Below are 56,442 nucleotides of genomic sequence, written 5' to 3' on the forward strand. Positions count from 1 at the left end.
TCAGACGATCCTCGCAGAGCTCAAGGAGCAGGCCACGGTCGAGGCGGCTCGCGTCACCGCGAGTGCCCAGGCCCAGATCGAGGCAGAGCGTCAGGCGGCCGTCGTGTCGTTGCGTGCCGAGGTCGGCACGCTCGCACTCGACCTCGCCAGTGGCGTGATCGGTGAGACGCTCAACGACGACGCGAAGGCCACGGCTGTCGTCGACCGGTTCCTCGCGGACCTCGAAGCGTCGGAGAAGGCAGCCAAGTAATGGGAAGCGCGACCAGAGAAGCACTCGCCTCGTCGAAGGAGGCCCTCGTCGCCCTCGGCGCCGGGGCCGATCTGGCCACCGCGGACGGTCTGTTCGCAGCGGGCCGGGCCATCGGCGGCTCGAGCCACCTGAGCTCCGCACTCAGCGACCCCGCGGCCGACGTCGACGCCAAGCGCGCCGTCGTCGACCGCATCTTCGCCGGCCAGGTGAACGCCCAGGCGCTCACCATCCTGCAGGCCGTCGTGGCCGGCAGATGGTCCAGCGAGGACGACCTGCTCGCCGGGATCGAGGAGCTCGGCCTCCGGGCCGCTTCGATCTCCGCCGGTGCGCAGGGCGACATCGAGGCTGAACTGTTCGAGTTCGGCAAGGTCGTCTCCAGCAACCACGAGCTCGAACTCGCGCTCGGCAGCAAGCTCGGTTCATCCGGTGCGAAGGGAGCCCTCGCCGCTTCCCTGCTCGCCGGCAAGGCCAGCGCGCAGACCGTCAGCATCGTCGGTCAGCTGGTGCAGCAGCCTCGCGGTCGCCGCATCGGAGAGCTCCTGCGATACGCGTCGGGCATCGTCGCCGACCAGCAGGGTCTCGCGGTCGCGACGGTGACGGCTGCAGCACCCATCGAAGCGTCGCAGCTCCAGCGCCTCGAGCGCCACCTCGCCACGGCCTACGGCCGTCAGGTGAAGATCAACCAGGTGATCGACCCCGCCGTCGTCGGCGGGCTGCGCGTGCAGCTCGGGGATGACGTCATCGACGGCAGCCTCGCTGCCCGACTGAACGACCTCCGACTGCAACTCGCCGGATAACCGGTTCGCGCAGCGCGGGGACCGGCCCGACGGTCTCCACAACTCAAGACGTTGATCCTGACGGATCGCACCTCTCGGAACCCCCGGGTTCCACAACCAAAAGGAACATGATGGCAGAACTCACGATCAGCCCAGACGAGATCCGGGATGCTCTCAAGGACTTCGTCAAGGCCTACGAGCCCGGCACGGCCGCGGCCACCGAGGTCGGACGCGTGATCGACGCCGCAGACGGCATCGCGCACGTCGAGGGCCTCCCGGGCGCCATGGCGAACGAGCTCCTCCGCTTCGCGAACGGCACGCTCGGCCTCGCGTTGAACCTCGACGAGCACGAGATCGGCGTCGTCGTCCTCGGCGAGTTCGACGAGATCGTCGAAGGCATGGACGTCACCCGCACGGGCGAGGTTCTCTCCGTCCCGGTCGGCGACGGCTACCTCGGACGTGTCGTCGACACGCTCGGCAACCCGATCGACGGTCTCGGCGACATCGCCAGCGTCGGACGCCGTGCCCTCGAGCTCCAGGCTCCGGGCGTCATGCAGCGCAAGTCCGTGCACGAGCCCCTGCAGACCGGCATCAAGGCGATCGACGCCATGATCCCGGTCGGCCGCGGACAGCGACAGCTGATCATCGGCGACCGCCAGACCGGCAAGACCGCGATCGCGATTGACACCATCATCAACCAGAAGGCCAACTGGGAGTCCGGCGACACGAACAAGCAGGTCCGCTGCATCTACGTCGCCATCGGCCAGAAGGGCTCCACCATCGCGTCCGTCAAGGGCGCGCTGGAAGAGGCCGGCGCACTCGAGTACACGACGATCGTCGCCTCGCCTGCGTCCGACCCGGCCGGCTTCAAGTACCTGGCTCCGTACACCGGTTCGGCCATCGGCCAGCACTGGATGTACGAGGGTAAGCACGTCCTGATCATCTTCGACGACCTGTCGAAGCAGGCTGAGGCGTACCGCGCCGTGTCGCTGCTGCTGCGCCGTCCGCCGGGACGCGAGGCCTACCCGGGTGACGTCTTCTACCTGCACTCCCGTCTGCTGGAGCGTTGCGCGAAGCTGTCCGACGAGCTCGGTGCCGGTTCGATGACGGGTCTCCCGATCATCGAGACCAAGGCGAACGACGTCTCGGCGTACATCCCCACGAACGTGATCTCGATCACGGACGGTCAGATCTTCCTGCAGTCCGACCTCTTCAACTCCAACCAGCGCCCCGCGGTCGACGTCGGTATCTCCGTCTCGCGAGTCGGTGGCGACGCGCAGGTCAAGAGCATCAAGAAGGTCTCCGGAACGCTGAAGCTGGAGCTCGCCCAGTACCGCTCGCTCGAGGCGTTCGCCATGTTCGCCTCAGACCTCGACGCAGCCAGCCGTCGTCAGCTCGCACGAGGGGCTCGCCTCACCGAGCTGCTCAAGCAGCCGCAGTACTCGCCGTACCCCGTCGAGGAGCAGGTCGTCTCGATCTGGGCCGGAACCAAGGGCAAGTTGGACGATGTCCCGGTCGAGGACGTGCTGCGTTTCGAGCGCGAACTGCTCGACTACCTGGGTCGCAACACCGAGGTCCTCACCACCCTGCGCGACACGAACGTGCTGGACGACGACACCGTCTCGAAGCTCGAGACCGCCGTCGACCAGTTCAAGCTCGAGTTCCAGACGGGCGAGGGCGCTGCCCTCGGCTCCGAGCAGGTCGAGGAGCTCCCGGTTGAAGACGTCAACCAGGAGAAGATCGTGAAGGGTCGCCGCTAGTCCATGGGCGCTCAACTCCGGGTCTACACGCAGAAGATCAAGTCTGCGCAGACGACCAAGAAGATCACGAAGGCGATGGAGCTCATCGCCGCGTCGCGCATTCAGAAGGCGCAGGCGCGGGTTGCGGCATCAGGGCCCTACTCTCGTGCGATCACTCGGGCCGTCTCCGCCGTCGCGACGTATTCGAATGTCGACCACGTGCTCACGACCGAGCCGGAGAAGGTTGAGCGGGCTGCCGTCGTCGTGTTCGCATCCGACCGTGGCCTCGCGGGCGCGTTCAACTCGCAGGTGCTTCGCGAAGCCGCCGAGCTGACCGAGCTCCTGCGCAGCCAGGGTAAGGACGTCACGCACTACCTCGTGGGTCGGAAGGCCGTCGCCTACTTCACCTTCCGTCGCATGCAAGCCGCCGGCGAGTGGGTCGGCAACACCGAGAACCCCGACTTCGCCACGGCGCAGGAGATCAGCGAGTCCATCCTCAAGGCGTTCCTCACGGATGCCTCCGAGGGCGGCGTCGACGAGATCCACATCGTCTACAACCGTCTCGTGAGCATGATGACGCAGACCCCCGAGGTCGTTCGTCTCCTGCCCCTCGAGGTCGTCGAAGGCGTCGAGGAACCCGCGGACACCGCGGTGTTGCCGCTGTACGAGTTCGAGCCCGATGCGGAGAGCGTGCTCGACGCACTGCTGCCGAACTACATCGAGAGCCGCATCTTCAACGCACTGCTGCAGTCCTCCGCTGCGAAGCACGCCGCGACGCAGAAGGCGATGAAGTCGGCGAGCGACAATGCCGACAAGCTCATCACCGACTACACCCGCCTCCGAAACAACGCGAGGCAGGCCGAGATCACCCAGCAGATTTCTGAAATCGTTGGCGGCGCAGACGCGCTCTCGTCCTAGTCATCGCAACACGCACACGTATCTGTAGAGACAGAGAAGAGAAGAACATGACTCCCACCGCAACTGCCGAGCAGGGCGCTGCAGAGGTGAAGGCCGGCGCCGTCGGCCGCATCTCTCGCGTGACCGGTCCGGTCGTCGACATCGAGTTCCCGCACGACGCGATTCCGGGCATCTACAACGCCCTGAAGACGAGTGTCGTCATCGGCGAGCAGACCATGGTCCTGACGCTCGAGGTCGCACAGCACCTCGGTGACGACCTGGTCCGCGCGATCGCGTTGAACCCGACCGACGGTCTCGTCCGCGGCCAGGAGGTGACCGACACGGGTTCGCCCATCTCGGTTCCCGTCGGCGACGTCACCAAGGGCAAGGTCTTCAACGTCATCGGCGAGGTGCTCAACGCCGAGCCCGGTGAGCAGATCGAGATCACCGAGCGCTGGCCGATCCACCGTCAGCCGCCGCCCTTCGACCAGCTCGAGTCGAAGACGCAGCTGTTCGAGACCGGCATCAAGGTCATCGACCTCCTGACGCCGTACGTCCTCGGTGGCAAGATCGGACTCTTCGGTGGTGCAGGTGTCGGCAAGACCGTCCTCATCCAGGAGATGATCCAGCGCGTCGCTCAGGACCACGGTGGTGTGTCGGTGTTCGCCGGTGTCGGTGAGCGCACCCGTGAGGGCAACGACCTCATCCACGAGATGGAGGAGGCCGGCGTCTTCGAGAAGACCGCTCTCGTCTTCGGCCAGATGGACGAGCCGCCGGGAACGCGTCTGCGCGTGGCCCTGTCGGCGCTGACCATGGCGGAGTACTTCCGCGATGTCCAGAAGCAGGACGTGCTGCTCTTCATCGACAACATCTTCCGCTTCACCCAGGCTGGTTCCGAAGTGTCGACCCTGCTCGGTCGTATGCCTTCGGCCGTCGGGTACCAGCCGAACCTCGCCGACGAGATGGGTCTCCTCCAGGAGCGCATCACGTCGACTCGCGGACACTCGATCACCTCGCTGCAGGCGATCTACGTCCCGGCCGACGACTACACCGACCCGGCTCCGGCAACCACCTTCGCGCACCTCGACGCGACGACCGAGCTCTCCCGAGAGATCGCGTCGAAGGGTCTCTACCCGGCCGTCGACCCGCTGACCTCCACCAGCCGTATCCTCGACCCCCGCTACCTGGGTGCCGACCACTACCGGGTGGCCACCACGGTCAAGCAGATCCTGCAGAAGAACAAGGAACTGCAGGAGATCATCGCCATCCTCGGTGTCGATGAGCTCTCCGAGGAGGACAAGATCACGGTGTCGCGTGCGCGCCGTATCCAGCAGTTCCTGTCTCAGAACACCTACATGGCGAAGAAGTTCACCGGTGTCGAGGGCTCGACGGTTCCGCTGAAGGACACCATCGAGTCGTTCGACTCCATCGCCAAGGGTGAGTTCGACCACGTGGCGGAGCAGGCCTTCTTCAACGTCGGTTCCATCTCCGACGTCGAAGAGAAGTGGGCTCAGATCCAGAAGGAGAACGGCTAGTCATGGCCGGAACTCCTCTGACTGTCAGTGTCGTCGCGGCCGACCACGAAGTGTGGTCCGGCGCGGCGCGCCAGGTGATCGCGAAGACCGTCGAAGGCGAGATCGGCATCCTGCCCGGCCACGAACCGATGCTGGCGATCCTCGCTGCAGGCGAGGTGCGCGTCACGCTCGAAGACGGGTCGAAGATCGTGGCGAACGCTGAAGACGGCTTCTTGTCGGTCGAGAACAACACCGTCACCGTCGTGGCCGGCAACGCCACGCTCGTGACCTCCTCCTGACGTAGGTGTTGATCCTCCTTCCCCCTTCGGAGACGAAGCGGGACGGCGGCGACGGACGAGCCCTGGATACCGCCCTGCTGCGGTTTCCAGGGCTCTCGTCGTCCCGGAACGAACTCGTGAGCGCCCTCGTCGCCCTCGCGGCTGACGAACGCGCCATGGTGGCGGCGTTGAAGCTCGGCCCGAAGCAACTCGCCGAGGTTCCCCGGAACCGTGCGGCTGCATCGTCTGCGACGATGCCCGTGATCGATCGATACACAGGCGTGCTGTACGACGCCCTCGATGTCAGCGGGCTGTCGGCCGATGCTCGCGCGTTCGCGGGCGGCCATGTGGCTGTGCACTCCGCACTGCTCGGCCCTGTCGGTGGGCTCGACCTCGTGCCCGCCTATCGGCTGTCGCACGATTCTCGGGTGCCGGGTTTCGTCTTGAAGCGTCACTGGGCGAAGCCTGTTGCTGCAGAACTCGCGGCCGTCGAGGGCCTCCTGCTCGACCTTCGTTCGGAGGGCTACGCCGCTCTCGGGCCGCTGCCGCAGCGCAACGACGCCGTGTACCTGCGCGTCGTGACGGAGGGCGACGGCGGCGTGCGCCGCGCTCTCAACCACTTCAACAAGCAGGGCAAGGGCCGGTTCACGAGAGCGCTCCTCGAATCAGGTATCGATCACCCGGATGTCGATTCACTGCTCCGCTGGGCGGCATCCACGGGTTGGCGACTCGAGGTCCACGCACGAACGGCGGAGGGCCGCATCAGCGAACTCGCGCTCGTCGTCTGAGCGGTAGAGGGCTCAGACGATCTGCTCAGTCCGCCAGCACCCGACGAAGTGGTCGTCGACGAGCCCGGCTGACTGCATGAGCGCGTACATCGTCGTCGGACCGACAAAACGGTACCCGCGCTTCCGGAGATGCCGACTGAGAGCGGTGGATTCCGGTGTGATCGCCGGCACCTCGCCCCACTCGGCGAAGCGGTTCGCACGTGCGGGCGGGGCGAAGCTCCAGAGGATCTCGTCGAGGCTGTCGCCGAGCTCCAACGCGGTGCGCGCGTTCCCGATGACCGCTTCGATCTTGCCGCGGTGGCGGATGATCCGTGCGTCCTGCAGGAGGCTCTCGACATCCTCCTCGCCCATCGCGGCGACGGCTTGGATGTCGAACGCATGGAACCGCTCTCGGAACGCTGGTCGTTTGCGGAGGATGGTGATCCAGGAGAGCCCCGCTTGGAACCCTTCCAGGCTGATCTTCTCGAAGACCTTCGACTCTCCGTGGAGCGGGACGCCCCATTCCTCGTCGTGATAGCGCTGGTACTCGGGATCGGCGCCGACCCAGGAGCAGCGTGCGACGCCGTCGGTGCCGACGAGGAGGGGGACGGGTGCGGTCATCTTCGGTACGGGATCCCCTCGTGATCGAGGAGCCAGCGCTTCGTGCTCGGTCCTTCTCCGCCAGAATACCCCGTGACGAACCCGCCGGATCCGAGCACACGGTGGCACGGCACGAGGAGGGCGAGGGTGTTCGCGCGGACGGCCTGGCCCGCAGCTCGGCCTCCGCCGGGAGCGCCCGCGGCGCGGGCGAGCGCACCGTAGCCGATGGCCGTGCCGAACCCGACGTCGCCCAGGGCGGTCCACACGGCGTGTTGGAACGGCGTCCCGGTGGCGACGAGGGGGAGTTCGAAGCATCGACGGGATCCGCTGAAGTACTCGTCCAGCTGCTCCGCGGCGTCCAACAGGATGCTGTTCGGCCGCTCATCGCAATCGTCGGAAGGCAACCGACCGTCCTGCTCGAAGCGGACCGCTGAGACGGCCCCGGCGATCGAGTGGAGCTCGAGTCGTCCGAGCGGGGTCGGCATGCGGAGGAAGCCGGTGTCTGGGACGCGGTCGGGGGCGTTCGCGGGCGGCGCGGTGGACGGGACCGGTGTGACGGACGGTGCTGGCGTGGCGGGCGCTGTCGGCGCGGTGAGCTGGGTCATGACCCGAGGCTACGAAGTGCTCGGCACCGGAATGCGGTGCGTCGGCCCGGCTGACGCCGAAACCGTCCGCCGTGCGTCTGTGGAGGAGGGTCGCACTAGCCTGGATCCATATCGGAACTCAGCTATCGCCCCCTCGGCCGCAGCGGCCTCGTCGTCTCCGCCGTCGGTATCGGCTGCAACAACTTCGGTCGGGAGGGCACGGTCACCGAGACGGCAGACGGCACCCGAGCAGTCGTCGACGCGGCGATCGAGGCAGGCGTCAGCCTGTTCGACACAGCGGACATCTACGGCCGCGAGTACGGACTCAGCGAGACCCTGCTCGGATCTGCCCTCGTCGGGCGACGCGATCAGATCGTGCTGGCGACGAAGTTCGGTCATGCGGATTATGAGAGCCCGATCCCGAACTGGGGGGCGAAAGGGTCACGACGGTATGTCCGGCTCGCGGTCGAGGGGTCGCTCCGCCGTCTCGGTACGGACTGGATCGACCTGTACCAGCTGCACACGCCCGACCCGGTGACGCCGATCGAGGAGACGCTGGCGGCGCTCGACGAGCTCGTCTGTGAAGGCAAGATCCGCTACTACGGCCATTCGAACTTCGCCGGTTGGCAGCTGACGGAGGCCGACTGGGCTGCTCGTGTGCACGCACACCCCGCGTTCGTCTCCGCCCAGAACGAGTACAGCCTGCTCGTGCGCGGTGCGGAGCGGGAGCTGTTCCCTGCGATGCGTGCGGCAGGTGTCGGCTTCTTGCCGTACTTCCCGCTCTACAACGGGTTGTTCACGGGAAAGTTCTCGCGTGACGGTGGACCCGGCCGAGAGTCGCATCATGCGTCAGCGGAAGCACCTGCTCGACGGCGCCCCGTGGGATGCGATCGAGTCCTATCAGGCCTTCTGCGATGATCGCGGCATCAGCATGCTCGAGGCGACGTTCGGGTGGCTGCTGGCACAGGACGGTCTCGCGAGCGTCATCGCGGGTGCGACGACGCCCGCGCAGATCAGCGCGAACGCAGCAGCCGGTGCGGCTTGGCGGCCCACCGCCGAGGAGGACGCCTGGATCTCGGAGTGCTTCCCGCTCGTCTGAGCGGTGCGGGTCAGCGGTCCGAGGCCTGGCTCCCGGACTCGTCGGCTCCGGATGCGTGGTTCGGAGCGTCGCGCGGTTCACCGATCTCCGGTTCCGCGAGGCTCCGCAGATCCAGCTGCGCCGTCATCGTGCCGAAGTGCTCGGTGACCTGCTCCGAGACCTGATCGGACAGCTGCTCGCTCACCCCGGCCGAGACGCTCTCGGTCAGTTCGGCAGTGAAGAGGCGGCGTTTGGCGCGCTGCTCCCGACGCACCTCGATGCCGAACGCCTTGAACGACGAGATGCACATGAGGATGATCACGACGCTGAACGGAAGGGCGGTGATGATCGCGGCGGTCTGCATCGACGCCAGCCCGCCGGCGACGAGCAGGGAGATCGCGAGCAGACTGGTGATGAGCGCCCACGCGATCCTGACGCGGTTCCGCGGCTCCGTGCCGCCGGTGGTCAGCATGCCCATGACGAGTGAGCCCGAGTCGGCCGACGTCACGAAGAACAGCAGGATGAGGAGCAGCGCCCCGACCGTCGCGATCGATCCGCCGGGGAGCCCCGCCAGCATGTTGAACAGTGCGGTGTTGAGGTCGACCGGGCCGTCGGCTCCGCTGAAGTCCCGCCCCTCGAGGGACTGCATGATGGCCGTGCCGCCGAGCACCGCGAACCACAGGAAGGTGACGAGCGTCGGGACGAGGAGGACACCGAGCACGAACTGGCGGACCGTGCGTCCCTTGGAGATGCGGGCGATGAACACGCCGACGAAGGGGGCCCATGACATCCACCAACCCCAGTAGAACGTGGTCCACGACGACTGCCAGGCTTCACCCTCCGCGCCCTGGTACGCGGAGACGTTGAAGGTGAGGCCGACGACGTTCTGCAGGTATGCGCCCATGGCCTGCACCCACTCGCGGAGCAGGAACAGTGTCGGGCCGGCGAACAGGACGAAGAAGAGCAGCAGACCGGCGAGGACCAGGTTGGTGTTCGAGAGCCATTTCATGCCCTTGTGGACACCGGAGACGAGCGAGAAGATCGTGATGCCCGTGATGACCAGGATGAGGATGACCTGCGTGAAGATGTTCGGCTCCGCGATACCCGTGTACCCGAGCCCCGCTGAGATCTGCAGGACGCCGAGGCCGAGCGAGGTCGCGACGCCGAAGACCGTGCCGATGACCGCGATCGTGTCGATCGCATTACCCCAGCCGCCCTGGACGCGTTTGCCGAGCAAGGGCTCGATCGCCCAGCGGATCGACATCGGGCGTCCCTTCCGGTGGACGGCGTACGCCAGGGCCACGCCGACGACGGCGTAGATCGACCACGCGTGCAGCCCCCAGTGGAGGTAGGTCTGACTCATTGCCTGCTGAGCGAGCGACTGCTGCGAACCGACGACGCCCGGCTTCGGTTCGAGGAAGTGCGTGAGCGGTTCGCCGACGCCGTAGAAGACGAGTCCGATGCCCATGCCGGCGGCGAACAACATCGAGAACCAGGACAGGAGCGAGAACTCCGGCTCGTCGTCGTCCTTGCCGAGCTTGATGTCGCCGAACTTCGAGACGGCGAAGACGATGGCGACGATCACGAAGCCCGCCACGAGGAGGACGTAGTACCACCCGAGTCCGCCGATGATGCCCGACTGGATTGCGCCGAAGACGGCTTCGGCCTGCCCGGGGAGGAGGATCGAGAAGAGCGCGACGCCGAGGATGATGACCAGCGCCGGGCCGAGCACCCATGGGTTGACCTTCGCCGGAGCACTGCTCGCATCCGCCTCGGTGGTGGGTATGGTCTTCGTGCTCACGTGTGCGCTCCTCGGGCCGTGTGGGACAGCCGGATGCAGTCCCGCGAATCAAGGGTAGGGACGCGCGCGGCTCCGGACAACGTTGCGCTCGAAGCCGGGTTGTGCTGCGCTGCGGCGATCAGCTGTTCTGCGCCGCCAGCGCCCAGTTGAGCGTCGTGGCGAACAGGACCCAGGCCCAGTAGGGGATCAGGAGCACAGCCGCGAGCCTGGACACCTCCCAGAACGCCAGCATGGTGGCGAGTACTGCAATGTCGAGCAGGATGATGATGACGAGGGCGATCCACAGTGCGGGGGCGCCGATGAAGGGGTAGAGGCCGAAGAAGAAGGGTGTCCAGAGCGAGTTCAAGACGAGCTGCAGGACGTAGAACGCGAGTGCTCGGCTGGCATCGTCGGTGACCTCGGGGGTGGCGGCACGACGGCGACGCCACACGAGCCAGGCCGCGACCGCCATGAGCGGGTAGAGGATGCTCCAGACGGGCCCGAAGACGGCGTTCGGAGGGTTCCAAGCCGCCTTGTCCGCGTCGGCGTACCAGCCGTCGACGTTCTGGAACGTCGACAGCGAGCCGAACGCGGCCACGGCGAAGGCGATCACCAGGAAGAGGACCAGGGCGAGGGCCGATCGCCAGGCGGGGTCCGCCAATCGCGGCCGGATGAGCGCGAGATCAGGGCTCGGTGTGACGGTCGCTCCGGTCATGATGCCTCCTCGTATCGTGAGCGACGAGATCGCCACCCTTCCCTGCAGCCTACGTGCGAGTTGTTCCAGGACCCCACCCCTTGCACGCGTCCCCCGATCGGGGCACGAGTTCGAGCGAGTCGGCCCTGCATTCAGGGTTTCTCGGGCACAATTGCGGATGACCATGCAGGAGGACCGGTGCCGAGAACGCCACGAGACAGACGTCGGATCAGGACGGCCGTCGCGCTCGGCATCGTCGCGGTGCTCCTCGCCGGAGGGGCACTCGTCGTGTCGATCGTGAGCCGGGTTCCGAGTGCCTCGGCCGGCCCGTTCGACGGCGCGCAGCTCTACGTCGACCCGACGTCTCTCGCTGCTCGTGCCGCAGCGTCCGATGCCGTCGGAGCCGGGGCTGACGCGACGAACGCGCCGGCATCGTCGCCGACTGCCGGGACGAGCGGCGGCGCGAGCGCCGATCCGACCGACAGCGCCGAACAGATCGCGGCGGCCACCAGGCTCGCCGCCGAACCGACGTCGATCTGGCTCGTGCCTGAGCGCTACCCCCTCGCATCGGTCCAGGAGACCGTCTCACAGATCGTCCGTGCGGCCGAGCTGCAGGGATCGATGCCGGTGTTCACGGTGTATGGGATCCCGGAACGGGACTGCGGCAACCAGTCCGCCGGAGGGCTTTCGAGCGCCGACTACCAGCACTGGATCACGCAGATCGTCACCGCGGTCGCCGATCACCGCGTCGCTGTCGTCCTCGAGCCCGACGCCGTCGCGCTCGCGCCGGACTGCGGCGATCGCACGGCGCGGATGCGCCAGCTGAGTGCTGCGACCGCGCAGTTCGCGGAGGCGTCCATCCCGGTGTACCTCGACGGCGGGCATTCGGCCTGGCGACCGGCGGCCGAGATGGCGGCGCTGCTGCGCGAGGCAGGGGTCGCCGACGCTACGGGATTCGCGACGAACGTCTCGAACTACAACGCCACGGAGGACGAGATCGTTTACGCGGAGGAGCTGAGCGGGCTCCTCGACGATGCGCACTACGTCATCGACACGTCGCGGAACGGGAGCGGATCCAACGGCGAATGGTGCAACCCGAGCGGTCGCACCGTCGGTCAACAACCCCTCACCGTCCGTGCTGAACACCTCGACGCGAACCTCTGGGTGAAAGCTCCTGGCGAGAGTGACGGGGCGTGCAACGGTGGCCCCCTTGCTGGGGTATGGTGGCCGGAGCAGGCCGTGCAACTGGCCAAGGGATTCAGCGCGTGGTGATCCGCTAACGGACACATCCGAACGCCGCGCTGACGGGTGGAACGGGTAGGGGCAACGTGACCGAACAGCTGGGCGAACGTCGAACGGCCGTCGTCATCGAGGACGACGCGGACATCCGCCAACTCCTGGAAACCGTCCTCGAGCAGGCTGGTTTCGAGACCGTGTCGGCGGCGAACGGTCTCGACGGGGTCGAAGCGGTGCGAACGCACAACCCGCTCGTCACGACGCTCGACGTCAGCATGCCCGGCATCGATGGATTCGAGGCCGCGAAGCGCATCCGCGCGATCAGCTCGACCTACATCGTCATGCTGACCGCACGCGGCGACGAGATCGACACACTCCAGGGTCTCGACTCCGGCGCCGACGACTACATGACGAAGCCCTTCCGGCCACGCGAACTCCGTGCCCGCATCGAGGCGATGCTCCGCCGCCCGCGCGCGAACGGCGATGCCGCAGCGACACCGCCGGCCGCTCCCTCGCAGGACCTCCCCGTGCAGCCGGTGCTCACCGGCCAGCAGCAGCTCGCTCCGCACACCTCGAACGATCCGACGATCATCCACGAGACCATCGCGCGTCACGCCGCGCCGACCGCCCAGTCGGTCGTGCCGATCATCATGGCCACGTCAGCCGCCCCCGACGACGCCGAGGGCTGGCTCGTCCATCGCGGCCTGAAGCTGAGCCCGGCCACCCGTATCGTCGTGGTGGACGGGACCGAGGTCGATCTCACCCGGAGCGAGTTCGATCTGTTGCAGGCACTCATGGAGTCCCGCCGACGCGTCCGCAGCAAGGCTGATCTCGCGCTCATGCTCCGTGGCGAGAGTTACATCACGGCGTACTACGTGAGCGAAGCGGACAAGCGCGCCATCGAAGTGCACCTCGCCAACCTCCGGCGCAAACTCGCCGACTCGACCGTCGCGCCTCGGTTCATCGAGACGGTGCGTGGCGTCGGGTACCGGATGACCTCCGACGACTGAACCCTCGCGAACCGCACATGTGCGGAGAGGGTTCGTCCATCGCTGGCCCACCCGATGACGGTCAGCGCCCCTGGAGCGCCTCGGCGGCTTCCAATTGCACGAGGCGCTGGCAGCTGCGTTCGCCGATGTCCTCGAGAGCGTTCCTCGTCTCGAGGACACGGGCGTGATCCTGCTCCTCGATCGCGCGGAGGCCAGTGCTCGCAAGCGCGGCCACCCCGATGACTCCGAGCATCACACTCGACGATCGGATGCTGAGCAGGACGACCTTCGTCTCTTCGGCATCGCCATCCTGGATCGCGGCCCCCAGACGTGCGAGGCGGGTCGGCCACATCTCGACGTAGCTCTGCACGAAACGACGACGACTGCGCAGGTCGCCCGAGAGTTCTCGGAGCAGCCTGCGCAGCTCGCCGGCATCGACTGTGCCGGGGTCGGTGGCCGTCACACCCGGTAGCCGCGCTGGCGACGGATGAGCTTGCCGAACATGCTGAGCGTCTGCAGGACGGTGATCACGCCGAGGACGGGCCAGCCGGCCCAGAGGATGGTGGACTGTACGACCGTGGAGAGCTGCGTCCACACCGCGACGATCGCGATGACGGTGGCGAGGATGAACAGCAGCGGCGCGAGGTGGGCGTTGCCGGAACCACGTTCCGCCTTGGCCTGCTCTGCCCAGTTGTCGACCTTCTTGTTTGACGCGAACTTCGACCAGGCGCGGAGGAAGTGTCCCATCCGGATCCACATGTAGAACTCGGCGGGGAAGATGAGGACAGCGAACAGGATGTCACGGGTGTTCCGCTTCTTCATCGACAGCACGATGCGGAGGTTGAGGAGGATCGCGACGACCGGCGGGATCAGCCAGATCGGGCTGAACACGAACGCGTGGATGGACGCCGAGCCCGCGAGGAGGACGACGAACAGGATCCTGGTGACGATGTTCAGGAGCATCTCGGCGTTCTCGAGCCAGCGGAGGCGCAGGTTCGGGTGGAAGGGTTGCCCCTTGGTGTCGCCGCGCTGGCCGGGCCACATCAGCTCGATGGCGCCGTAGTTCCATTTGACCTGCTGCGCGTCGAGCGAGCGGACGGTCGTCATGCCGCCGACATCCGCGCGGGCACGGGCGCTGATCTTCGTGAGGTAGCCAGCGCTCTTGATCTGGAGGGACAGGAGCGAATCCTCGACCTCGGAGTCCTTGACCCACGGTGTCGACTGGTGGTTCTGTTCCATGGCGTCACGGAGTGCCTGGACCGAGAAGATCGAGTACTGGCCACCGAGCACCGCCATGTTGCGGCCGCGGAGCATGTTCTGCATGTTGAAGGCGGCGAACTGCGTCCGCTGGCCGGCGATGAGGAATGCCGGGACCAACTGCTTCTTGAACGGCTCGTCGTCGATCGAGAAGATCGCGGAGATCCCGCCGATACGGGTGTCCGAGACGATCTCGGCTTCGAGCGACTCGATCGCCGTCGGGTCTGCGACCGTGTCACCGTCGACGCCGAGCAGGTAGTCGTAGCCCTCGACGAGCGTGAAGCCGTAGTTGAGCGCGCCGACCTTCTTGTCGGGGTTCTTGCCGATGTCGTGGATGAAGACCTCGGTGAACTGCTCGTGGCCGTCCTCGTCGACCCTGGAGTGCGGCCCCGCGTAGGGAGCTGCGACCTCCACCGAGCGATCGGTGGTGTTGTTGATGACCACGTGGATCACATCAGGCATCCGCGTCTGCTCGAGGAGTGACGCCAGCACCGACGGCAGCGACTCCTCCTCGTTGTACGACGGAATGATGCAGCCGATGGTCGCCCGGTACTCGGGGAGCGAATTGACCGAGTCGATGAATTCGTTCGCGTACGCTTCAAGTTCGGGTGCGAGAAGCGGCTGCGTCTGGATGTATCGAGGGTCCGGCTGCTTCGCGGCAGGACGGGCGTTGTCAGGTCGTGCTTCGAGATCAGACATTGCGTGGTCCTGTTCTGAGTGGGCCGAGTGCAGCGTCCCCGCGCTGCACTGACCACTCTGCCGCGCCGGGCGCGGATTTCCCGCGCGAATGCGATAGCGTCGGCTCAGGATTTCCTCAAGATTGGCTGTGGCCCCAGTTCGTGGGTCATGCCGCGCTCTGAGAACCATCCGATCGTCCCTCCGAGACCCGCCAGGAGCCCCATGTCGAACCGCCTCAGCACCGTCCGGACCCGACGGATCCTCCGAGCGGTCCAGGTCGCGACCATCGGTGTGCTCGTGGTCGGACTGAGCGCCTGCGGGACACCGCCGTGGGAGGAGCCTGGCGCCGGCTCGTCGAGCTCGCCGAAGACGTCGAAGACCCCGAAGCCGACCGTGAGCGCGATCACGAACGAACTCGCGAGCGGGAGCGCCCAGCACTCGCTCACCGCGGGTTCCGCCACACTCACGGTCGACTACTGGTCGACCCTGTCGATGGACGCGTGGACCGCCCAGGTGAACAAGCCGGTGAGTTTCTCCCTGAGCGGCGTTCTCAACCCGGACGACCTCCAGGCGCTCTACCTGTCGCGGGTGACGCTCACGACGACCGTGCACGGCCCGGACGGCCAACTGGACTCGCCGGCGCCGTTCACCGACCAGTCGACGGTGACGCCCGGCTACCTGATCAAGGCCCCGTACAGCTACAGTCAGACCTTCGTGCTGCCCGAGGTCGACAGCTCGGCCACCGGCGTCACGCTCACGATCACCTACGAGCTGCTCGTGCAGGCGACACCGACGTCGGCGGAGTACGCGAAGCAGACCGCTGTCGACACGCTCACCATCGCGATCGCCCAACAGGACTGAACAGCCGTCCTCGGATCCGGAACCTCAGAGCTCGGCTGCTGAGGCTCCGGCGGCGAGCACGGTCCGATTGCCGCCACCGGCGGAGGCCCGCAGGCTTGCGTCCTGTGCAGACCGGGTGAGTACTCCGACGTCGTAGCCGAGGTAGTCGGTCAAGGCGATGCCGATACTCGCCGTGGGCCGCAGCCTCGGCGTGGTCTCCACCGGGTGGTCGAGCAGGCCGTCGTGGATGCCCTTGGCCACCTGGAGCGCGGCATCCACGTCCGACGCCGGCGTCGCGATGAGGAGGCTCCCCGAGCCGTCCTCGCCGATGTCCGACAGCGTCGGACCATAGCGACGGACCGAGACGATGAAGCCGTCGGCCACCTGGCTGCTGAAGCCGACCCCGAACGCAGTCGTCATCTCGTCGAGGTCGTCGAGTCGTACGTGCAGGATGGCGAGCTGCTCGTCGTGGAAGTTCGCCCGTTCCAACCAGTCCTCGACGATGCGGACGAACGACTCGTGGAGCAAGACGTCGTCGCCCGTGTAGGCGACGATGCTTCCGTGGCGTCGGCTGGCGGGCGCCCCGCGTTCGGCGCGGAGCACGGAGAGCACGACGGTCGCGACGATGAGGAGCAGCGATGATGCGACGGTGCCGAAGAAGGTGGTGAACAGCGGGCCGTCCGGGCCTTCGATGAGGATCGCGATGAACCGGGCGGCGAAGAACGCCGACGCGATTCCGAGGACGATCGTGAACCCCCGGGTACTGGGGTTCTCGCGCATGCTGCCCACGAGCGTCTCTGCCGCGGCGAGACCCGTGAACGCCGAGATGCCGATGAAGGTCACCGGAGCACCGGCCCACGGGCCTCCGCCCGGACCGCCCGCGAGCGCTGCGACGGCCGTCGCGGTCGTGCCGACGAGCGAGACCCAGAGGAGGCTCGACTTCCCGTTGAACAGTCGGGCTCCGGACCAGAGCGCGGCCATGCTCAGCACGTATCCCGCGTTGCCGGCGGCGACGGCCCACCAGGCGTCGGTGCTCAGTGCGCTGACGACATAGGAGAAGCTCGTGAACATCCCGGCCATGTAGGAGACCGACCACACGCGCCCGCTCGGGTCGTCTTTGCGCATGAAGGTGTTCACGATGAACGTCGCGCCGCACACGAACACCACCAGCGCGTTGACCACCGCGATGGACTGGATGTCGAACGTCATTCGTTGAGGCCTCTCGGGATGCGGACGACTGCGGTGGTGCCCTCGCCGAGGACACTGTGCAGCGTGAGGTCCCCACCGTGCAGACGCACGATGTCGCGGCTGATCGCGAGACCGAGTCCGCTGCCGTGCACCGTGGAGTTCCGGACGAGGTCCGAGCGGAAGAACCGCTCGAACAGCTTCGGCTGGTCCTCCTCGGAGATGCCGATCCCGGAGTCGCGGACGATCACCCAGGCGGTGTCGCCCTCCGCGGTGACGCCGACGCTCAGTTCCCCGCCGTCGCGGTTGTACTTGATGCCGTTGGAGAGCAGGTTGTCGACGACCTGGCGGAGTCGGAAGGGGTCCGCGAAGAGCGGTACGGACTCCTCGTCGTGCCGCACGATGGTGATGTTGCGCTCGGCGGCCACATGGGCGAGCGACTCGACCGAGAGGTCGGCGATCTCGCGCAGCTCGCACTCCGTGCGGTCGAGCGCCATCGTGCGGTTGACGTCGCGGGAGGCGGCGAGGATGTCGGCGATGAGCTCGAGCAGACGGTCGCCGTTCGTCTGGGCGATCGTGAGGTGCTTCGCCACTCTGGGCGGCAGGCCGGGGTCGTCGAGCGCGAGGTCGAGGTAGCCGAGGATCGAGGTGAGCGGCGTGCGCAGCTCGTGGGAGACCGAGGCGACGAGGTCGTCGCGAGCCCTGATGGCGTTGATCTCGGTCGTGACGTTCCGGGACACCAGGACTGTTCCGTCGTAGCCGCCCTCGTGGTCGTACAGCCGCCGCGAGGTGAGTGCGAGTGCGAGCCGTTCGGTGCCCGGCGCGCCGAGCCACACGGTGACGTTCTCGAACTCCTCGCCGCGCCGAGACCGGATGTAGGGCTTGTCCGCCGGCTCCAGCGGCGTGAGACCGTCCTCGGCCCAGACACCGACGGCCGGGTTGACGTCGGAGAGCTCACCGACGTCATCCTGCAGCCGTGTCTGGAACCGGTTGACCATGGCCCGGGCACCGATCTTGTCGAAGCGCACGACGCCGAAGTTGACGGCGTTCAAGATCTCGGCGAGACGGCTCTCCTGATCCTGCGCGCGCCAGAGCGCGGTCTCGAGCTGACCGGCCTGCTTGTTGAGCAGGACGCGCTGCGCCTCGGTGCGTTTCGCCGTCATCGTCGTCGAGATCGCCACGAAGGCGAGCACCATCGGCAGCACGACGAGGGCGGGCAAGTTGGCGATCGTGATGTCGCCCGGCGTCATCGCGAGCGTCGACCAGGAGGCAGCGCAGATGAGTGCGATGGCGGTGATCGCTCCGACGAGCCCGAAGGCGGAAGCCATCCAGATCGTCGGGAAGACCCACAGCAGTCCGGCCCCGATCAGCGGCTCGCCCTCGCGGATGAAGCCGATGGCGGCGATGTCCATGATCGGGAGCGCGATGAGCAGCCGCGGGTACTGCTGCCACGGGACGATCGGTGCGAGCGCCGTGGCGATGAACGCGAGGATGACCCCGACGTAGAACAGGACGCCGTTCTGGTCGACGCCTTGGAAGATGAGCGTCGCGAACAGGATCGCGACGACCGCGAGGCCGAAGAGCAGCTGCGGGAATGCGCTGTAGCCGGTCATGCGTCTGACCGGTTCGCTCCGCTGGACGTCGTCGGTGTGCTGTCCCGTCCGTATCGGGCCGGTCTCGGCACCTCCCCGCGCGTCCGAGGCGCCGGCGGACGTCGACTCGCCGGGCGGGGGAGTGCGTTCTCCGATCGGCTTCGCGGGCATGGCACGAGGGTACCGCGATCGGGGGGCGTGACGCGCGCACCGCGCAGCGCAGGAGCCGCACTTGCGGGGGCTACGTCCCGGCTACCTGGTGCCCCAGTCGTACAGCTGCTTGTGGAGCCTCAGGTAGACGAACGTCTCGGTGGCCGCGACGCCGTCGATCGTCCGGATCTCGTCGTTCAGCAGCGCGATGAGTTCCTCGTCGTCCTCGCAGACCACCTCGACGAGGAGGTCGAAGGACCCCGCGGTCAGGACGACGTAGTCCACTGCGGCGAGCTCTGCAAGGCGGTCGGCGACGACCCGGGTGTCGCCCGTCACCCGCACCCCGATCATCGCCTGGCGGGTGAAACCGAGCTGCAGGGGGTCGGTGACGGCGACGATCTGGATGACTCCGGATTCGGTCAGCTTCTGCACCCGCTGCCTGACGGCGGCCTCGCTCAGCCCCACGGCCTTGCCGATCTCGGCGTACGAGCGTCGGCCATCGGTCTGGAGCTGCTCGATGATGGCTTTGGAGGTGGCGTCCGGCTGCAGCGCCTTACCCTGACCTTCGGCGCTCGCTCGTATCATGCGTCGATCATGGCAGTCGACACGGGTCGCGGCAAGCGGATCCGTAGAAGCCCCCGGTGGTGACGGTTCAGATGCGCGGTCCATGCCGTGAAGGGGTGGGACGGAATCCGCCGAGCCGGTGGCGCGGTCCTGAGGCGCACCGGTGCCGTACTATCGTCGAGGCTGCATCAGCCACCGCCAGCCGTACCAGAGGAGCAGACGTGACCGAGCACGGGCAACGGATCGTCACTCTGCCCGGCGGACGTCGATTGTCGTTGGCCTGGGCCGCGATGACGGATGTCGGTAAACGTCGGGAGCTCAACGAGGACGCTCTCGTGGCGATCCCACCGGTCTTCGCCGTCGCCGACGGCATGGGCGGACACTCCGCCGGCGAGGTCGCGAGTGCCGCCGTCGCCCATCGCTTGACACTCGCGACGGAGGACGCTGAGATCCTCACCGTCGAGGGCCTCGTCGACTCCCTCCGGATGGCCGTGGCGGACATGATCGACACGGCCGAAGAGGGCGAACTCGGCATGGGGACGACCGTGACGGGCGTCGTGCTCACCGCCGATGAGGGCGAGGGTCGCCTGGCGATCTTCAACATCGGGGATTCACGTGTGTACCGCCTGCAGGCCGGTGAGCTGCAGCAGATGACCGAGGACCACTCGATCGTGCAGGAGCTCATCCGCGCGGGTGCGATCAGCCCGGAAGAGGCCGAGTTCCACCCGAACAGCAACATGATCACCCGCGCTGTCGGTCCATCCGACGACCCGGTGCCGGACGTCGAGCTGTTGCCGATCGATGCGGGTGCCCGCTGGCTGATCTGTTCGGATGGGCTGACCAAGGAGCTCACCGATCACGGGATCTGGTACTTCCTGACCGAGGGCAGTACGCCGGTCGACGCGGCAGAACTCCTCGTGCGGGCGGCGCTCGACAACGGTGGGCGGGACAACGTGTCCGTCGTCGTGCTCGACATCGCCGAGGAGCCGCAGGCCTCCTGAGCCTGCTCCACAGCGGCGTCTCCCGCGGAGCTCTCCACACGACGCCTTGATCAGTCGAGTGCCGGGTCGTCCAGCTGCTGAGCTGGGCACATGATCGCACCAGACATCGAGCCGTCCCCGGCCGGATCCATGCATCGGCCACCCCGGACGAGGCGGCTGCAAGCGCCGCGAGCCCCCGTCGACCCTCCGGCCGGGTCGATGCCGATCCTGGCCAGCATCGCACCCGTGGTCGCCTCCTGCGCGCTGTTCGCGATCACGGGTTCACCGGTCACACTCGTGTTCGCGGCGCTGGGGCCGCTCATCGCGATCGCCGGCTTCATCGACTCCCGCTGGGCGAAGCGGCGGCGCGGGCGCCGTGAGCAGGCCGCCTACCGGCTCGCCGTCGACCGGATCGGCGAACAGATCCTCGCCGCGCACGACGAGGAGCGCCACGATCTCGAGACACTCCATCCCGCAGGTCGGGCTCTCCAGCTCCTGACGGGTGCCGATCGGCATCGGTGGCGGCTACCGGACGAGCGCCGCACCCTGGTCGTACTGGGACGAGGAGTCCGCCGGAGCACACTCCGGATCGATGGCGCCGACGAGGACCCCCGCTGGAGCGCGGCCGAGCGGTTGTCCGATGCCCCGGTCGTAGTGGACGCGAGTGAGGGGATCGGTATCGTGGGCGGAACCGTCCTCGCCAGATCGGTCGGGCGCAGCGTCGTCCTGCAGCTCGCCCGACAACTCCAACCGGCGGCGGCTGCATTCATCGGCGGATGCGGTGCGCACGACGACGACGCGAACGCCGATGGGTGGCACATGCTCGGACGGCTCCCGCACCGAGACGGCACGACGGCGGCCGACGAGCCCGATTTCGCACAGGACGATGGGATGACGCTGGTGTCGATCGTCGAACGTTGGAGCGCGTCCTCCGTTGCCAGGCACCACGCCGTGCTCCGCGCGAGTCCGGGGGGAGTGCTGATCGCACTGTCAGACACCGTCGAATCGATTCCGACGAGATGCCGGCATCTGTTGGTCCTCGGCGCCGACGGCGACGCGTTCCTCGCGGACGGCACCGGTGGCGTCCCTGCGATGGAACTTGCTCCGACGCTCCTCGCGGATGCCGAGGCGGAGCAGATCGCCGACGGACTGACGGAGGCCGCGCTGACGATGGGGGAGTCGCCAGCGCAGTCCCGACTCGTGACGACCGTGGACGCTGCCGAGATGCGCGCCGGAGACGACCGGCGGAGGCAGGGATCGGGCCTCTGGCAGCCCGATGCGCTGCGGGTGAGTGTCGGGATCGGTACCCAGCGTCCGCTCCAGCTCGACCTCGGAGCCGACGGCCCGCACGCTCTCGTCGGCGGGACGACGGGGAGCGGGAAGAGCGAGCTCCTGATCACCTGGATCACCGCGCTCGCCGCGCAGTGCTCGCCGGCTGAGCTCTCCTTCCTGCTGATCGACTGCAAAGGCGGCGCATCCTTTCAGGCGGTGGAGCGGTTGCCGCACGTCGTCGGCATGGTGACCGATCTCGAACCGGCGGCCGCCGATCGGGTCGTCTCCAGTCTGCGAGCCGAGCTCAGGCATCGGGAGCGCGTGCTGGCACGACACGGTGCGCGTCACCTCCTGGATCCCGAGCTCGCACCGGAGCACCGGCCTGCGCGCCTCGTCGTCGTCGTGGACGAGTTCCAAGCGCTCCTCGATGCGAGCCCCCATCTGCACCAGGTCTTCGCGGATCTCGCATCGCGAGGACGTTCGCTCGGTCTCCACCTGATCCTGTGTAGTCAACGGCCGGCGGCTGTCGCGGCCGACGCGATCCTGGCGAACTGCACACTCCGTCTCTCGTTGCGCGTCACGTCGCGGCAGGACAGCACCGCGATCCTCGGAGTGCCGGATGCAGCGGCACTCCCGGCTGGCGCCGTCGGCCGGTGCATCGTCTGGAACGGCGAACGACCGACGGTCTTCCAAGTCGCGATGACCGGACCGGAGGACCTCGTCGCCGTGCGTCACCGGTGGCGCAGCGCGTCGTCGCCGCGCCGTCCCTGGCTGGACCCCCTGCCTGAGAGCCTTCCGTTGGAATCCCTCCGTGCGCTGCACCTCGATCCGCAGACACCGCCCGAGGAAGCGCGGAGTCGCCCATCGAGCGCGACGGGCATCGTCTTCGGGCTGATGGACCTCCCGGAACAGCAGACGCAGCTGCCGGCGGTCTGGAATCCGGCGGAGCACGGATCCCTGCTCGTCCTCGGCGCCGCACGGACGGGGCGGTCGACCCTCTTGGACACGCTCGCTGTCCAGGCCCAGCCCGACTGGCGCGTCGAGCGTGTCCGGCACGATCCAGAACAGGCCTGGGACACGATCATCGCGCTCAGCGACCCCACGACGTCGGCGGAACCGACGCTGCTCCTCATCGACGACGTCGAGTCCATGTTGGCCACCGCCGGCGACGAACACGGCGCAGCGCTCCGAGACGCCGTGCTCGGCCTGCTCCGGGACGGCGGTCGTCGAGGCGTCCGAGTCGTGCTCGTCGCGTCGCGGCTTGGCGGGGTGATCCATCGGTTCTCCGCCCAAACGGACCGCACGCTCATCCTCCGTCTCGCCGACCGCCAGGAGCATCTGGTGGCCGGCGCACCCGCGGCCTGTTTCGACCAGCGCCGCCCAGCGGGCCGCGCCTACTGGGACGACGCAGAGGTGCAGATCGCGCTCCCAGAGGCGTCCTCGTGCGACGAGACGGTCGCACGTGACGTGACACACCGGTGGGCCCCGGCGCCGGGTTCGACCACCGTCCTCGTCACGCGGGCGCCACGCGCTGCGCACTCCCTCCTGCAGCATCTCGGTTCGTCGGGGCGACGGGTCCGGATCCTCGACCCGCTGACCGGGTCGCCCATGCTCACCATCAGCGGAGGATTCCGTTCACCCGAGCTCGATCCCGACGGCTCCGACGGCGACACGGCGACCGTCATCGTCGTCGATCCGGAGCACTGGCTCTCCGGCCGGATGGTGGCCGGACGGGACATGCCGTCGAGCGCCGCACGGGCCGATCTGATTCTGCACGCCTGTTCAGCGAGCGACTTCCGGCAGATCACACGCAGCCGTGAGCTGCCCCCGCTCCTCGGCTACGGCAGCGCTCGGGCATGGTGGTGGCGGGCAGGGCGAGAGGCCGAACGGGTGGACCTGGGCCGAGGTGCCGGGTCAGTGGACAGCCGGGAACCACCGCGAGGTGTCAGACCGCCGTGACCGCGATTCGGCCGACGACCGCCGAGCCGCCGTGGATCGCGAGGTCGAGGTCCGGTTCCAGTGCATCCACTGCGGCGGCCTCGAGCGCACCGACCGAGACGAGCAGCCTGAGACCGACGATGGTCGATGCTCGCAGGGAGCCGTCGAGCACCTTCAGCGCGACGGTCGCGCCGCCCGGAGCCGACATCACCATGACGCCCTCCGCACCAAGCTTGGCGAAGAGTCCGAGACGCTCGATGACGAGGGTGTTCGCGCGGCCCGGACCGTCGAGCGCCCAGCCGTTCGCCAGCACCGCGGCCGTCAGGAGTCCGGCATTGCGGTACAGCGCGAACGGCGAAGTGGGGGAGGAGCTCACGACCCGGCCGATGCCGCGGGCGAGACCGGTCAACGAGACCGCGTGGACGGGCGCGCCGCACCCGTCCACCCCGCTCGCCGCAGGTTTCTCGCCGGTGAACCGTTCGACGGTGTCACGGACGGCGAGCTGCAGCGGGTGACCCGGTTCAAGGTAGGTGGCCTGGTCCCAGCCGTTCTGCGCGCAGGCGAGCAGCATCGCGGCATGCTTCCCGGAGCAGTTCATGTACAGCGGACTCCTGCCGAGGCCGTCGCGGACGAGCTCGTCGCGTGAGGCGCGATCGCCGGGCCAGTCTGCAGGGCACTGCAGCGCTGAGTCCTCGATGCGGGCGCGACCCAGCATGCTGCGCACCACCTGGACATGCTTCCGCGTACCGGCGTGGCTCGCCGTCGCCAGGACGGCCTGCGCACCCTCGAGGGACACGCCGGCGTTCATGATCGTGATCGCCTGGAACGGCTTGAGGCACGAGCGCGGGAAGATCGGGGCACTCGGTGCTCCAAGACTCGCGAGGACGTCGCCGTCCGGACCGAGCACGATCGCCGAGCCCGCGTGCCGCGACTCGACGAACCCGCTGCGCTCGACGACGGCGAGTTCGACGGCGTCGCCGATGCCGAAGGTCTGGACGCCGCCCATGCTCACAGCTCGGAGATCGCCTGGTCGATGACGGTCATCGCATCGGCGATGAGCTCGTCGGTGACGGCGAGGCTCGGCAGGAAGCGGAGGACGTTGCCGTACGTGCCCGCGCTGAGGACGAGGACGCCCTGCTGAGCTGCGGCGGCTGCGATCGCGCTGACCGCTGCGGCGTTCGGCTCCTTGGTGGTCGACCCGGTACCGGGCTGCACGAGCTCGATCGCGATCATCGCGCCGATCCCGCGGACCTCGCCGATGATGTCGTACTTGGCCTGGAGCTCGAGGAGTGCTGCGGTGAGCGTGGTGCCGATGCGCGTCGCCTCGGACAGCAGCCCGCGCGTCTCGATCGCATCGAACACCGCGACCGAGGCCGCACAGGCAACCGGGTTGCCACCGAAGGTGCCGCCCAGCCCACCGGGCTGGCTTGCGTCCATGATGTCGGCACGACCGGTGACAGCGGCGAGCGGGAGCCCGCCTGCGATGCCCTTGGCGCTCAGCACGAGGTCGGGGACGAGCCCGAAGTGGGAGCTCGCGAAGTACTCGCCAGTCCGGGCCATGCCGCTCTGGATCTCGTCCGCGATGAAGACCACACCGTTCGTGGTGCACCACTCCTGGAGCGCAGGCAGGTAGCCCTCGGCCGGGACGACGAAGCCGCCCTCGCCCTGGATGGGTTCGACCACGAGGCACGCGAGGTCGGCCGCGCCGACCCGCTTCTCGAGGTAGGCGATGGTGCGCGCTGCAGCATCGGCTCCCGACAGGCCATCGTGGTAGGGGTAGGAGTTGGGCGCGTGGTAGACGTCACCGGCGAACGGCCCGTAACCGGTCGCGTACGGTGCAGCCTTGTAGTTCATCGCCATCGTGAGGTTCGTGCGGCCGTGGTAGCCGTGGTCGAGCACGGCGACGGCACGACGGCCGGTGAACTTGCGCGCGATCTTCACGCCGTTCTCGACGGCCTCGGCACCGGAGTTCACGAGGACCGTCTTCTTCGCGAAGTCGCCGGGGGTGTGTTCGGCGAGGAGCTCGGCGACGCGCACGTACTCCTCGTAGGGGGTGATCGTGAAGAGGGTGTGTAGGACGTCGGCCGCCTGCTCCTGGACCGCACCGACGACCGAGGACTCGGTGTGGCCGATCGTCGTGACGCCGATCCCCGCGCCGAGGTCGATGAACTGGTTGCCGTCGACGTCGACGACGATCGCTCCGTGCGCCCGCTCGATGTAGACCGGGAGCACGCTCGACACGCCGTCCGAGACGACCGCGGTCCGACGTGCGTGGAGCGCCTCGGATCGGGGGCCGGGGACCGCCGTCACGATGCGGCGCTCCTGCGTCACGCTGGCGGCGGAGGCGGGCGTCTGGTTCGTGGAGGCGAGGGTGTCAGTCATAGTCAACCAGCGTAGCGCGCCGTCCTGACAGCGAGGCCGCGCACCAGGCACTCCCGGGGCAGGCCAGTGGAATACTGGTGGCATGATCACCGGACACCACGACTACACGATCGGCGTCCGCTGGGACGGGAACCTCGGTTCCGGAACGAGCGGCTATCGCGACTACTCCCGCGAGCTCACCGTCAGCGCGGACGGTAAGCACGAGCTGGAGGGTTCCGCCGACAAGCCGTTCCGTGGCGATCCGAGCCGATGGAACCCCGAGGAGCTGCTGCTGGCTGCGCTCGCGCAGTGCCATCTGCTCGCCTACCTCCACGTCGCGGTGACGCTCGGCGTCGTCGTGACGGGCTATACCGACGATGCGGTCGGAACGATGGTCGAAGACGGCGCGGGCGGCGGGGCGTTCACCGAGGTGATCCTCCGTCCTCGGGTCTCGGTGGGCGAGGCCTCGATGGTGGAAGCGGCGCTCGCGGCTCACACGAAGGCGAATCAGCTGTGCTTCATCGCGAACTCCGTCAACTTCCCGGTCCGTCACGAGCCGACGATCGTGGTCGACGAGGTCGCCTGAGTCGAGGTCGAGGCGGGTGCGGCTCAGAGACGTTCCGGGCGGAGCACGGCACGCTTGATGCGCTCGACGGCGTCCGCCGGTGGCGACTCGTTGTAGGCATTCGCGAGCTCCTGGCCGGTGAGGCCGTGGATCGCCGCCATGATCTCGTCGGTCGCCTTGCGGCGCGCGCGACCGGATGACGCCGGCCCGTGATGGCTGACGTCGATCGGCTCGCCGAAGATGATCGTCGTCGGCTTGAACTTCGGGATCGTCGTGCCGACCGGCATGAGTTGGTCGGTGCCGATGAGGCCGACGGGGACCACGGTCGCGCCGGTCGTGAGGGCGAGCCAGGCGACACCGGTCCGCCCGCGGTAGAGCCGGCCGTCGAGCGACCTCGTGCCCTCCGGATAGATCGCGAAGGCGTTCCCGCCGTCGAGGATGCGGCGGCCCTGGTCGAGCGCCTCCTGCGCGGCCTGGCCGACGCCGCGTTCGACGCCGACGGCACCGATCGAGGTGAAGAAGGTGCGGGAGACCCATCCCTTCAGTCCTCGCCCCGTGAAGTAGTCCGACTTCGCGAGGAACTGCACGCGTCGCGGCGCGCTGATCGGGATCGCGATGCTGTCGATGAAGGAGAGGTGGTTGCTCGCGAGGATGACGGGCCCCCGCTTCGGGACGTTCTTCCGCCCGATGATCCTCGGCCGGTACAGCAGTTTCGCCGTCGTGTTGAGGACCGTGCGGCCGAAATAGTAGACGAAGCCGGGCTTCGCCGGAGCCTCCGCCGTGTCGACCTGCTCGGAGACCGGCTGCGCAACGTCGACGGGGTGTTCCTGGGCGCGTCGGTGCGTCTGTTCGTCGTCGGCCATGCGGTCGACTGTACTCGCGGACGCATGCGTGCGTCGGCATACGCGAGGATGCGGCGGCCCGTCGATGCTCGGCGTGCTATCAGCCAGCGTGGAGCCTGGTGGGCGAGACTGGACCGACCCCTCAGCAACGACCGAAAGTTCCCCTGTGCTCAAGAGACTCTCCCTCCTGGCCGTCATCGCGTCCCTCGTGTCGCTGACCGCGTGCAGCTCAGCGACCTCGCAGTCGCAGGCGCTGGCCAGCCCAGGCGAGTGCGCCGACACCAGCGCCGGTGCGGCGTCGAAGGCGATTTCGGTGTCCGGCGACTTCGGTTCGATCCCGGATGTCGTGTTCGCGAAGGACACGCTGTCCGCGGACGCGACCGAGCGGACCATCGTCTCCACGGGAGACGGCGAGCAGGTCAAGCCCGAGGACACGACGTTCGTCGAGATGTCCATCTACAACGCCGTCACAGGCTCCATCGTCGCGCAGACCGCGTACGGAGCGAGCCCGGCGACCGCGATCGTGGTCAACGACCAGAAGTACCTGAAGGGTCTCGTCCGCGCCGTCGAGTGCACGACCGTCGGCTCGCGGGTCGCCGCCTTCGTGACGGCGAGCGACGGCTTCGGCTCCGCGGGCTCGAGCGACGGCACCGTGCAGGCGGATCAGCCGCTCGTCGTCGTCGCGGACGTCCTCAGCACCGTGCACAGCGATGCCAAGGCGGACGGCGTGCCGCAAGAACCCGTCGCCGGGATGCCGACGGTCGAGCTCGACGCGACCGGTCGCCCGACCGTGACCGTGCCGAAGGACACCGCACCGGCCGACCTCCAGGTGGCGGTCCTCCAGCAGGGCGACGGTGCGGTGGTCGAAGCCGATGCCGAGGTGATCATCAACTACCAGGGCGTCAACTGGCGCACCGGTGAGGTCTTCGACGAGAGCTGGGGCAACGGCCCGACGAACTTCCAGTTGTCGGCAGTGGTCAAGGGCTTCTCGAGCGCCATCGCCGGGCAGCGTATCGGATCGCAGGTGATCGCGATCATCCCGCCCGACCTCGGGTACGGTCCGAGCGGTGGCAACAGCAAGGCGGGCATCGAAGCGGACGACACCATCGTGTTCGTGATCGACATCCTCGACGCCAGCAGCACCACCGCTCCCGCGGCAGGCTGAGCGGCGTGCGGCCTCCCGTCGTAGACTGACGCCGTGAGACGCGTCATCATCCTCGGATCCACCGGCTCGATCGGTACGCAGGCCCTCGACGTCATCCGCGGGGACCGCGACCGGTTCGAGGTCGTCGGCCTGACCGCTGGAACGAACGCCGAGCTCCTCGCAGAGCAGGCGGCGGAGTTCAACGTCGACGACACGGCGCTCGGCGCAGACGAGGCTGAGCGGTTGATCCGCAGTGTCGACGCGGATGTCGTCCTGAACGGGATCACCGGTTCGATCGGGCTCGGCCCGACACTGGCCGCACTCGAGACGGGGCGCACACTCGCACTCGCCAACAAGGAGTCGCTCATCGTCGGTGGCGACCTCGTGAAGGGGCTCGCCGCTCCGGGCCAGATCGTCCCGGTGGACTCCGAGCACTCCGCGATCGCGCAGGCGCTCCGCGCAGGCGCCGCGCACGAGGTGCGTCGACTCGTGCTGACGGCGTCCGGCGGCCCGTTCCGCGGCCGGAGTCGATCCACGTTGGCGGATGTGACACCGGGTGAGGCGCTCGCCCATCCCACCTGGGACATGGGCCTCGTCGTCACGACGAACTCCGCGACCCTCGTGAACAAGGGCCTCGAGGTCATCGAGGCGCACCTGCTGTTCGACGTCCCGTATGACCGCATCGAGGTGACCGTGCACCCGCAGTCGATCGTCCATTCGATGGTGGAGTTCGTCGACGGTTCGACGATCGCCCAGGCCTCACCGCCCGACATGCGCTTGCCCATCTCGCTGGGCCTCGACTGGCCGAACCGGATCGCGGGTGTCGGCGTCCCGCTCGACTGGAGTCGCGCCCAGCAGTGGACGTTCGAACCGCTGGATCACGACGCGTTCCCCGCTGTCCGCCTCGCGAAGCAGGTTGGCGGGTACGGCCGAACCTACCCGGCAGTGTTCAACGCCGCGAACGAGGAGGCGGTGCAAGCGTTCCACGCCGGTCGGCTCGGGTACCTGGGCATCCTCGACACGGTGCGGGCGGTGGTCGACGACCACGAGGCCCCGGACGGCGAGCTGACGCGCGAATCGCTCGCGGAGGCGGAGCGCTGGGCTCGGTCCCGCGCACAGCAACGGATCGGCTGATCGGCACGACCTCACGTGGTCACCGCCGTGCATGATCGGTTTCGGCCGCACCACCTGGGCGCGTCGGACGGTGAGCCTGAGTACGTCGTCAAGATGATCCCGCTCGGCGGCTCATCTCCACGATCGGCGTGTTCCCGTCTACGCGGACATCGTCAAGCCCGTGAACCTCTTCGGTTCGTCGGTGCGGAGGCACGACGGGCCGAGCCTCCTCGACAGGCCGCCCGCTCCGCGGGAGCCGGTACTCCCCAGGGAGTAGTGTCGCCCCACCGCGCGGCCGATGTCCGTGCGGCACGCCCCGGGTAGCATGCAGACATGCCGACCGCCCACACGAGCCCGACCTTCCCGGGACCCTCGAACGGCTGGCCGGGCGAGCGTCGCGTCGGCCGGAACCGTCCGACGTGGCGATTGTGGTCTCCCGTCATCGTCTCCGTGCTCGTCCAGGTGCCCGCGACGCTGGTCCTCGCGGTGCACGGCTCCCTCGCCGTCGGAGCAAGCGGCTCGGCCTGGGCGCGGATCTCTGCTGTCGTGCTCGCAATCGCCGGGCCGCTCGCCCTCCTCGCGGCACGTCGGCTGCCCGGACCGACCGTCGCGGTCGTCGCCGTGCTGTCGAGCGCTTCGATACTCGCCGGGCCGGTCTGGGGACCGCCGGCGATCGCACTCGCGTTCGCCGCCGGGTCGGGGATCCTCCGTGAGGCACGACGCTGGACCTATCCCGCCCTCGCGATCGGCTGGGTCGGTGTCCTCGCGGTCGCGCTGGCCGTCGACTGGCGGCTCTCCGGGTTCCGGATCGGGCTGACCACCGTGCTCGTGGTCGTCGCAGTGCTCCTCGCCGAGAGTTTCCGCACCCGCCGGGAGCGCATGGTCGAATACCGCCGGCGGCAGGGGGAGCGACGCCTGACCGCTGCGCAGGAGGAACGTGTCCGTATCGCCCGCGAACTGCACGACGTGATCGCCCACTCGCTCGCCCAGATCAACGTCCAGGCCGGCATGGGACTCCATCTGATGGATGCGCAACCGGAGCGCGCGAGGGAGGCGCTGTCGAACATCAAAGCCGCGAGCAAGTCCTCGCTCGACGAAGTACGTGGTCTCCTCGACGTGTTGCGGGGCGTCGCCGGGGACGGCGAATCGGCTGGTGCGCCCCGACGGCCGGGCCCCGACCTCCGTGCGTTGCCGCTGCTCGTCGAGTCGCTCCAGGAGCAGGGTGTCGAAGCGACGCTCGAGACACGGATCACCACGACTCCCGGTGCGGCCGCGCAGCTCGCGCTGTACCGGATCGCCCAGGAGAGTGTCACGAACGTCATCCGCCATGCGCAGGCAGGCCACGTCGCGATCCGACTGGTCGAGGATGACGGCGCCTACCGGCTCTCGGTCACAGACGATGGCATCGGCGCGCCTCCCGGACCGGAGGAGCACGGAAACGGACTCCTGGGGATGACCGAGCGTGCCGAGCTCCTCGGAGGGACGCTCGAGACCGGGCCGGGCGAACGCGGCGGCTTCCGCGTCGTCGCGAGCGTTCCCGTCCAGGCCCTCGCATGATCCGCGTGGTCATCGCCGACGACCAGGCGCTCATCCGTGGGGGGTTCAGAGCACTGCTCGAGGCGGAACCGGGCATCGAGGTGGTCGGTGAGGCGGCCACCGGCGCCGAGGCCGTCGCCCTCATCCGCCGCGAGCGGCCGGACGTCGCGCTCATGGACATCCGGATGCCGGACGGAGACGGTCTCGAAGCCACCGAGCTGATCGTCGCCGACGCCTCCCTCGCGGACACGAGGATCATCGTCGTCACGACCTTCGAACTCGACGAATACGTCGCACAGGCGATCCGCGCCGGCGCGAGCGGCTTCCTCGTGAAGGACACCGAGCCCGCCGAGCTGATCCGCGCGGTCCGCGTCGTCGCAGCGGGAGACGCACTGCTCTCACCAGGGGTCACCAGACGGCTGCTCTCCCAGGTCGCCGCTTCGATCGCCGCACCTCGGGACGCCTCGGCGCTCGCCGCCTTGACGGAGCGGGAGCGCGAGGTGCTGGGTCTGGTCGGGCGAGGGCTCACGAACGAGGAGATCGGCCGTGCGCTCTTCCTCAGCCCGCTGACGGCGAAGACGCACGTGTCCCGCATCATGTCGAAGCTCGGCGCACGAGACCGCGTCAGACTCGTGGTCATCGCCTACGAGTCGGGTCTCGTCAGCCCGGGCTCCTGACCCGGCCCCGGCTACTCCCGCAGGATGCCGCCGATTCGTCCTCTCGTCGGATTCGCTGAGGCGGTGATCGGAGGAGTCTCGATGTCGAGATGCGGACGGCAACAGTCGCCGGACGCCCGACGAAACGGAGACCACCATGTTCCAGACCCTCACCGCGCTCGGCGCGAGCGCCATGCACCCGGGGTGGTCCGGCCCGGGCTTCCACCTCGCGTGGCTCATCCTCATCCCGATCTTCTGGATCCTCGTGATCGTCCTCGTCGTCTCCCTGGTCGGGCGACGGTGGCGCCGTCGCGCCTGGGCCGGCCAGGGCATGCCCGGGCACCCCGGTCCGCCGTGGGCGTGGCGACAGGACGGCTCGCGCAGCGCCGAGCAGACGCTGGCCGAACGCTTCGCCCAGGGCGACATCGACGAGGTGGAGTATCGGGCGAGACTCGAAGTGCTTCGTGCGAACCGCGAGACTCCGCCGAGCCGCTGACCGGTGACGCGACGTCCCAGCAGGCGTTCAGGTGACAGGGAGCCTGCTGGGCGCCGCGCGCGTAAGCTGAGCTTCGTGGTAGCTATCAATCTGGGTCTTCCGTCGGTTCCCGAGACGCTCAGCCCGCGACGCAAGTCCAGGCAGATCAAGGTCGGCAAGGTGCTCGTCGGCGGCGATGCACCGGTGAGCGTGCAGTCGATGACGACGACGCAGACCACGAACATCAACGCGACGCTGCAACAGATCGCGGAGTTGACGGCGTCCGGCTGCGACATCGTCCGGGTTGCCGTGCCGACGCGCGACGACGCAGAAGTGCTCCCGATCATCGCGAAGAAGAGCCAGATCCCGGTCATCGCGGACATCCACTTCCAGCCGAACTACGTCTACGCCGCGATCGACGCCGGCTGCGCTGCGGTCCGCGTGAACCCGGGCAACATCCGCAAGTTCGACGACCAGGTCGGCGAGATAGCCCGGCGCGCGAAGGCCGCCGGCGTCTCGCTGAGGATCGGCGTCAATGCCGGATCCCTGGACCCGAGACTCCTGCAGAAGTACGGCAAGGCGACACCGGAGGCGCTCGTCGAGAGTGCCGTCTGGGAGGCGAGTCTCTTCGAGGAGCACGACTTCCACGACTTCAAGATCTCCGTCAAGCACAACGACCCCGTCGTGATGGTCAAGGCGTACCGTCTCCTCGCCGAACGTGGCGACTGGCCGCTTCACCTCGGCGTGACCGAGGCCGGCCCGTCCTTCCAAGGCACGATCAAGAGCGCCACGGCGTTCGGCATCCTGCTGTCGGAGGGCATCGGCGACACCATCCGTGTGTCGCTCTCGGCTCCGCCCGCCGAGGAGATCAAGGTCGGTCTGCAGATCTTGCAGTCACTCAACCTCCGCGAGCGCAAGCTCGAGATCGTCTCCTGTCCGAGCTGCGGCCGTGCGCAGGTCGACGTGTACAAGCTCGCCAACGACGTCACGGAAGGCCTCGAAGGGATGAGTGTGCCTCTCCGCGTCGCGGTGATGGGCTGCGTCGTGAACGGCCCAGGCGAGGCCCGCGAGGCCGATCTCGGCGTCGCAAGCGGCAACGGTAAGGGTCAGATCTTCGTCAAGGGCGAGGTCATCAAGACCGTGCCGGAGGCGGAGATCGTGGCGACGCTCATCGAGGAGGCGAACCGCTTGGCGGCCGAACTGCCCGCGAGCGACACCTCGACCGGCAGCCCGGTCGTCACCGTCGGGTCGAACTGACGGTCCTCGCGCCGGAGAGTGCTTCGGCGTTCGAGGTCAGCGTGCGGTCCTGTGTCTCGCACCCTTCGGTGCTCTGACCGTCGCCTGGGACTCGACCGGCTCGAGGCGCCGTGATGCGATCGGTGCGCGAACAGGCGTCTGCACCCCGCGTGCTCGCCGTGCCAGTCGCCTGGCGAACTGCAGCGGCGTTCCGATGATGAACGCAACCGTTCCGAGGGTGCTCGTGTCGGCCCGACCGAAGGCCCGCCTGCGCTCCCAGCCCGTGCGCAGCATCCCCCCGCGGCTCTGACGTGCGCGCGGACGGACTCCGAGCGTCCCGCCGTCGCGCGTGCGGAACGCCGCCTCCGATCGCTCGATCCAATCGTCATCGGACAGCGGGTGGAAGTAGTTCTCCTGGAGCCAGTGAGGATCGGGATGTCTGAACTTCGCCCGCATGAGTTCGTCCTTCGAGGCGAGGAGGCCGCTGCCTTCGAAGACCGTGTTGATGAGCGCGGGGTCGACGCCGAAGTCGTCGAGGACGATGACGGGGACACCGGCGGCGATCGCTTCGATCGCGGCCGTCGAGCTCACCGTGACGAGCCCGGCCGCGTGTCCGAGGTGCACCGCCATGGAACCCGTCGCGACGCGCAGATTACTCGGCACGGGTCCGGTCATGAGCGTGTCGAACGGGAAGTGCTCGTGATGCGTCTGCGGGTCGCCGGCGAGCCCGCGCACCTTGATCACCACGTCGAGCTCTCGGTGTCTCGTCGCAAGGGTCCGCAGCCAGGAGATGATCCGGAGACGGTCTCCGCGATCGGCTGGGACGGTCGCCTGTGCTGCGAAGACGACGCGGGTTCGGGGCGCCGGTTCGTCGCCGGCAGCCGGAGCGGCCAGCGCGTCCGGGGTTGCGAGGAATGGCAGGGTGGCGAGCGCGAACGCCGGCTCGAGCCCGTGCTCGGTCGCGAGCTCGCGGTATGCGGCGACCTCCCGGTGGCTGTGCAGCACGAACACGTCGGCTTGGGCGCGCAGGAAGACACCCTTCCATTTCGCCGGGATGGAGATCCCCGGGAGGCCCGTCAGCAGGACAGGGCGATCCTCGCCGAGCGCGATCAGCTCGGAGATCACCACCTCGGCGACCGGACCCCGTGTCGAGACGAAGACTCCGTCAGGTCGCGCCTCCCGCACCTGCGCGATGAGCTGACGGAGCGACAGCCGACGGACGGCCACACCTTCGAACGCCGTGTGCAGGAGGGCGATGTCGACCTGCCGTTCTGTCGCCGATACATCCGATTCGATGAGGACGAGGTCGACGTCCCACCCGATCGCCCGAGAGAGCGTCGCGGCGCCCCATTTCACGAACGAGTCGGAGTCCACGACCCCGATCACCCTGCGGCGGGGCGCCCGATCAGGCATCGACCCTGCGGAGCTTGGCGAGTGGTGCGAGCTCACCGGGGAAGACACGCTTGACGCCGTCGCCCATCGCCGTCTCGATGATGCGGATGTCGCGGACGAGGTTGGAGAAGCCGTGCGGTTCGAGCGATGCCGCGTGGTCGGAGCCCCACATCGCCCGGTCCAGCGTGATGTGTCGCTCGACGAGTTTCGCCCCGAGCGCGACGGCGGCGAGCGAGATCTGCAGGCCTGTCTCATGCCCGGAGTACCCGATCGGCATGTCGGGGTAGCGTTCGCCGAGGCTGGCGATCATTCGGAGGTTCGCCTCTTCGGCCGGCAACGGGTACGTCGACGTGGCATGGAGGATCGCGAGCGGCGAACCCTGCAGGATGCCGACCGCGCGGTCGATCTGCTCGAGCGTCGACATGCCGGTGGACAGGATGATCGGTCTTCCCGTCTCGGCGAGGCGGTTCAGCAGACCAGTGTCGGTGACGGAGGCCGAGGCGACCTTGTGCGCACTGACGCCGAGGTCCTCCAGGAAGTCGACGGAGGGCTCGTCCCACGGCGACGCGAACCAGCTGAGCCCGCGGAGCGTCGCATGGTCGCCGATCTCGATGTACTGCGCGCGGTCGAACTCGACCCGGTAGCGGTACTCGAGGTAGCTCATCTCTCCCCACGGTGTCTGCCGGGGGACGTCTCGCATGTGCGGGGGCGTCGAGATCTCGGGCGTGCGCTTCTGGAACTTGACGGCCTGGGCGCCGGCATCCGCTGCGACGTCGATGAGCCGCTTCGCGAGTGCGACGTCCCCGTTGTGGTTGAGACCGATCTCGGCGATGACATAGCTTGGCGCGCTCCCGCCGATGGGCGTGCCGTCGATCCGGAGCGGGGCGCCGTGCGCCTGCTCGTCGCCCGGGTGCTGCGCGTGCTGATCCTGATTCGTGCTCATGGTCGTGTTCCATTCGATCGCGGCTGGGACGGTTGTGGGTCTGGAGTGCGAGCGGCTCGCGCGGTCAGCACGCGGTCGGCGAGTTCGCGCACGGCGCCGTCGCCGCCGCGTCGTTCGAGGACGAGCCGCGCGACGGCGCGAGTCGCTCGATGCGCATCTGCCACGACGACGGGCCAGCCCACCAGCTCGAGGGCCGGGATGTCGTTGACGTCGTTGCCGAGGTAGGCGATGCGCTCCAACGGGACCTGGTTGGTGTCGGCCCATGCACGCAGCGCCTGCGCCTTGTCCTCGGAGCCGTAGACGACATCCACCCCGAGCTTGGCGGCGCGCGCCGCGACGATCGGCACGCGCTCCGTCGAGAGGATGAGGACGGGGATGCCCGCCTCGCGGAGCAGACGCACGCCGAGGCCGTCTCCCCGGTGCACGCTCACGCGTTCGACGCCGTCGGCGTCCACGATCGCGCGATCATCCGTGTGCACGCCGTCGAAATCGGTGACGACGGCGTCGACATCGACATCGAGGTGGCTCTCCGGCCGCTCGACCGGTACCGGGATACCCAGCTGACGCTCCGCGAGTGTCGCGATGGCCTCGGCGACGAGCAGGTCCTCGGGCTCATCGATGTCGAGTGCGGCGAACGAGCGCGTGATCGCCGGTGCGATCCGGCCGAAGAAGCGGTGACGGGCCTCGAGGAACCCGTCGGTGTCGAAGACGTAGAACGATCCCGTCTCCCGGTACTGGCGTGCCCGGTCCTGGCGCCTCGGACGCTCGCGGTGGTCATGGCCCAGCCCACGGGCCCCCTTCGACTTGTCCGTCCAGAGGAACCCGTGGTCGAGCACGGCTGCGAACACCGCGTCGGCACGATGGTCGGCGACCGAGACGATGGCGGCGTCGAGCGCCTGGACGTCCAGGAACGGCGACGTCGCCTGCGCGAACACCGTCACCGGCGTCAGCTCGCCTCGTGCCCCGAGGACACCGAGCGCGTGGAGCAGCGCCGCCTCGGAGGACGTCGTGTCCTCGGCGAGATCAGCGGGACGCTCGATGACCTCCGCGCCGGCGGCGAGCGCGGCAGCAGCGAGGTCCGGGTGGTCGGTGGTTACCACCACACGGGCGACTCCGTTCGCACGCAGCAGCGCTTCGACCGAGCGCGCGATGAGTGTGCGCCCACGAACGGTCCGCAGATTCTTCCGGTGGATCCCCTTGGAACCGCCCCGGACCGGGACGATCGCCGTCGCCCCCTGGATCCGCGGTCGCCGCTCCTGCGCTGCTTCAGTCATCGATCAACGGTAGGAATCGTCGGTAGCCGGGAGGAGGACGGTGCCCGAACGGAGACCGACGACGTGGTGTCCATCCGGTGGCCGACGCGTCCTCGGCGACGAAGCGGACACGTAGACTGATCGCACCGTGGAGCAACGCCGAGCGCTCCCGGGTCGGGCGCTCATCCGCCCGGCCCGCCAGCACCGCCAGGGGAGACCAGACACCGTGACGCTCAGCACACCGATCGAGCCAGCCGAACTCCAGCGGGCGCGCGCCATCCTGACGGACATCGTCGGGGCGTACGACGCGAAGGTGGTCGGTCAGCAGGGCCTGCGCACGACGCTGCTGGCGGCGCTCATCTCCGGTGGGCACGTCCTCCTCGAGAGTGTGCCGGGGCTTGCGAAGACGACGGCGGCCGAGTCGATCTCGCAGGCGGTCAACGCCTCGTTCAAGCGCATCCAGTGCACGCCGGACCTCCTGCCGAGCGACATCATCGGCACACAGATCTACGACGCGCGCACCGGCGCGTTCCAAACCCAGCTCGGACCGGTGCACGCCAACTTCGTGCTCCTCGACGAGGTCAACCGTTCGAGCGCGAAGACGCAGAGCGCGATGCTCGAGGCCATGCAGGAGCGTCAGACGTCCATCGGCGGCACCCACTACCCGCTGCCGAAGCCGTTCTTCGTCCTCGCGACCCAGAACCCCATCGAGCAAGAAGGCACGTACCACCTGCCCGAGGCCCAGCTCGACCGCTTCCTGCTCAAAGAGGTGCTCGACTACCCCACGATCGGTGAGGAGGCGGAGATCGTGCGCCGGGTGAACTCCGGGCTGTACGAGGAGGACCAGGCGAAGCCGGGTGTGAGCGTCGAGGACGTCCTGTTCTTGCAGTCGCTCGCGCGGCGGGTCTACCTCGACGCCTCGATCCTCAACTACATCGTGCAGACGGTCTACGTGACGAGACATGCCCACGACTACCTGCCGCCGAAGCTCGCGAGTTACATCGACTACGGCGCAAGCCCGCGCGCGAGCATCGCGTTCAGCACCGTCGCACGAGCCCTCGCGATCCTGGCAGGCCGCGATCACGTGATCCCCGAGGATGTGAAGAGCTACCGTCACCAGGTGCTCCGCCATCGCATCATCCTGAACTTCGAGGCGGCGGCCGACGACGTCTCGCCCGAGACCATCATCGACGCCGTCTTCGGTGCCGTGCAGGCCCCGTAGCCGCATGGCAGCGCCACTGCTCCATCGAGTGAAGTCAAAGCTCTTCATCCATGCCCATCGCCGAGTGCGGGGGATGCTCGACGGCGAGTACCGTTCAGTGTTCCAGGGCAGGAGCCTCGATTTCGACGACCTCCGTGAATACACGCCGGGCGACGAGATCAAGGACATCGACTGGAAGGCGACGGCCAGACACGGCGCTCCGCTCGTGAAGCGGTACATCGCGACCCGGAAGCACCACGTGCTGTTCGCCGTGGACACCGGCCGGGATCTCGCGGCGCTCGCCGCCGGTGGGTCCTCCAAACGCGAAGTCGCGATCCTCGCCGTCGGCATCCTCGGCTACCTCGCGATCCGGCACGGCGATCTCGTCGGACTGGTCACCGGCGATGCGGCGTCGCCTGAGCTGCTCCGCCCGGCCGGCACCGAGTCCGCGCTCGAACGGCTGCTGCAGCACATCGACCGTCGTGCCTCGCTGGCGGCACCGCAGAGCGACCTCGACGAGCTGCTCGCGTTCGCGGCACGATCGGTCAAGCAGCGCTGCCTCCTGGTGATCGTCTCGGACGACGAGGAGTTCACCGCTGCGCGGCTCGCGATCCTGCGACGACTGCATGCGCAGCACGAGGTGCTGTGGATCTCCGTCGGCGATGCCGACCTCATGCGCGCCGACTACACGAACCGGTCGATGTTGGATGTCGCCCGGGAGGAGGCGCTGCCCGCATTCGTGCGCGCGGACCCTGCCCTGCGCCGCGAGTTCACCGCATCGGTGCAGGACGCGACCGCCCGCCATCTGGACCAGCTCGAAGCGCTCGGCATCAGCGCCCAGCGCGTCACGGGCGCAGACGACGTCATCCCTGGGCTCTTCCACCTCCTCGAGGCGCACCAGCATGCCCGGCGATAACGGCTACTACGCGCCGGTCCAGTACACGATCCTCTGGCCGGTGATCGGGCTCGTCCTCATCGCACTCGTCATCGCCTGGTACGTGTTCATGCTCAGACATGTGAAGCGCCGCGCCCGTGGGAACGCTCCGCGTCCCGTGCCGCTGCCGTCACCGACGGCGCTGCGCGACCGCTATCTCGGCCTCATCGGTGAGATCGAGCGCGAGCACGCGAGCGGTGCCCTGAGCACGAGGCGAGCGCACCAACGTCTCGGCGGCATCCTCCGGATGTACGCGCATGATTCCACCGGCGTGCGCGCACAGGTCATGACACTGGCCGACCTCGATCGAGCAGGGCTCGTCCCGTTGACCCGTGCAGTGTCCGCGTACTACCCCGCGGAGTTCCGGGAGGCCGAGTCCGGCAGCGTCCCCGAAGCGGCTGCGCTTGCACGTCAGGTGGTGACGACATGGAGCTGATCCACTGGTGGATGCCGTTCGTCTGGCTCGCGGTCATCACCGCCGTGGTGGTCGGCGTGGTCCTCGTCGTCCGGGTCCGACGACGTCGGAGTGCCGGAGCGGAGCCGCTGTGGGTCGCGCACTCCGAGCGTCTGACCTCCCTGCCAGGGTACCGTCGGGCGCTGTCACGCTACCGCCGACTCATCATCGCCACGATCGCGTCACTCGGCGTGCTGCTGCTCGCGGGTATGGCGCTCGGCTCCCGGGTCGTCAGCACGACCGTCTTCCAACCGGAGCTCCGCAACCGCGACATCGTCCTGTGCCTCGACGTCTCCGGTTCGATGACCGAGTACGACGCCGCCCTCGTCGGCGTCTTCGAATCCCTCGTGCAGCGGTTCGACGGCGAGCGCATCGCCCTCGTGCTGTTCAACGCCTCCGCCACCACGTACTTCCCCCTCACGAGTGACTACGACTATGTGACGACGCAGCTCGACCGCCTCGTCGACGACCTCACCTCGCCCGACAGCGACTACGAGTACTGGAACGGCACCGATCTCGGCAACGGGTCCTCGCTCATCGGAGACGGCCTCGGCTCGTGTGTCATGCGCTTCGACCAGGTCGGTGAGGAGCGTTCGCGATCGATCGTCCTCGCGACGGACAACTACGTCGCGGGGGAGCCGATCCTGACCCTCCGCGAGGCGGGCGACTATGCGAAGGCGCAGGACGTCACCGTGTACGGCATCAACCCCGGAGACGTCGCGAGCAAGGACTACCTCGATGACCTCGCGGCTGAGATGGACGAGGTCGTGACGTCGACCGGTGGCGAGTACTACGCGCTCGCCGATCCCGGTGCGGTCGGCGGGATCGTCCAACAGATCACCGCCGAGCAGACGAAGACCATGAAGGGCGCGAAGCAGCTCGTCCAGGTGGATGAGCCGTTCGTCTTCGTCCTCGCGGCCTTCGCAGGCCTCGCGGCCCTCATGCTGCTCGCGTGGAGGCTCCGACGATGACGATCAACCCCGTGCTTCCCGTCTGGGCGGTCGCCGTGCTCGGTGCGGTGCTCGGCGCATTCGCCGTCTGGCAGTTCCTCGTGGGGCTCCGTCGACCGGGCGCCTGGCACTGGATCGCGCGGCTGCTGCTCGTGGTCGTGCTCGTGATCATCGCGCTCCGACCGACGATCCCCGGTAACCACCGGCCACCGTCGGCGATGGGCGACCTCGACGTGTACTTCGTCGTCGACACGACGAGTTCGATGGCCGCCGAGGACTGGCTCGACGACGCTTCCCCCGGTGTCGACGAGAACGGTGCGCCGAAACCGCCGACGAGGCTCGACGGCGCGAAGACCGACATCACGGGGATCGCCGACCGACTCGCCGGCGCGCGGTATGCGCTCGTGACGTTCGATGCGGTCGCCATCCAGCGGATGCCGCTGACGACCGACGCGACCGCCTTGCGTTCTGCGACGGAAGCGATGACGCAGGAGGTGACGACGTACTCGCGCGGGAGCAGCATCGACGCGCCCGTCGAGTTCCTGACCACGCTGCTGACTCAGGCCGAAGCGCAGGAACCGGGCCGCAACCGCGTCGTCTTCTACCTGGGCGACGGCGAGCAGACGAGCGGCCAGCAGCCGGGATCGTTCGCGAGCATCGCCCCGCTCATCCGCGGCGGGGGCGTGCTCGGGTACGGCACGGAGACCGGCGGCACCATGCGGGAGTTCTCCGGCTATCAGGACGGCGGGGTGCGGTACATCCAGGACTATTCGACCGGCGAACCGGCCGTCTCCCGGCTCGATCCCGGCGCGCTCGAGACGATCGCCGCAGAGCTCGGGGTCGACGCCGAGGTCCGGACGCCGGGGGAGTCGCTCGACGAAACGCTCGACGGGATCGCGGTCGGTGGCGTCACCGTGCAGGACGAGGTGGACATCCGCCGCACGGATGAGCTGTACTGGGTGTTCGCCCTCGGGTTCGGGGCGCTGCTCCTCACGGAGATCCCCGGCCTGATCGGCGCACTGGGCGAACTCCGCCGGACGAAAGGGGAGCGACGATGACGCTCTTCGACGACCGCCCACGTGATCTCCCCGCAGACAGGGTGCCGGCCGCCCCCGAGCCACGGGTCGAACCGGCCGAGCCGACCCGGGCACCGCTGTCGGACGCCGAGACCAGACGGTTGCGTCGGCGCCTGTTCTGGTGGTCCCTCCCGCTCGTCCTCGTCGCACTCACGATCGGTGTCAAGCTCATCAGCCTGCCGATCGTGGCTCAGTCGTCCATCGCCGGCTATCGGGCGGAGGACTACTCGGGCTCGGAGCTGAGCGCGGCGCACCTGCTCACTGCGAACGCCGTCGAACCGTGGATCGCGTGGTTCGACCACGGAACGGCGGCGGCGGCCGGTCAGGACTGGGTGCAGGGCACCGACGATCTCGGGAAGGCACTCGAACTCGCCCCGAACGACGAGACTGCGTGCGTCGTGCGCGTGAACCTGGCGAGGGCGTACGAGACCCAGGCCGACGAGTACGTGAAGGGTCAGTTCTTCCAGGGAGCCATCAACCTGTACGACACCGCGAAGCGGATCGTGGACGAGGGTGCGAGCTGCTTCGAGGGCCAATCCGAGGATCAGAGCGAGGACCAGCAGGACCAGCAGAATCAGAGTCAAGGCGGCGAAGACCAGCAGCAGGACGGCGGTGGCCAGGACCAGCAGGATCAGCAGGATCAGGGTGACCAGGGTGACCAAGGTGACCAAGGTGACCAAGGTGACCAAGGAGATCAGGGCGACCAGGGGGGCCAAGGAGATCAAGGAGATCAGGGCGACCAGGGAGACCAAGGAGATCAGGGCGACCAGGGCGACCAGGGCGACCAAGGGGACCAGGGCGACCAAGGGGACCAGGGTGGCCAGGGCCAGCAACCGGACACGATCGATCCCAAACGGACACCCGGGGAGAACCTGCAAGACACCGGGGACCGCATCGACAAGAAACGGCAGGGTGCGACCGATCAGCGGGACAGCGCCGCTGGTGGCCAGGGCCAGGAGCCGCAGGACGGTTCGGATGACGGCGGATCGAGCGGCACCGGCGACAGCGACGTGGACGGCAAGGTCGACCGCTTGAAGGATGCGGGCCAGGACGCCCAGCAGGACAAGTCCACGGAGGACGCCAAGAACCGGGGTCGGACCAACGACAACGGCAACTTCGCTGAACGTCCCTGGTAGTCGCATCGCAGCAGCGAGCCGCACCCGCTGTACGGACTAGCATGGACGGGTGGTTACGCGCCTTTCGAACTTCTTCCTCCGTACGCTCCGTGAAGACCCCTCCGACGCGGAGGTGACGAGTCACCGTCTGCTGGTGCGGGCGGGATACATCCGCCGCCAGGCCCCCGGTGTGTTCGCCTGGCTCCCGCTCGGTCTGCGGGTCAAGAACAAGATCGAGACCATCGTCCGCGAGGAGATGGCGAACGCGGGTGCGTTCGAGGTCCACTTCCCGGCGCTGCTGCCGCGGGAGCCGTACGAGGTCTCCGGGCGGTGGGAGGAGTACGGCGACGCGCTGTTCCGCCTCCAGGACCGTAAGGGGGCCGACTACCTGCTCGCCCCCACGCACGAAGAGGTCTTCACGCTCCTCGTGAAGGACCTGTACTCCTCGTACAAGGACCTGCCGCTGTCGATCTTCCAGATCCAGGACAAGTACCGCGACGAAGCCCGCCCGCGGGCCGGGCTGTTGCGCGGCCGCGAGTTCACGATGAAGGACGCCTACTCGTTCGACGTCACCGACGCAGGGCTCGACGCGAGCTATCAGGCGCAGCGAGACGCGTACGAGCGCATCTTCACCCGGCTCGGGCTCGAGTACGCCATCGTCCAGGCCGACGCCGGCGCGATGGGTGGCTCGCGGAGCGAGGAGTTCCTGCACCCGACTCCGGTCGGCGAGGACACCTACGTCCGCTCAGCCGGCGGCTATGCCGCAAACGTCGAGGCCTATACGACCGAGGTCCCCGACGCACGCCCCATCGACGCCGTGGCACCCGCAACGGTCTTCGACTCGCCGAACACGCCGACGATCACCACGCTCGTCGACCTCGCCAACGATCGTCATCCTCGCGACGACGGCCGGGCCTGGACGGCCGCGGACACGCTCAAGAACGTTGTGCTGGCGCTCAAGCACCTCGACGGCTCGCGTGAACTCATCATCATCGGCCTGCCCGGCGACCGCGACGTCGACCTCAAGCGCGTCGAGGTCGCCTTCGGGCCCGCCGAGGTGGAGGCGGCGACCGAAGGCGACTTCGCGAAGCACACCGGACTCGTCAAGGGGTACATCGGCCCGTGGTCACCGCAGGGGCCCGTCCTCGGCGAGGAGTCCGCCACAGGCATCCGTTACCTCCTCGATCCGAGGATCGTGGACGGCACCGAGTGGATCACCGGAGCGAACGTCGACCAGCAGCACGTCTTCGGTCTCGTCGCTGGGCGCGACTTCACCGCCGACGGGTTCGTCGAGGCCGCCGAGGTCCGAGCCGGTGATCCGGCTCCCGACGGCTCCGGCCCCGTCGAGCTTGCGCGTGGCATGGAGATCGGTCACGTCTTCCAGCTCGGTCGGAAGTACGCGGAGGCGCTCGGGCTGAAAGTCCTCGACGAGAACGGCAAGCTCGTCACCGTCACGATGGGCTCGTACGGCATCGGTATCACGCGGATCCTGGCGATCATCGCGGAGCTGAACAACGACGAGCGCGGACTCATCTGGCCGAAGGCCGTCGCACCGTTCGACATCCACGTGGTCGCAGCCGGGCGTGACGCCGCGATCTTCGAGATCGCCGAGGACCTCGTCGCCACGCTCGAGGCCTCCGGGAAGGACGTCCTCTACGACGACCGCACCGGCAAGGTCTCGCCCGGTGTGAAGTTCGGCGACGCCGAGCTCATCGGTGTCCCGATCGTCGTGGTCGTCGGGCGCGATGCGGCAGAGGGCTTCGTCGAGCTCTGGGACCGTGCAGCAGGCACCAAGTCCCGTGTGGCGATCGCCGACCTCTCCAGCTCCCTGTAGCCCCGAGAGCGCAGTGTTCGCCGTCGTCCCGAGTGGATGACGACGACTACTGCGCTCTCGTGCTGAGGCGGTAGCCGGCTCCGCGGACAGTCGAGATCGCGGACTTGCCGATCTTGTTGCGGAGGTAGCGGACGTAGACGTCGACGACGTTCGAACCCGGGTCGAAGTCGTAACCCCACACCGTGCTCAGGAGTTCCTCACGGCTGAGGATCTGATCGGGGTGCCGGAAGAACTCTTCGGCGAGTGCGAACTCGCGGGTGGAGAGCTCCACGGCGACGCCGTCGACGAGCACGCGGCGCTCGCGGAGTTCCAGTTCCAGACGGCCGACGACGAGCCGTTCCTGAGGGACGACGGCCGACGGGGACCCGTGCTCGGCGAGACGCCGCCGGATGCGCGCGAGCAGCTCGTCGAAGCGGAACGGTTTCGACATGTAGTCGTTCGCCCCACCGTCGAGCCCCGCGACGAGGTCCCTCGCCGAGTCGCGTGCGGTGAGGATGATGACGGGGAGCTCGCTGCCGTCGTCGCGGAGGCGGCGGAGCACTTCGAAGCCGTCGATGCCCGGGAGCCCGATATCGAGGACCAGGAGGTCGAAGTCTCCGCTCTCGGCGAGTTCCACGACCTGCGAGCCGTCCACCGTGACGTCTGCGGTATGACCGGCGGCGCGCAGGCCTTTGCTCACGAACGCGGAGATCCGAGTCTCGTCCTCGGCGACCAGGATGCGACTCATGCGCCGTCGTCCGGCGTCGATCGGCGCGCCGAGGTGTCGACGAGCTCGGGGAAGTCGTCCTCGTGCACCGGCTCGGACCACGGATCGGGCGAGGCAGGCGCCGTGATGACGGCGGTGACGTCGTCCGTCTGACCTCCGAGAGCCGATCCGTCCTCCGCTCGGGCGGGCTCCGCGGCGTCCTGCGCGGCCTGCGCCTCGCGCAATGCGATCGCCTGCGCCATCGCGCTCCGCGGGATGGCGGCAGTCTCGTCGGGATCGAGGTCGAGCGCGTCGTCGTCCTCGGATTCGTCGTCCGAGACCGCGAGCGGCAGCCTGATGCTGAAGATCGACCCGTCCCAGTCGGCGTCCTCCACTTCGGCCCACCCGCCGTGCGCGGCGGCGATCGCCTGCACGATCGACAGGCCGAGCCCGGAGCCGGCGACGCCCCAGCCGCCGCTCGCGCGAGTGAAGCGGTCGAAGATGCGCTCGCGCAGGGCGTCGGGGACCCCTGGACCCTCATCGGTGACCGAGAGCACCAGTGCCGGGTCGTCGTCCTCGTCGAAGCGACTCGAGATGACGATCGCGGAGCCGGCCGGAGAGTATTTCGCGGCATTGTCCGCGAGCTGCAGCCAGGCCTGGGCCAGTCGGCCGGCGTCGACATCGGCGGTGAGCTCCGCCTGCTCGCCGAGCGTCCAGTGGTGATCGGGGGAGATGGCTGCTGCCTTGTCTCGCACAGTCGCCGTCAACGCCGCGATGTCGACCGGCTCGCGGTCGAGTGTGGAGGCGAGGCCCGCGGTGGAGAGCTCTGTGATGTCGGCGACGAGGGAGCTCATGCGATCGAGCTCGTCGAGCGCGAGGTCGCGCGTGGCCGCGACCTCGATGGGATCGGCCGGATCGAGGAGTTCGAGGTGGCCGCGGACGATGGTGATGGGTGTCTTGAGCTCGTGGCCGACGTCGTCGAGCAGTTGGCGCTGGCTCGTGAACGCGTCGTCGAGACGGTCGAGCATGCTGTTGACGGTGGTGGTGAGTTCGGACACGTCGTCGCGTCCGACCACGGGGATGCGCTCGTCGAGGTCGGATTCCGTGATCCGCGCAGCGGCGTCGCGGAGGAGCCGGATGGGGTGGAGCAGGCCTCCGGCAAGCTGCCAGCCCACGAGGCCGAGCAGGAGCAGACAGATGACGGCGACGACGATCTCGACCGCGAGCACGCCGCGTGATTCCGCGAGAGCCGCCTGGACATCGGTCGCGATGACCACATGCCCGACAGCAGAGTCGCCCGCCACCTGCACGGGGATGATCGCATAGCGAACGGTGCGTTGGCCGCTCGCCTCGCCGGTGACGACGCCGCCCGACGCCTGGTCGGCGATCTCGGCGAGGAGCGCCTCGTCGTCGTCGAGACGGAACGCGGAGGGGGCCGACGGGGCGACGGTCGTGCCGTCTGCCCGGATACCGATCGCCGTCTCGTCCTCGGCGAAGATCCAGCGGCGCATCACGGCGTCGACGGCCTCGTCGCTGGAGGCGGGCGCGTCGGCAGTGTCGCCTGAGCCGACCACCATGAAGTCGATGAGCTCCGCACTGTGGCCGAGCCGTTGGTCGATCGTCGCAAGGGTCTGCTGGCGTCCGAGCGTGTAGGTGGCGACGCCCACGAGCGTCATCGCGAGCGCCGTGGCGAGCAGGATGGCGCCGAGGATCCTCACCCTCGTGCTCCGCATGAGGTTCTGCAGCTCGCCCAAGACCATTGGGCAATCATGTCACCAGCCTCCGACCGGGTCGAGCCGATGCGCCGCCCTCCGCAGACGTGCGGGTTGTTCCCAGCTCGGTGGATGACGGACCCTCCGGCATCCGGTACCGTAGACAGACGGGTTCGGCAGCACGGCAGCAGCGTGCCCGTCACGCCGCTGCACGTCTCTGCCGCGGCACCACCAGTTGAATAGAGGAGGCCATCGATGGACATCGATCTCGGTTTGTTGAAGTCGATCGAGCGCGAGAAGGAGATCCCCTTCGAGGAGCTCGTCGGGATCATCGAGCAGGCCATCCTGAGTGCGTATCTCAAGAGCACCGAGGGTGCTGAGACCGCGGGCCGCGGCGATATCGCCCCCGCCCGTGTCCAGCTGGACCGCAAGACCGGTCACGTCGGCGTCTTCGTCCCGGAGTTCGATGACGAGGATGTGCTGATCGGCGAAGCCGAGAGCACGCCGGACGACTTCGGGCGGATCGCAGCCTTCGCCGCGAAGCAGGTCATCTTCCAGCGCCTCCGCGACATCCAGGACGACGCAGTGCTCGGCGAGTTCAAGGGCCGGGAGGGCGACATCATCGCCGGCGTCATCCAGCAGGGCCCGAACCCGCGCATGATCCACGTCGACCTCGGCACGATCGAGGCGATCCTTCCCCCCGAGGAGCAGGTCGCCGGTGAGGAGTATCCGCACGGTGCTCGCATCCGCGTGTACGTCACGAGCGTGACGAAGGGCCTCAAGGGTCCGCAGATCACGGTCTCGCGCACGCACCCCGCACTGGTCCGCAAGCTGTTCGCCCTCGAGGTCCCCGAGATCGCCTCCGGCGTCGTCGAGATCGTCTCGTTGGCCCGCGAGGCCGGTCACCGCACGAAGATCGCCGTCAAGGCCAACGACCCGAGCATCAACGCCAAGGGCGCCTGCATCGGTGAGCTCGGGCGTCGGGTGCGTGCCGTGACCGACGAACTCGGCGCGGAGAAGATCGACATCGTCGACTACTCGCCGGACCTGCCCACGTTCGTCGCGAACGCGCTGTCGCCGGCGAAGGTCACGAGCGCCTACGTCATCGACCAGTCGTTGAAGGCGGTCCGGGCGCTCGTCCCTGATTACCAGTTGTCGCTCGCCATCGGCAAGGAGGGGCAGAACGCCCGTCTGGCCGCGAAGCTCACCGGCGCCAAGATCGACATCCAGCCGGATTCGATCCTCGAAGCGGACTAATCCGGATGGAACCCGTGCGGACCTGCGTCGGCTGTCGCCGTCGCGAACCCCGCTCGGTGCTCCTGCGTGTCGTGGCCGGCGACGGCGTGCTCGTGGCGGATCCCGCCGCGCAGCTGCCCGGCCGCGGCGCGTGGGTGCACCCTGATGTGCGCTGTGTCGAGCAAGCGGTGCAGCGCCGCGCGTTCACCAGGGCATTGCGCCTGGCGAGCGGCTTGGACGCCGCAGACCTGCTCGCCGTCGTCCGCGCATCATCGGAGACAGCCGGGCCCGCGACCTGAGCCTGCGGCGGCGCCGAGACGCCGCCGTGGTGGAGACCGCACACAGGTGTGGGGTGTACGATGGTCAGAGCACGCGAGAGCGCTTCGGCGAACGACGTGCTTCCCACTGCAGGTATCAGGCCCGGATCCCGGGCCTCCATCCTGCTGCCGCCCCATCCGGTGCGGCATTCCGAGAGAACAGGCTGAACGGCTAATGGACAACTCATGAGCGGCTCGAAATGAGCACCGTCCACCACTAATGCTTGCCCCTGCCTGGGTGCAAGCTCAGACAGGAGAATTGTGGCTGCAAAACCACGTGTACACGAGATCGCTTCCGAACTCGGAGTAGACAGCAAGATCGCTATGGCGAAGCTCAAGGAATTGGGCGAGTTCGTCAAAGGACCCTCGTCCAGCATCGAACCCCCGGTCGCCCGCAAGCTGCGCGCGGCCCTCGAAGCCTCAGGTGCGACGGCCTCCGCCGCTCCGGCTGCCCCGGCAGCACGTCCGGCCACGCCCGGCGCACCGACCCCGGGCCCCGCCGCCCCGAAGGCTCCGGCCCCTGCGGCACCCGCCGTCACGTCCGAGGCCCTCAAGGCTCCTGCTCCGAAGCAGGCCGCTCCCGGCCCGAAGGCACCTGCTGCTCCGGCGGCTCCGGCCCCGAAGACCGAGGCTCCGGCCGCGGCAGCGACGGCAGCCCCCGCGGCGCCGTCTGCTCCTGCGGCTCCTGCGGCTCCTGCGGCTCCTGCCGCGGGCGACGCACCGTCAGGTGACGCCGCGAAGCCGGGCGGCCCCCGCCCGGGTGCTCCGCGCCCCGGCAACAACCCCTTCGCCTCCTCGCAGGGCATGGGACAGCGTCCGACCGGCACGCCGCGTCCGGGTAACAACCCCTTCGCTGCAGCACAGGGCATGGGACAGCGTCCGAACCCCAGCAACATCCCCCGCCCGCAGGCTCCGCGCCCCGGCTCGCCCCGTCCGGGCGTCGGCCAGGGTCAGCGTCCCGGCGGCCCTGGTCGTCCGGGTGGCGCAGGTCGTCCTGGCGGTGCCGGTGGCTTCCGTCCCGGTGGTGCAGGTGCCGGTGGCGGTTTCCGTCCCGGTGGCGCTCCCGGTGGTGCTCCCGCAGGTGGTTTCGCCGGTCGTCCGGGTGGCGGTGGCGGTCGTGGTCGTGGACCCGGCGGTGGCACCGCAGGTGCCTTCGGTCGCGGTGGCGGCAAGAGCAAGGCTCGCAAGTCGAAGCGTACGAAGAGGGCTGAATTCGAGCTGCGGGAAGCCCCGTCGCTCGGTGGCGTGAGCGTTCCCCGCGGCGATGGCAACACCATCATCCGCCTGCGTCGTGGCGCGTCCATCTCGGACTTCGCCGACAAGATCGACGCAAGCCCCGGCAACCTCGTGACCGTGCTGTTCCACCTCGGTGAGATGGCGACGGCGACGGAGTCCCTCGACGAGGCGACCTTCGACGTGCTCGGTTCCGAGCTCGGCTACAAGATCCAGATGGTCTCGCCCGAGGACGAGGACAGAGAGCTCCTCGAGGGCTTCGACATCGACCTCGATCAGGAGCTGGAAGACGAGTCCGACGAGGACCTCGCCATCCGTCCCCCCGTGGTCACCGTCATGGGTCACGTCGACCACGGTAAGACGCGACTCCTCGACGCCATCCGTAACGCGAACGTCGTCGCCGGCGAAGCCGGTGGCATCACGCAGCACATCGGTGCGTACCAGGTCGTCGCCGAGCACGAGGGCATCGAACGCCCGATCACCTTCATCGACACCCCGGGTCACGAGGCGTTCACCGCCATGCGTGCTCGTGGTGCGCAGGTCACCGACATCGCGATCCTCGTGGTCGCGGCGGACGACGGCATCATGCCGCAGACGGTCGAGGCCCTGAACCACGCCCAGGCGGCCAACGTGCCGATCGTGGTCGCGGTCAACAAGGTGGACAAGCCCGACGCCAACCCGGCCAAGGTGCGCCAGCAGCTGACCGAGTACGGCCTCGTGGCCGAGGAGTACGGCGGAGACGTCATGTTCGTCGACGTGTCGGCTCGTGCCGGCACCGGTATCAAGGACCTCCTCGACGCCGTGCTGCTCACCGCAGACGCCGGTCTCGACCTGCGCGCGAACCCGAACAAGGACGCTCGCGGTGTGGCCATCGAAGCCAAGCTGGACAAGGGCCGCGGCTCCGTCGCGACCGTCCTCATCCAGTCCGGTACCCTGCGCGTCGGCGACGCGATCGTCGCCGGAACGGCGTACGGCCGCGTCCGTGCGATGGTCGACGAGAACGGCGACATCGTCTCCGAGGCGGGCCCGTCCCGTCCGGTCCAGGTGCAGGGTCTGTCGAGCGTTCCCCGTGCAGGCGACACCTTCCTCGTCACCGAGGAGGACCGCACCGCGCGTCAGATCGCCGAGAAGCGTGAAGCCGCAGAGCGCAACGCCGCTCTGGCCAAGGCCCGTAAGCGCATCTCGCTCGAGGACTTCACCCGTGCACTCGAAGAGGGCAAGGTCGAGTCGCTCAACCTCATCATCAAGGGTGACGTCTCCGGTGCCGTCGAAGCACTCGAGGAGTCGCTGCTCAAGATCGATGTCGACGACAGCGTCCAGCTCCGGATCATCCACCGCGGTGTCGGTGCTGTCACGGAGTCCGACGTCAACCTCGCCACGATCGACAACGCGATCATCATCGGGTTCAACGTTCGTCCCGACCCGAAGGCCCGCGAGCGTGCGGCCCGCGAGGGTGTGGACGTCCGGTTCTACTCGGTCATCTACAACGCACTCGAGGACGTCGAGCAGAGCCTCACCGGCATGCTCAAGCCCGAGTACGAAGAGGTGCAGTCCGGTGTCGCCGAGATCCGCGAGGTGTTCCGTTCCTCCAAGTTCGGCAACATCGCGGGTGTCATCGTCCGCTCCGGCACGATCACGAGGAACGCCAAGGCGCGGGTCATCCGCGACGGCGTCGTGGTCGGCGACAGCCTGGCGATCGAATCGCTGCGTCGTTTCAAGGACGACGTCACCGAGGTCCGGACGGACTTCGAGGCCGGTATCGGTCTCGGCAAGTTCAACGACATCCAGATCGGCGACGAGATCGAGACGATCGAAATGAAGGAGAAGCCGCGCGGCTAGTCCGCCCGGCCGATCCCCGTCGCTCTCCTCCGGGAGGGCGGCGGGGATTCCTGCTTGTATTGTGTGCAGCACCCGCCGGGCGGTGATCCGCCCGGCGGTCATCAGAGGAGGACGAGATGGCAGAGAACCCCAGGGCCCGCAAGTTGGCCGACCGGATCAAGGAAGTCATCGCGAAGCGGCTCGACAAGGGCATCCGCGACCCGCGTCTCGGCTTCGTGACGATCACCGATGTCCAGGTCACGGGCGACCTCCAGCACGCGAACGTGTTCTACACGGTCTACGGGACCGATGAGGAGCGTGCGGACACCTCCGCTGCGCTCGTCTCGGCGAAGGGCCTGCTGCGCGCGGAGATCGGTCGCAACATCAACACACGCCTCACCCCGAGCCTCGAGTTCTTCCTCGACGCGATCCCGGAGAACGCGCAGCACATCGAGGATCTGCTCCGCGAGGCGAAGGACCGCGACACCGAAGTGGCGGGGCTTGCAGCCGGTGCCACCTACGCCGGTGACGAGGACCCGTACGTGAAGCCGCGCGAGACCGACGACGAGCAGTAGCCCGCCCGTCCGCAGGCTCCGGGACCGGTTCCGCTCAGGGACCGGTCCCGGTCAGTGCCGGTTCGGGTCACCGAGCCTGTCGAGGTGGGTCACTCGTGGGGGAGCGCGTATCCTCCGTCGATGCGCACCGCGAGACGATCAGCGACGAGGCCCGCCAGCGCGCGCTCGAACTGCTTCGCGTCGGGCCAGAGCGCTCGGAGCTCCGCCGTATCCACCGAGCGGTGGGTCGAGCGCAGTTCCGCCATGATGATGCCTCTCACCTGACGATCGCTTCCAACGTACTGCTTCTGCTTCGCCTTCACCGGGCCCGCGTAGGCGGGGTAGCCCGCGGCTCGCCACGCGCAGACGGCGACGAGCGGGCACTCCTCGCATCGAGGCGCCCTGGCGGTGCAGATGATCGCGCCGATCTCCATCATCCCGGCGTTGAAAGCGGCCGCCTGGGGGATGTCCTGGGGGAGCAAGGCATCCATTGCCGGGAGATCGACCTTCGCATTCGGCGGACCCTGCTCGCCCTGGCCGTCGATCGCTCGAGCGATGACCCGGCGGATGTTCGTGTCGACGACCGGATGGCGATGCCCGTAGGCGAAGACAGCGACCGCGCGAGCGGTGTAGTCGCCGATGCCGGTGAGCGCGAGCAGCTGGTCGACGTCCTCCGGGACGATGCCGTGGTGTCGATCGGCGATCTGCGTCGCCGCGGCATGGAGCCACAGCGCGCGCCGAGGGTAGCCGAGACGTCCCCATGCCCTGACGGCCTCGGAGGGTGGCTCCGCAGCGAGATCGGCCGGTGTGGGCCATCGCTCGAGCCATTCCTCGAGTCGAGGGATGACCCGGCTCACCTGGGTCTGCTGCAGCATGAACTCCGAGACGAGCGTGCCCCAGGCCGGGAACCCGGGCCGTCGCCAGGGGAGGTCCCGCGCGTGGGTGCCGAACCACTCGGTGACGAGCGGGGCGATTTCGGCGGGTGATGACGACACCCGACCAGCCTACGATCCGTGCGGGTAGGCTCGGCGCCATGAAGCTCGTCACGACCCCGCGTATCGACCTGCTGCGTCAGCTGCGCGACCAGTTCCAGCGCGACTATCCGCGGGGGCGGACGATGCTCGCGGTCGACGGTGCCAGCGGCTCGGGGACGGCCGAGTTCGCTGATGGGCTCGCGGCGGTCTTCGGTGAGGCAGGGCGAGCCGTGTTCCGTGCCTCGATCGACGACTTCCATCGCCCGCGCGAGCAGCGGTATGCCCGCGGCCGGGATGACGCTGCGGGCTATTGGCTCGACTCCTTCGACTATTCGCTGTTCCGACGTGCGCTCATCGAGCCCTTCCGTCTGGCCGGCAGCACGGGCTTCCAACTCGTCGGCTTCGACGAGGGGCGCGACGTGGGTGCGCAGCTCCGCTGGACGATCGGGCCGCAGGACGCCGTCCTCATCGTCGACGGCGTGTTCCTCAACCGTCCGGAGCTGCGGGGCATCTGGCACGGTTCCATGCGACTGCAAGTACCTCGAACCGTCGCCTACGAGCGACTTCACGCGCGGCTCGGAGTGGACACCGACCCGGCAGCGGCGTCGAACGCCCGCTATGTCGGCGGCGAGGCGCTGTACCGCAAGGACGATGACCCCGCGGCGCGCGCGAGCGTCATCGTGGACAACACCGACGAGGCCCGCCCGCAGTGGGTGTTCGCAGACTTCTGCTGAGGCATCGGTCACGCCGCCGCACCGGTCGGGCGAGAGCTCCGCTGGTAGCGTTGCAGAGTGGTCGACTACAGCGAATCAGTTCCCGAGCCGACGGCTCCGCGCCCCGGCATCCTCCTCGTCGACAAGCCCGCCGCGCACACCTCGCACGACGCGGTCGCGCGCGTGCGACGGCTCGCAGGCACCCGCAAGGTCGGCCATGCCGGCACGCTCGACCCGATGGCTACCGGCCTGCTCGTGCTCGGTGTCCGTTCGTCGACCCGCCTGCTGACCTTCATCGTCGGACTCGACAAGGAGTACCTCGCGACGATCCGTCTCGGTCAGGTGACGTCGACCGACGACGCCGAGGGGGAGGTCACGGAGACCGCCGACGCCGCGCTGGTCGCTGCGGTGACCGACGACGCGATCGTCGTCGGCATCGAGCCACTCACCGGAGCGATCGAGCAGGTCCCGAGTTCCGTCAGCGCGATCAAGGTCGGCGGGATGCGCGCCTACGCCCTCGCCCGGGAGGGGATCGAGGTCGAGCTCAGGTCGCGCTCGGTGACCGTGAGCGAGTTCGACATCCTCGAGATCCGCCGGGGTGACGGCTTCGTCGACATCGACGTGCGCGTCGTCTGCTCGTCCGGGACGTACATCCGGGCCCTCGCCCGTGATCTCGGAGCATCGCTCGGCGTGGGCGGCCACCTCACTGCACTGCGACGGACGCGGATCGGTCCGTTCCTCGTCGCCGACGCCTCGACGATCGACGAGCTCGACGTCGCCACATCGCTCCTCGCGCCGGCGGACGTCGCGCGTGAGCTGTTCGGTTCGCTCGACCTCACGGAGCAGGAGGCGATCGACCTCAGCCACGGGAAGCGCCTCGCTCGCGACCTCCCGGACGGCCATACCGGCCCTATCGCGGCGATCGCGCCGGACGGTCATCTCGTCGGACTCGTCGAGCGTCGGGGCGACACCCTCAGGTCCGTCGTCAACTTCCCTGCCGAGGAGTCCGCATGATCGAGTGGTTCACGATCGCCCAGATCGTCGTGGCCGTCGTCGCCGGATTGCTGTGCGTCGTCCTCGGTCTGGTCGGTCGGGCGCCGAACGACCTCTCGATGGGTGCAACCGCGCTCGTCGAGCTACTGCTCGTCGCGCAGCTGGTGGTCGCGATCGCGGCGCCGGCCTTCGGGAACGCCGCGACGGGCAGCGTGCCCGAGTTCTACACCTATCTGATCTCGGCGATGATCCTGCCGGTGGCGGGAGGTTTCTGGGCGCTCGTCGATCGCAGCCGCTGGTCCACCGTCGTGCTCGGTGTCGTCTGCCTCGCGATCGCGGTGATGCTCTACCGCATGGAGCAGATCTGGACGGTGCAGCTCGGCTGACGATCGCGATCACGCCTCCACCTCTCGACGAGCGCGACCGCCCGGCATCCGACGTCATCAGGTGCCGGGGCGCCCTGTCGCGTCGCATAGAATCGACAAGTTATGGCAGACCTCACCACCGCTCCCGCCCGCCCACGACTCCGTGGGATCGGGGTCGTGCTCGTCGCCGTCTACGGCATCCTCGCGCTCGCCGCGACGGGCCGTTCGGTCGTCCAGATCACGACCAAGTTCGAGGAGGCGCCGCTCGCGTACGTCCTCTCCGCCTTGGCAGCCGTGGTCTACATCCTCGCGACCGTCTCGCTCGTGGCCGTGGGTGCGCTCTGGCGGCGGACAGCCTGGATCACCATCTCCTTCGAGCTCGTCGGTGTCCTCGTGGTCGGAGCATTGAGCCTCCTGGACCCTGAGCTGTTCCCGCACGACACGGTGTGGTCGGTCTTCGGCCGCGGCTACCTGTTCATTCCGCTGGTGCTGCCGATCCTCGGCCTCTGGTGGCTCGCCAAGCACCGGCGCCAGAACGCATGATCACCTTCACCGAGCTCGACCAGGTCCCGGATGGCTTCGGCCCGTCCGCGGTCACCATCGGCAAGTTCGACGGTGTCCACACCGGACACCGCGCCGTCATCGCGGCCCTGATGGAGGAGGCCGGGACGGCCGGCCTCACAACGACCGCGGTCACGTTCGACCGCAACCCGCTCAGCCTGATCAACCCCGACCGCTGCCCGGCGTCGCTCGTCAGCAACGAGCAGAAGCTCGGACTCCTGGAGCGCGCCGGCGTCGACGCCGCGCTCCTCCTGCGTTTCGACCAGACGCTCGCACAGTTGACGCCTGAGGAGTTCGTCACCTCGATCCTCGTCGGAGCGTTGCACGCGAAGGTCGTGCTCGTCGGCGAAGACTTCCGGTTCGGACATCGCGGTCTCGGGACGGTCTCCACGCTCGAGTCCTTCGGCGAGGTCTACGGATTCTCCGTCCGCGTCGTCGACGACGTCCGCCCGTCCGGGGGACGCCGAGTATCGTCGACGTGGATCCGTGAGCTCCTCGAAGAGGGAGACGTCCTCGCGGCATCCCGCCTGCTCGGCAGGCCGCCCGGCGTCCGTGGCGTCGTG

The 56,442-nt window shown here is 68.3% G+C and carries 53 protein-coding genes and 1 pseudogene (2 of these 54 cut by a window edge); 36 read left to right on the top strand and 18 right to left on the bottom strand.

The features are described 5' to 3' along the window. The 7 genes from ABMA10_RS09275 to ABMA10_RS09305 form a co-directional block, all read left to right on the top strand. Positions 1-250 carry the end of a F0F1 ATP synthase subunit B gene (locus ABMA10_RS09275; protein ID WP_347868345.1) on the top strand. 299 nt of this gene lie to the left of the window's left edge, so the window shows 250 of its 549 coding nt (coding positions 300-549); its start codon lies off the left edge, out of view; the stop codon is at positions 248-250. Next, positions 250-1,047, top strand: a complete 798-nt coding sequence (locus ABMA10_RS09280; RefSeq protein ID WP_347868344.1) for a F0F1 ATP synthase subunit delta — start codon at positions 250-252, stop codon at positions 1,045-1,047. Before ABMA10_RS09275 ends, ABMA10_RS09280 begins: the two co-directional genes overlap by 1 nt. A gap of 110 nt (positions 1,048-1,157) precedes the next feature. Continuing rightward, positions 1,158-2,786, top strand: coding sequence for a F0F1 ATP synthase subunit alpha (gene atpA, locus ABMA10_RS09285; RefSeq protein WP_347868343.1), 1,629 nt, complete (start codon positions 1,158-1,160; stop codon positions 2,784-2,786). Between the two features lie 3 nt (positions 2,787-2,789). Then, positions 2,790-3,683, top strand: a complete 894-nt coding sequence (locus ABMA10_RS09290) for a F0F1 ATP synthase subunit gamma (protein ID WP_347868342.1) — start codon at positions 2,790-2,792, stop codon at positions 3,681-3,683. 47 nt (positions 3,684-3,730) lie between these two features. After that, positions 3,731-5,197: a F0F1 ATP synthase subunit beta gene (gene atpD / locus ABMA10_RS09295; RefSeq protein WP_431031446.1), complete on the top strand. Its 1,467-nt coding sequence runs from the start codon at positions 3,731-3,733 to the stop codon at positions 5,195-5,197. A 2-nt stretch (positions 5,198-5,199) separates the two neighbouring features. Next, complete coding sequence (locus ABMA10_RS09300; RefSeq protein ID WP_347868340.1) at positions 5,200-5,475, top strand: F0F1 ATP synthase subunit epsilon; 276 nt, start codon at positions 5,200-5,202, stop codon at positions 5,473-5,475. A gap of 5 nt (positions 5,476-5,480) precedes the next feature. Beyond that, positions 5,481-6,242 carry a YaaA family protein gene (locus ABMA10_RS09305; protein WP_347868339.1) on the top strand — a complete coding sequence of 254 codons (762 nt, stop codon included), beginning with the start codon at positions 5,481-5,483 and terminating at the stop codon, positions 6,240-6,242. A 12-nt stretch (positions 6,243-6,254) separates the two neighbouring features. On the opposite strand, the gene ABMA10_RS09310 is transcribed toward ABMA10_RS09305, so the two are convergent. Together ABMA10_RS09310 and ABMA10_RS09315 are read right to left on the bottom strand one after the other, a co-directional pair. Beyond that, a complete protein-coding gene (locus tag ABMA10_RS09310) occupies positions 6,255-6,842 on the bottom strand; it encodes a DNA-3-methyladenine glycosylase I (protein ID WP_347868338.1) in 588 nt (195 codons plus the stop codon). Then, the gene (locus ABMA10_RS09315) at positions 6,839-7,426 is read right to left on the bottom strand and encodes a methylated-DNA--[protein]-cysteine S-methyltransferase (protein WP_347868337.1); all 588 of its coding nucleotides are present in this window, start codon (positions 7,424-7,426) and stop codon (positions 6,839-6,841) included. Before ABMA10_RS09315 ends, ABMA10_RS09310 begins: the two co-directional genes overlap by 4 nt. A gap of 108 nt (positions 7,427-7,534) precedes the next feature. On the opposite strand from ABMA10_RS09315, the pseudogene ABMA10_RS09320 reads away from it, so the two are divergent. After that, positions 7,535-8,504 (top strand): annotated as a pseudogene (locus tag ABMA10_RS09320) (aldo/keto reductase). 10 nt (positions 8,505-8,514) lie between these two features. On the opposite strand, the gene ABMA10_RS09325 reads toward ABMA10_RS09320, so the two are convergent. Both ABMA10_RS09325 and ABMA10_RS09330 read right to left on the bottom strand, forming a co-directional pair. Next, on the bottom strand, positions 8,515-10,284 hold the full coding sequence (locus ABMA10_RS09325; protein WP_414693658.1) for a BCCT family transporter: 1,770 nt from the start codon (positions 10,282-10,284) through the stop codon (positions 8,515-8,517). A 118-nt stretch (positions 10,285-10,402) separates the two neighbouring features. Beyond that, the gene (locus tag ABMA10_RS09330) at positions 10,403-10,978 is read right to left on the bottom strand and encodes a TspO/MBR family protein (RefSeq protein WP_347868335.1); all 576 of its coding nucleotides are present in this window, start codon (positions 10,976-10,978) and stop codon (positions 10,403-10,405) included. Between the two features lie 177 nt (positions 10,979-11,155). Here ABMA10_RS09330 and ABMA10_RS09335 point away from each other — a divergent pair, with 177 nt between their 5' ends. Further along, positions 11,156-12,229: a glycoside hydrolase family 6 protein gene (locus tag ABMA10_RS09335; RefSeq protein ID WP_347868334.1), complete on the top strand. Its 1,074-nt coding sequence runs from the start codon at positions 11,156-11,158 to the stop codon at positions 12,227-12,229. 56 nt (positions 12,230-12,285) lie between these two features. Beyond that, on the top strand, positions 12,286-13,203 hold the full coding sequence (locus ABMA10_RS09340; protein ID WP_347868333.1) for a response regulator transcription factor: 918 nt from the start codon (positions 12,286-12,288) through the stop codon (positions 13,201-13,203). A 61-nt stretch (positions 13,204-13,264) separates the two neighbouring features. Here the strand turns inward: ABMA10_RS09340 and ABMA10_RS09345 are convergent, their stop codons facing one another. Together ABMA10_RS09345 and ABMA10_RS09350 are read right to left on the bottom strand one after the other, a co-directional pair. Next, positions 13,265-13,645: a hypothetical protein gene (locus ABMA10_RS09345; protein WP_431031447.1), complete on the bottom strand. Its 381-nt coding sequence runs from the start codon at positions 13,643-13,645 to the stop codon at positions 13,265-13,267. Beyond that, positions 13,642-15,138: a glycosyltransferase gene (locus ABMA10_RS09350; RefSeq protein ID WP_347868331.1), complete on the bottom strand. Its 1,497-nt coding sequence runs from the start codon at positions 15,136-15,138 to the stop codon at positions 13,642-13,644. Before ABMA10_RS09350 ends, ABMA10_RS09345 begins: the two co-directional genes overlap by 4 nt. Positions 15,139-15,339: 201 nt before the next feature. Between ABMA10_RS09350 and ABMA10_RS09355 the strand changes: the two genes are divergently transcribed. Further along, the gene (locus tag ABMA10_RS09355) at positions 15,340-15,978 is read left to right on the top strand and encodes a hypothetical protein (RefSeq protein WP_347868330.1); all 639 of its coding nucleotides are present in this window, start codon (positions 15,340-15,342) and stop codon (positions 15,976-15,978) included. Between the two features lie 24 nt (positions 15,979-16,002). Here the strand turns inward: ABMA10_RS09355 and ABMA10_RS09360 are convergent, their stop codons facing one another. The 3 genes from ABMA10_RS09360 to ABMA10_RS09370 all read right to left on the bottom strand — a co-directional run bounded on the left by ABMA10_RS09360 (position 16,003) and on the right by ABMA10_RS09370 (position 19,469). Continuing rightward, a complete protein-coding gene (locus tag ABMA10_RS09360) occupies positions 16,003-17,166 on the bottom strand; it encodes a hypothetical protein (RefSeq protein ID WP_347868329.1) in 1,164 nt (387 codons plus the stop codon). Further along, positions 17,163-18,905 carry an ATP-binding protein gene (locus tag ABMA10_RS09365; protein WP_347868328.1) on the bottom strand — a complete coding sequence of 581 codons (1,743 nt, stop codon included), beginning with the start codon at positions 18,903-18,905 and terminating at the stop codon, positions 17,163-17,165. The genes ABMA10_RS09360 and ABMA10_RS09365 overlap by 4 nt, the downstream gene beginning before the upstream one ends. Positions 18,906-18,986: 81 nt before the next feature. Further along, on the bottom strand, positions 18,987-19,469 hold the full coding sequence (locus tag ABMA10_RS09370; RefSeq protein ID WP_347868327.1) for an Lrp/AsnC family transcriptional regulator: 483 nt from the start codon (positions 19,467-19,469) through the stop codon (positions 18,987-18,989). 200 nt (positions 19,470-19,669) lie between these two features. On the opposite strand from ABMA10_RS09370, the gene ABMA10_RS09375 reads away from it, so the two are divergent. Continuing rightward, positions 19,670-20,449, top strand: coding sequence for a PP2C family protein-serine/threonine phosphatase (locus tag ABMA10_RS09375; RefSeq protein WP_347868326.1), 780 nt, complete (start codon positions 19,670-19,672; stop codon positions 20,447-20,449). Between the two features lie 90 nt (positions 20,450-20,539). Then, entirely contained in the window at positions 20,540-23,659 is a 3,120-nt protein-coding gene (locus tag ABMA10_RS09380) for an FtsK/SpoIIIE domain-containing protein (protein WP_431031448.1), read from the top strand. On the opposite strand, the gene ABMA10_RS09385 is transcribed toward ABMA10_RS09380, so the two are convergent. Together ABMA10_RS09385 and gabT are read right to left on the bottom strand one after the other, a co-directional pair. Then, positions 23,646-24,644, bottom strand: a complete 999-nt coding sequence (locus tag ABMA10_RS09385; protein WP_347868324.1) for an asparaginase — start codon at positions 24,642-24,644, stop codon at positions 23,646-23,648. The two genes, ABMA10_RS09380 and ABMA10_RS09385, sit on opposite strands and share 14 nt — an antisense overlap. A gap of 2 nt (positions 24,645-24,646) precedes the next feature. Next, positions 24,647-26,020, bottom strand: coding sequence for a 4-aminobutyrate--2-oxoglutarate transaminase (gene gabT, locus ABMA10_RS09390; protein WP_347868323.1), 1,374 nt, complete (start codon positions 26,018-26,020; stop codon positions 24,647-24,649). A gap of 82 nt (positions 26,021-26,102) precedes the next feature. Between gabT and ABMA10_RS09395 the strand changes: the two genes are divergently transcribed. After that, positions 26,103-26,585 carry an OsmC family protein gene (locus tag ABMA10_RS09395; RefSeq protein ID WP_347868322.1) on the top strand — a complete coding sequence of 161 codons (483 nt, stop codon included), beginning with the start codon at positions 26,103-26,105 and terminating at the stop codon, positions 26,583-26,585. A 23-nt stretch (positions 26,586-26,608) separates the two neighbouring features. Here ABMA10_RS09395 and ABMA10_RS09400 read toward each other — a convergent pair whose 3' ends face one another. Next, positions 26,609-27,427, bottom strand: coding sequence for a lysophospholipid acyltransferase family protein (locus tag ABMA10_RS09400; protein ID WP_347868321.1), 819 nt, complete (start codon positions 27,425-27,427; stop codon positions 26,609-26,611). A 145-nt stretch (positions 27,428-27,572) separates the two neighbouring features. Between ABMA10_RS09400 and ABMA10_RS09405 the strand changes: the two genes are divergently transcribed. From ABMA10_RS09405 to ispG, 6 genes are all read left to right on the top strand, one after another. Then, positions 27,573-28,571, top strand: coding sequence for an FKBP-type peptidyl-prolyl cis-trans isomerase (locus tag ABMA10_RS09405; RefSeq protein WP_431031449.1), 999 nt, complete (start codon positions 27,573-27,575; stop codon positions 28,569-28,571). Positions 28,572-28,604: 33 nt separating this feature from the next. After that, complete coding sequence (locus ABMA10_RS09410) at positions 28,605-29,684, top strand: 1-deoxy-D-xylulose-5-phosphate reductoisomerase (RefSeq protein ID WP_347868319.1); 1,080 nt, start codon at positions 28,605-28,607, stop codon at positions 29,682-29,684. A 312-nt stretch (positions 29,685-29,996) separates the two neighbouring features. Then, complete coding sequence (locus tag ABMA10_RS09415) at positions 29,997-31,220, top strand: sensor histidine kinase (RefSeq protein ID WP_347868318.1); 1,224 nt, start codon at positions 29,997-29,999, stop codon at positions 31,218-31,220. Next, positions 31,217-31,876 (top strand): response regulator transcription factor, encoded by a 660-nt coding sequence (locus ABMA10_RS09420; protein ID WP_347868317.1) that lies wholly within the window; start codon positions 31,217-31,219, stop codon positions 31,874-31,876. The genes ABMA10_RS09415 and ABMA10_RS09420 overlap by 4 nt, the downstream gene beginning before the upstream one ends. 136 nt (positions 31,877-32,012) lie before the next feature. Further along, positions 32,013-32,351, top strand: coding sequence for an SHOCT domain-containing protein (locus tag ABMA10_RS09425; RefSeq protein ID WP_347868316.1), 339 nt, complete (start codon positions 32,013-32,015; stop codon positions 32,349-32,351). A gap of 75 nt (positions 32,352-32,426) precedes the next feature. Continuing rightward, positions 32,427-33,587 (top strand): flavodoxin-dependent (E)-4-hydroxy-3-methylbut-2-enyl-diphosphate synthase, encoded by a 1,161-nt coding sequence (gene ispG, locus ABMA10_RS09430; protein WP_347868315.1) that lies wholly within the window; start codon positions 32,427-32,429, stop codon positions 33,585-33,587. 36 nt (positions 33,588-33,623) lie between these two features. On the opposite strand, the gene ABMA10_RS09435 is transcribed toward ispG, so the two are convergent. From ABMA10_RS09435 to ABMA10_RS09445, 3 genes are read right to left on the bottom strand one after another with little or no spacing between them, the layout of a single operon-like run. Beyond that, on the bottom strand, positions 33,624-34,979 hold the full coding sequence (locus ABMA10_RS09435; protein WP_431031450.1) for a DUF6716 putative glycosyltransferase: 1,356 nt from the start codon (positions 34,977-34,979) through the stop codon (positions 33,624-33,626). Continuing rightward, complete coding sequence (locus ABMA10_RS09440; RefSeq protein WP_347868313.1) at positions 34,972-35,901, bottom strand: N-acetylneuraminate synthase family protein; 930 nt, start codon at positions 35,899-35,901, stop codon at positions 34,972-34,974. The genes ABMA10_RS09435 and ABMA10_RS09440 overlap by 8 nt, the downstream gene beginning before the upstream one ends. Then, positions 35,898-37,175 carry an acylneuraminate cytidylyltransferase gene (locus ABMA10_RS09445; RefSeq protein WP_347868312.1) on the bottom strand — a complete coding sequence of 426 codons (1,278 nt, stop codon included), beginning with the start codon at positions 37,173-37,175 and terminating at the stop codon, positions 35,898-35,900. The genes ABMA10_RS09440 and ABMA10_RS09445 overlap by 4 nt, the downstream gene beginning before the upstream one ends. Positions 37,176-37,380: 205 nt before the next feature. Between ABMA10_RS09445 and ABMA10_RS09450 the strand changes: the two genes are divergently transcribed. Genes ABMA10_RS09450 through ABMA10_RS09480 form a run of 7 tightly spaced genes read left to right on the top strand, consistent with a single transcriptional unit; the run spans position 37,381 to position 44,718 of the window. Then, complete coding sequence (locus ABMA10_RS09450) at positions 37,381-38,376, top strand: AAA family ATPase (protein WP_347868400.1); 996 nt, start codon at positions 37,381-37,383, stop codon at positions 38,374-38,376. A 4-nt stretch (positions 38,377-38,380) separates the two neighbouring features. After that, positions 38,381-39,271: a DUF58 domain-containing protein gene (locus ABMA10_RS09455; RefSeq protein ID WP_347868311.1), complete on the top strand. Its 891-nt coding sequence runs from the start codon at positions 38,381-38,383 to the stop codon at positions 39,269-39,271. Then, positions 39,258-39,725, top strand: coding sequence for a hypothetical protein (locus ABMA10_RS09460; protein WP_347868310.1), 468 nt, complete (start codon positions 39,258-39,260; stop codon positions 39,723-39,725). The genes ABMA10_RS09455 and ABMA10_RS09460 overlap by 14 nt, the downstream gene beginning before the upstream one ends. Then, positions 39,716-40,714, top strand: a complete 999-nt coding sequence (locus ABMA10_RS09465; RefSeq protein ID WP_431031451.1) for a vWA domain-containing protein — start codon at positions 39,716-39,718, stop codon at positions 40,712-40,714. The genes ABMA10_RS09460 and ABMA10_RS09465 overlap by 10 nt, the downstream gene beginning before the upstream one ends. Further along, positions 40,711-41,751, top strand: a complete 1,041-nt coding sequence (locus tag ABMA10_RS09470; protein WP_347868308.1) for a VWA domain-containing protein — start codon at positions 40,711-40,713, stop codon at positions 41,749-41,751. The genes ABMA10_RS09465 and ABMA10_RS09470 overlap by 4 nt, the downstream gene beginning before the upstream one ends. After that, the gene (locus ABMA10_RS09475; protein ID WP_431031452.1) at positions 41,748-42,905 is read left to right on the top strand and encodes a hypothetical protein; all 1,158 of its coding nucleotides are present in this window, start codon (positions 41,748-41,750) and stop codon (positions 42,903-42,905) included. Before ABMA10_RS09470 ends, ABMA10_RS09475 begins: the two co-directional genes overlap by 4 nt. Positions 42,906-42,954: 49 nt before the next feature. Next, complete coding sequence (locus ABMA10_RS09480) at positions 42,955-44,718, top strand: proline--tRNA ligase (RefSeq protein WP_347868306.1); 1,764 nt, start codon at positions 42,955-42,957, stop codon at positions 44,716-44,718. 46 nt (positions 44,719-44,764) lie between these two features. Here the strand turns inward: ABMA10_RS09480 and ABMA10_RS09485 are convergent, their stop codons facing one another. Both ABMA10_RS09485 and ABMA10_RS09490 read right to left on the bottom strand, forming a co-directional pair. Beyond that, positions 44,765-45,445, bottom strand: a complete 681-nt coding sequence (locus ABMA10_RS09485) for a response regulator transcription factor (RefSeq protein WP_347868305.1) — start codon at positions 45,443-45,445, stop codon at positions 44,765-44,767. Next, complete coding sequence (locus ABMA10_RS09490; RefSeq protein WP_347868304.1) at positions 45,442-47,163, bottom strand: sensor histidine kinase; 1,722 nt, start codon at positions 47,161-47,163, stop codon at positions 45,442-45,444. Before ABMA10_RS09490 ends, ABMA10_RS09485 begins: the two co-directional genes overlap by 4 nt. A 207-nt stretch (positions 47,164-47,370) precedes the next feature. Here ABMA10_RS09490 and nusA point away from each other — a divergent pair, with 207 nt between their 5' ends. The 4 genes from nusA to rbfA all read left to right on the top strand — a co-directional run bounded on the left by nusA (position 47,371) and on the right by rbfA (position 52,294). Further along, the gene (nusA, locus tag ABMA10_RS09495) at positions 47,371-48,372 is read left to right on the top strand and encodes a transcription termination factor NusA (RefSeq protein WP_347868303.1); all 1,002 of its coding nucleotides are present in this window, start codon (positions 47,371-47,373) and stop codon (positions 48,370-48,372) included. Positions 48,373-48,377: 5 nt separating this feature from the next. Continuing rightward, positions 48,378-48,650, top strand: coding sequence for a YlxR family protein (locus ABMA10_RS09500; RefSeq protein ID WP_347868302.1), 273 nt, complete (start codon positions 48,378-48,380; stop codon positions 48,648-48,650). Positions 48,651-48,992: 342 nt separating this feature from the next. After that, positions 48,993-51,740 (top strand): translation initiation factor IF-2, encoded by a 2,748-nt coding sequence (gene infB, locus ABMA10_RS09505; RefSeq protein ID WP_414693657.1) that lies wholly within the window; start codon positions 48,993-48,995, stop codon positions 51,738-51,740. Between the two features lie 116 nt (positions 51,741-51,856). Continuing rightward, entirely contained in the window at positions 51,857-52,294 is a 438-nt protein-coding gene (gene rbfA, locus ABMA10_RS09510; protein WP_347868300.1) for a 30S ribosome-binding factor RbfA, read from the top strand. 89 nt (positions 52,295-52,383) lie between these two features. Here the strand turns inward: rbfA and ABMA10_RS09515 are convergent, their stop codons facing one another. Then, on the bottom strand, positions 52,384-53,268 hold the full coding sequence (locus ABMA10_RS09515; protein ID WP_347868299.1) for an A/G-specific adenine glycosylase: 885 nt from the start codon (positions 53,266-53,268) through the stop codon (positions 52,384-52,386). A 38-nt stretch (positions 53,269-53,306) separates the two neighbouring features. On the opposite strand from ABMA10_RS09515, the gene ABMA10_RS09520 reads away from it, so the two are divergent. The 5 genes from ABMA10_RS09520 to ABMA10_RS09540 form a co-directional block, all read left to right on the top strand. Then, the gene (locus ABMA10_RS09520; RefSeq protein WP_431031453.1) at positions 53,307-53,981 is read left to right on the top strand and encodes a uridine kinase; all 675 of its coding nucleotides are present in this window, start codon (positions 53,307-53,309) and stop codon (positions 53,979-53,981) included. Between the two features lie 57 nt (positions 53,982-54,038). Further along, entirely contained in the window at positions 54,039-54,974 is a 936-nt protein-coding gene (gene truB, locus ABMA10_RS09525; RefSeq protein ID WP_347868297.1) for a tRNA pseudouridine(55) synthase TruB, read from the top strand. Beyond that, positions 54,971-55,339 (top strand): hypothetical protein, encoded by a 369-nt coding sequence (locus tag ABMA10_RS09530; protein ID WP_347868296.1) that lies wholly within the window; start codon positions 54,971-54,973, stop codon positions 55,337-55,339. The genes truB and ABMA10_RS09530 overlap by 4 nt, the downstream gene beginning before the upstream one ends. Positions 55,340-55,441: 102 nt before the next feature. After that, on the top strand, positions 55,442-55,861 hold the full coding sequence (locus ABMA10_RS09535) for a hypothetical protein (RefSeq protein WP_347868295.1): 420 nt from the start codon (positions 55,442-55,444) through the stop codon (positions 55,859-55,861). Next, positions 55,858-56,442: the 5' portion of a bifunctional riboflavin kinase/FAD synthetase gene (locus ABMA10_RS09540; protein WP_347868294.1), read on the top strand. 348 nt of this gene lie beyond the right edge of the window; 585 of the gene's 933 nt are visible here — the first part of the coding sequence; it begins with the start codon at positions 55,858-55,860; its stop codon lies beyond the right edge, outside the window. The genes ABMA10_RS09535 and ABMA10_RS09540 overlap by 4 nt, the downstream gene beginning before the upstream one ends.

Origin of the sequence: Plantibacter sp. RU18 (genome assembly GCF_050613355.1) — a bacterium.
Lineage (GTDB): Bacteria > Actinomycetota > Actinomycetes > Actinomycetales > Microbacteriaceae > Plantibacter.

Bases quoted from the DNA above. Each gene is read 5' to 3' on its own strand.
- ABMA10_RS09315 (WP_347868337.1), bottom strand. From the start codon at position 7,426: ATGACCCAGCTCACCGCGCCGACAGCGCCCGCCACGCCAGCACCGTCC.
- ABMA10_RS09290 (WP_347868342.1), top strand. From the start codon at position 2,790: ATGGGCGCTCAACTCCGGGTCTACACGCAGAAGATCAAGTCTGCGCAG.
- atpA (WP_347868343.1), top strand. From the start codon at position 1,158: ATGGCAGAACTCACGATCAGCCCAGACGAGATCCGGGATGCTCTCAAG.
- ABMA10_RS09300 (WP_347868340.1), top strand. From the start codon at position 5,200: ATGGCCGGAACTCCTCTGACTGTCAGTGTCGTCGCGGCCGACCACGAA.
- ABMA10_RS09455 (WP_347868311.1), top strand. From the start codon at position 38,381: ATGGCAGCGCCACTGCTCCATCGAGTGAAGTCAAAGCTCTTCATCCAT.
- ABMA10_RS09490 (WP_347868304.1), bottom strand. From the start codon at position 47,163: ATGGTCTTGGGCGAGCTGCAGAACCTCATGCGGAGCACGAGGGTGAGG.
- ABMA10_RS09440 (WP_347868313.1), bottom strand. From the start codon at position 35,901: ATGAGCACGAATCAGGATCAGCACGCGCAGCACCCGGGCGACGAGCAG.
- ABMA10_RS09310 (WP_347868338.1), bottom strand. From the start codon at position 6,842: ATGACCGCACCCGTCCCCCTCCTCGTCGGCACCGACGGCGTCGCACGC.
- atpD (WP_431031446.1), top strand. From the start codon at position 3,731: ATGACTCCCACCGCAACTGCCGAGCAGGGCGCTGCAGAGGTGAAGGCC.
- ABMA10_RS09355 (WP_347868330.1), top strand. From the start codon at position 15,340: ATGTCGAACCGCCTCAGCACCGTCCGGACCCGACGGATCCTCCGAGCG.
- ABMA10_RS09350 (WP_347868331.1), bottom strand. From the start codon at position 15,138: ATGTCTGATCTCGAAGCACGACCTGACAACGCCCGTCCTGCCGCGAAG.
- ABMA10_RS09330 (WP_347868335.1), bottom strand. From the start codon at position 10,978: ATGACCGGAGCGACCGTCACACCGAGCCCTGATCTCGCGCTCATCCGG.
- ABMA10_RS09500 (WP_347868302.1), top strand. From the start codon at position 48,378: ATGGAACCCGTGCGGACCTGCGTCGGCTGTCGCCGTCGCGAACCCCGC.
- ABMA10_RS09365 (WP_347868328.1), bottom strand. From the start codon at position 18,905: ATGCCCGCGAAGCCGATCGGAGAACGCACTCCCCCGCCCGGCGAGTCG.
- gabT (WP_347868323.1), bottom strand. From the start codon at position 26,020: ATGACTGACACCCTCGCCTCCACGAACCAGACGCCCGCCTCCGCCGCC.
- ABMA10_RS09460 (WP_347868310.1), top strand. From the start codon at position 39,258: ATGCCCGGCGATAACGGCTACTACGCGCCGGTCCAGTACACGATCCTC.
- ABMA10_RS09395 (WP_347868322.1), top strand. From the start codon at position 26,103: ATGATCACCGGACACCACGACTACACGATCGGCGTCCGCTGGGACGGG.
- ABMA10_RS09370 (WP_347868327.1), bottom strand. From the start codon at position 19,469: ATGATACGAGCGAGCGCCGAAGGTCAGGGTAAGGCGCTGCAGCCGGAC.
- nusA (WP_347868303.1), top strand. From the start codon at position 47,371: ATGGACATCGATCTCGGTTTGTTGAAGTCGATCGAGCGCGAGAAGGAG.
- ABMA10_RS09435 (WP_431031450.1), bottom strand. From the start codon at position 34,979: ATGCCTGATCGGGCGCCCCGCCGCAGGGTGATCGGGGTCGTGGACTCC.
- ABMA10_RS09445 (WP_347868312.1), bottom strand. From the start codon at position 37,175: ATGACTGAAGCAGCGCAGGAGCGGCGACCGCGGATCCAGGGGGCGACG.
- ABMA10_RS09385 (WP_347868324.1), bottom strand. From the start codon at position 24,644: ATGGGCGGCGTCCAGACCTTCGGCATCGGCGACGCCGTCGAACTCGCC.
- ABMA10_RS09400 (WP_347868321.1), bottom strand. From the start codon at position 27,427: ATGGCCGACGACGAACAGACGCACCGACGCGCCCAGGAACACCCCGTC.
- ABMA10_RS09360 (WP_347868329.1), bottom strand. From the start codon at position 17,166: ATGACGTTCGACATCCAGTCCATCGCGGTGGTCAACGCGCTGGTGGTG.
- ABMA10_RS09415 (WP_347868318.1), top strand. From the start codon at position 29,997: ATGCCGACCGCCCACACGAGCCCGACCTTCCCGGGACCCTCGAACGGC.
- ABMA10_RS09475 (WP_431031452.1), top strand. From the start codon at position 41,748: ATGACGCTCTTCGACGACCGCCCACGTGATCTCCCCGCAGACAGGGTG.
- infB (WP_414693657.1), top strand. From the start codon at position 48,993: ATGGCGAAGCTCAAGGAATTGGGCGAGTTCGTCAAAGGACCCTCGTCC.
- ABMA10_RS09530 (WP_347868296.1), top strand. From the start codon at position 54,971: ATGATCGAGTGGTTCACGATCGCCCAGATCGTCGTGGCCGTCGTCGCC.
- ABMA10_RS09485 (WP_347868305.1), bottom strand. From the start codon at position 45,445: ATGAGTCGCATCCTGGTCGCCGAGGACGAGACTCGGATCTCCGCGTTC.
- ABMA10_RS09470 (WP_347868308.1), top strand. From the start codon at position 40,711: ATGACGATCAACCCCGTGCTTCCCGTCTGGGCGGTCGCCGTGCTCGGT.
- ABMA10_RS09425 (WP_347868316.1), top strand. From the start codon at position 32,013: ATGTTCCAGACCCTCACCGCGCTCGGCGCGAGCGCCATGCACCCGGGG.
- rbfA (WP_347868300.1), top strand. From the start codon at position 51,857: ATGGCAGAGAACCCCAGGGCCCGCAAGTTGGCCGACCGGATCAAGGAA.
- ABMA10_RS09280 (WP_347868344.1), top strand. From the start codon at position 250: ATGGGAAGCGCGACCAGAGAAGCACTCGCCTCGTCGAAGGAGGCCCTC.
- ABMA10_RS09465 (WP_431031451.1), top strand. From the start codon at position 39,716: ATGGAGCTGATCCACTGGTGGATGCCGTTCGTCTGGCTCGCGGTCATC.
- ABMA10_RS09535 (WP_347868295.1), top strand. From the start codon at position 55,442: ATGGCAGACCTCACCACCGCTCCCGCCCGCCCACGACTCCGTGGGATC.
- ABMA10_RS09380 (WP_431031448.1), top strand. From the start codon at position 20,540: ATGATCGCACCAGACATCGAGCCGTCCCCGGCCGGATCCATGCATCGG.
- ABMA10_RS09420 (WP_347868317.1), top strand. From the start codon at position 31,217: ATGATCCGCGTGGTCATCGCCGACGACCAGGCGCTCATCCGTGGGGGG.
- ABMA10_RS09520 (WP_431031453.1), top strand. From the start codon at position 53,307: ATGAAGCTCGTCACGACCCCGCGTATCGACCTGCTGCGTCAGCTGCGC.